We start from the raw sequence: 54,244 nt of genomic DNA on the forward strand, positions 1-54,244 counted from the left end.
CCAACCTCATCCCGCGCGAGACGAAGAAGGGCTATGCGGCACCCGGCCAGAAACCCGGCCGGTCGAATGTCGGTTTTGCGCCGAGCAAGGAGGATGCCGCCGCCCGTCTCGACCACATCTGGCAAGCCCATCTGGAGGGACACGAGATCGCGAACCACGCCTGCGGCCACTTCGACGGCAAGGGCTGGACGCGCGACGACTGGCTGAAAGAATTCTCAAGCTTCGACACCGTGCTGAAAAGCGCCTGGCAGGCAAACGGCGTCGGCGACCGGGAGCCGAAGGAATGGCAGGATTTCGTCGAGAACGGCATCACGGGCTTTCGCGCGCCCTATCTCTCGGCGACCAAGGCGCTCGCCGAGGCCGAGCGGACCGCGGGATTCGTCTATGACGCAAGCGGTGTAGCCAAGGGACCGCAATGGCCGGAGAGCGACGGCGGCCTGGTCCGCTTCGCCCTGCCGCTGATCCCCGAAGGACCGCGGGACCGGCAAATCCTCGGCATGGACTACAATCTCTTCATCCGCCATTCGGCCGGCCTCGACAATCCGTCGAAGTCGATCGAATACGAGGAACGCGCCTATGCCGCCTTCAAGAGCGCCTTCGACGCGCAATATGACGGCGAGCGCATTCCCCTGCAGTTCGGCTTCCATTTCGTCGAGATGAACGGCGGTGCCTACTGGCGGGCGCTCGAACGGCTGGTGAACGACGTCTGCGGCCGCACCGACGTCGCCTGCGTGAGCTATACGGAAGCGATGCGCATCATCGAGACCGGCCAGAGCCGCGCGGCGCCGGCCTCCAACTAAAATGACTCGCCCGGCGAGTTCCGCCGGGCGACCCCCGCTTACCGGGAAGCGGGCAGTTGGTCGGTGTCGCGCATGTATTCCTGGTCGATTTCGGGCAACGGTTCGTTGTCGATCGTCGCCTCGAAGGCGCGCAGACGCTTGTAGATCGAGAGAAGCTCGACAATCGTCGTCCACGAATTGACCAGATACTGGAACGAGCCCCTGACCTGGTCGAACACGTTGTTGATCTGCGTCATCAATCCGAGCGTCAGCTTGCCGGCGACGATTGACGGCACGAGCACGATGAGACTGAAGAGATTGTCCGCCTGCAGATAGAAGATGCGGGCGACGTTGAAATACATGTAATGAAAATACAGGCGGAAATAATTGCGGCGCACCTCGTCGTAAAGTTCCGCCACCGTCATCGGCCGGGCGCGCGACGGATCATCCTCGCCGTAGACGAGTTCCTTGCGGTAGGCCGCTTCGACGCGCTGGTTGCGGAACTCCAGCCCCGGGAGCTTGATCCCTACGGCCGCGAGGAAGACGGTCCCGAAAACCGACCAGAAGATCGCCGCCCATACAAGCGCATGAGGGATGTTGCCGATGAGCGGCAGTTCGGTAATGTTCGCGCCGAGGGTAAACAGAACCGGCAGGAAAGCGATCAGCGTCATCACGGAACTGACGAGGCTGACACCGAGGCTCTCGACGGTCGACGAGAAGCGCATGGTGTCTTCCTGGACACGCTGGGAAGCCCCCTCGATGACCCGAAGCTTCGGCCAGTAGGCCATGTAATATTCGTTCATCGCGGTGCGCCAGCGGAAGATCCAGTGGCTGACGAAAAACCGGCTCAGCACGCCGATGGTGATCGCGATGAAGGCGATTCCGGCAAAGCCGAGCATGCCCATGTAGAGCTCGCCGGCGGTGACCGAACCGGCCTGAGACAAGGCCTTCTGGATCATGTCGTAGAACGGACCGTACCAGGCATTGATGGCGACGCTCACCTGAACGTTGAAGTAGGTCGTAAAGATGATGAGCGCGCTGCCGAGCACCGACCAGCGCTGCCAGCGATGCGGGCTGACGATGAACCAGAAGGCACTGAAGATCGCAACGACGACAGTATAATAGATGTAAAACCAGAGGAACGGCGTCGACCAGAACAGCGTAGCACCGATCGGCGGCTGCTGGCCTGCGGCGAGCGGCGGAAGCCCTATGACGGCACCGAGATCGCTGCCGCCCGCATACCACACGAGGATTGCAGCAAGCGACCAGAAAGCCGCGGAGAGGAAGAACAATCTGGGATTCGGGAAGAATGATTTGAACACGGGCGGGATACTTTCCTGGCAGGTGCTGTCGGCTCGACGGACGTCTCGATTGTCGCGAAACTAGGGCAGAACGATGTTGCCAGCAATGCTGTCAGGGGTTTGTTACCGCATTGTAACCTGCTGTCCGCAATCCTTCGGCGGCCCGCCCCGACGCGTTCTCAACCGACGCGTTTCCACACCGGCACCGCAAAAACCGCTGCGAGAAGGAGCGCCAGCGCGCCGAGGATACTTGCCACAGTGAAACCGCCGGTCGCCTCCGCGACCCAGCCGGCGACCAGCGGGCCTATGATCTGCCCGATACCAAAGGCCGCGGTCATGAAGGCAAGCGCGCGCCGCGGGCTCTCCGGCGCGAGCGACCGTCCGAGCCGCAGCCCGTAGGCGGTAATCATCATGAAGGTGGCACCGAGCAGCACGCCGCCGGCAAGTGGTGCCGCGATCCCCGGCAACGCGACGGAAGCCAGAACGCCGGCCGCCTCGACCAGAAGGCCGATCAGGTAGAGCCCCGCAAGCCGGAGGCGGGCAAGCAGCGGCCGCCACGCGGCGATCGACACCGCCGCGGCGATGCCGGTCAGGAACCAGGTGAGGAATTCGACGGCGGCACCCGCCTCGCTCATACGCGCCATGGTGACGATGAAGGTTGCCGTAATCACGTAGCCGAAACCGAAGAGACCGTAGGACAGCGTGAGGAGTGTCAGCGGCAGCCGCCATGCAAGCGGCGCCTCCTGCGCAGGGCCGGCCGTGCGGGGTGCCGGCGGCAGCAGCATCCAGACGACGGCAAAGAGCACGAGCGTCACCGCCGCCGCGGTCAGCCACTCCGCGCGCCATGCCGAAGGGTCGTGTCCGCTCCACGTCGCCGTCAGGAAAACCATCAGCGAGGAGAGAGCAATACCCACTCCCACGCCGCCGAAATGAGCAGACTGGACGCCTTCGCTCCTTCTCGCGGCACCGAGTGTCAGCACGATCGACGAGGTGAAGATCAGCGCGAAGGCACTGGCGACACCCGCGACGAAGCGGATGACGACGAAGAGTGCGACACTGCCGGTCACGCCCATGGCGGCCAGCGCGACCGAGCTCACGAAAAGGGCGACGAGCGCGATCAGCCGTTCACGACCCGCGGCCCAGCCGAAGGCGGCGAGGATCGCGCCGGCGAGATAGCCCGCAAAATTGCCGGCAGCGACGAGCCCGGCAGCGGAGGAAGAGAGCGGCACGTCGGCGATCATGCCGGGCAGGATCGGCGTGAAGACGAAGCGGCCGAAGCCCATGGCGGACGCCATGGCCGCCGCCCCGGCGACGGCGGTCGAAAGGAGGCTCGGATCGACGCTGTGCCGGCTGCTCATGCCGCGTTATCGCATCGCGAGCGGCGCCTCACAAACCACAAATACTGATCAGAGGGTCAACCGAACGCGATGGATTCCTCCGGCGGGCTCGCCCGTCGTCGACGAACCCGGCTTGCTCCCTCGGGAAAAATCGCTAGTGAGAAGCGACAATCCGAAGGAGCACCCCATGAGCGACCTCACCCTGAGCCAGGCCATCGATAACATCTACGCCTCGCTCAACAACAACAACGAGGAGATCGATCTCCACATCGCGGCGCTGAAGGCGGCCATGGCCCGCGACGGCGTCCGGGAAGCGGTGTTCGAGACGGCGAAGCTTGCCCAGTCCAATCGCCAGGGCCGCAAGATCATGCAGTCCTACTTCAAGAAGCGGGGCGTGGCCGTCGCTTTCTCTGTCTGAGACGCAGCGACCACAGGCGATCCGCCTTCACGGCATCCGTCCTCAGTCGGCGAGCGTCAGGATCAGCGGCCCGTTGCGGGTGACAACCAGCGTGTGCTCGAACTGCACCGTCGGCGCCTTCGGCTCGCTGTAGAGCGTCCAGGCGTCGTCGCCGTCCTCCGCCCAGTGGCCGCCAAGCGACAGGAACGGCTCGACGGTGAAGACGAGCCCTTCTTCCATGATCCGTGTTTCGTCCGGATCGGGCCAGGTCGCGACCTCGGTCGGCTCCTCGTGCAGAGAACGGCCAACGCCGTGGCTCGCGAGGTTGGTGATCAGCGTGTAGCGGTTCTTCTTCGCGAAAGTGCCGATCGCATTGCCGATGTTGGCGAGCGGCTGGCCGGTGCGGATCTGGTTGAGGCCGACCCAGAGCGCCCGCTTGCCGTCGCGGCAGAGCCGCTCATTCTTGGCCGTGACCGGAGGCACGGTGAACGAGGCACCGGTATCGCCGAAGAAGCCGCCCTTCTCCGCCGAAACGTCGATATTGACGAGATCGCCGGCCTTGATGATCCGGTCGCCGGGGATGCCGTGGGCAATCTCTTCGTTGACGCTGATGCAGGTGGCGCCGGGAAACTGGTAGCAGAGTTCGGGCGCCGAGCGGGCACCGGCATCCTCGAGGATCTTGCGGCCGATCACGTCGAGTTCGCGGGTGGTGATGCCCGGCTCCAGCGCCGCCCCCATGGCTTTCAGCGCGACCGCGCAGAGACGGCCGATCTCCTTGAGGCCATTGAGTTCGTCTTCACTGGAAACAATCATTCGTGCTCTTTCACGCGCAGGCAGACCGGGCAGCGGCCGGTTGCGGCTGTTTCGGGCTGCTTACGCGCCCGTTTCCGCGGGCGTCAACGCTTTTCTGACCAGCGGCGCGACTTTTGTGCCGAAGAGCTCGATACCGCGCATCACCTCCCGATGCGGCGTCAGGCCGATCGCCATTTGCAGCAGGAAGCGGTCATTGCCGAAAATCCTGTGATGGGCGACGATCTTCTCGGCAACCGTCTCCGGGTCGCCCACGAAGAGCGCGCCCTCCGGTCCGCGCGACTGGTCGAAATGCTGCCGGTTGGTCGGCCCCCATCCGCGTTCGCGGCCGATGCGGTTCATCACCGCGGCCTGCGGCTCGTAGAAGACGTCGGCGGCCTTCTCGGTCGTATCGGCGATGAAGCCGTGAACGTTGATGCTGGTCTTCAGCGTCGCCGGATCGCGGTTGGCGCGGCGCCCGCTCTCGCGATAGAGGTCGAAGAGCGGCGCAAAGCGGCGCGGCTGGCCGCCGATGATCGCGAGCGCCAGCGGCAGGCCAAGCACGCCGGCACGGGCGACCGACTGTGGCGTACCGCCGACGGCGATCCAGAGCGGCAACGGTTTCTGCAGCGGCCGAGGATAGACGCCACGACCGGGGATAGCGGCCCGCGTCTCGCCGGACCAGGTGACCACCTCCTCGTCGCGCAGCGCCAGCAGGAGGTCGAGCTTCTCGGCGAAGAGCTTGTCGTAATCGTCGAGGTCGTAGCCGAAGAGCGGGAAGGACTCGATGAAGGAGCCTCGGCCGGCCATGATCTCGGCGCGGCCGTTTGACAGGAGGTCGACGGTCGCAAACTGCTGGAACACCCGCACGGGATCGTCCGAACTCAGGACCGACACCGCACTGGTCAGCCGGATCCGTTTCGTTCTGACGGCGGCGGCCGCAAGGATCGTCGCCGGAGAGGAGACGGCATAGTCGGCCCGGTGATGCTCACCAATGCCGAAGACGTCGAGCCCGACCTCGTCGGCAAGCGCGATCTCCTCCATGAGGTTCGCGAGCCGGCGTGCGCCCTCTGCTCCCTTGTCCGTGGCATTCGGATCGACGTCGGCGAAGGTGTAGAGGCCGAGCTCCATGACTTTGTCCTTTGTAACCGGTGAACCGCATGACAGATAGCAGCCGGCGCACCCGAAACAAGGGACTGCCCGGCGACACAGTGTTCGCCGGGACGCTCTGATGTCACGGTAGGCGGATCAGAACTCGCTCAGCGTTCGCCGTACGGCGTTCCGCCAGCCCTTGAGCTTCGTCGCACGGGTCTTCTCGTCCATGCCCGGGTCGAAGCGGCGGTCACGCGCCCAGGCCTTGGAGAATTCCTCCATGCCCGGCCAGATGCCGGCGCGGCTGCCGGCAAGGAAGGCGGCACCGAGCGCGGTGGTTTCGGTGATCGCCGGCCGGTCGACCGGGGAATCGAGGAGGTCGGCGAGCCGCTGCATCGTCCAGTCGGAGGCGACCATGCCGCCGTCGACGCGCAGCACCGTCTCGTCGCCGCCATTGCGCCAGTCCTTGTGCATGGCGTCCAGCAGATCGCGCGTCTGGTAGCAGACGGCCTCAAGCGCCGCGCGGGCGAATTCGGCGGGTCCGGTATTGCGGGTCATGCCGAAGACGGCGCCGCGAGCCTCCGGGTCCCACCACGGGGCACCGAGGCCGGTGAAGGCCGGCACGAGGTAGACCTGCTGGCCCGGATCGGCGAGTTCGGCGAGCATGCCGGTTTCGCGGGCATCACCGATAACCTTCAGCCCGTCGCGCAACCACTGCACAGCCGCACCGGCGATGAAGATCGAGCCTTCGAGCGCATAGGTCGTCTTGCCGTCGATCCGGTAGGCGATCGTGGTCAGGAGCCGGCTCTTCGAGCGGACCATGTCGCCGCCGGTATTCAGGAGCGCGAAGCAGCCGGTGCCGTAGGTCGACTTCATCATGCCCGGCGCAAAGCAGGCCTGACCGATCGTCGCCGCCTGCTGGTCGCCTGCGACACCGAGGATCGGGACGGCCGCACCGAAGACGGCGGGATCGGTCGTGCCGAAATCGGCCGCGCAATCCTTGACTTCGGGCAGCATCGCGGCGGGAACGCGGAGGATTTCGAGGAGCTCGGAATCCCATTCGTTCGTCGCGATGTTGAACATCAGCGTCCGCGAGGCATTTGTGGCGTCGGTCACGTGGGCGCGACCGCCGGTGAGCCGCCAGATCAGATAGGTGTCGATCGTGCCGAAGCAGATCTCGCCCTTCGCCGCCCTCGCCCGTGCACCCTTGACGTTGGAAAGCAGCCAGGAAAGCTTGGTGCCCGAGAAATAGGGATCGAGCAGCAGCCCCGTCTTCCTCACGAAGAGCTTTTCGAGGTCCTGGCGCTTGAGCTTGTCGCAATAGCTCGCCGTGCGGCGGTCCTGCCAGACGATGGCGTTCTGCAGCGGCCGGCCGGTTTCGCGGTCCCAGACCACCACCGTCTCGCGCTGGTTGGTGATGCCGATCGCGGCGATCTGGTGCGGCTCGACTCGCGCCCGACCAAAGGCATCGTGGATGGAGGCCACGACACTCTGCCAGATGTCTTCCGGATCATGCTCCACCCAGCCGGATTTCGGGAAGTGTTGAGGAAATTCCTTCTGGCCGATGCCGACGATCCGCATGTCGCCGTCGAAGACGATCGCCCGGCTCGATGTCGTCCCCTGGTCGATCGCAAGCACAAATCCGCCCATACGCTTCCTCCCCGATACGCGCAGTTTCTTCTCCGGGCGAAAGTTCAATACGACTGCCGAATGCTTGTCAAAAAGAAAGCGCGGCGATCCGGACGCTCGCGTCCGGGGCATCGGGAAAAGACGAGTGCGCCTCTCAACAACGCAATTGCCACCGTCGCCCGTTTGCGCATAACCTCGCTGAACTGCTGCGACGCAACAGAACGCATGCTGTTCCAGAAAAAAGTTCTTGGGAGAAACTGAAATGGCCAGAACCGTCGTCGTCACCGGCTCCACCAGCGGCATCGGGCTTGCGATCGCCCGGGGCTTCGCCGCCGAAGGCGACAATCTCATCATCAACGGGTTCGGCGATGCGGCGGAGATCGAGGCGATCCGCACGAGCCTGGAAGAGAAAGGCGGCCGCGCCATTTATCACGGCGCAGACATGACGAGACCGGAGGAAATCGCCGACCTGATGGCAACGGCAGCCGCCGAGTTCGGAATGGTCGACGTGCTCGTCAACAATGCCGGCATCCAGCACGTCGCGCCCATCGAGGAGTTCCCGATCGAGAAATGGGACCAGATCATCGCGATCAACCTGTCGAGCGCCTTCCACACCATGCGCGCGGCGATCCCGGCGATGAAGGAGAAGCGCCACGGCCGCATCATCAATGTCGCCTCCGCCCACGGGCTGATCGCCTCCCCCTTCAAGGCCGCCTATGTTGCCGCCAAGCACGGGATCATGGGGCTCACCAAGACGGCGGCGCTGGAGCTCGCCGAATTCGGCGTGACGGTGAATGCCATCTGTCCCGGTTACGTGCTGACCCCGCTCGTCGAAAAGCAGATCCCCGACACGGCGAAAGCCCGCGGGATCAGCGAGGAGCAGGTGAAGTCCGACGTCATGCTGAAATTCCAGCCGACCAAGGAATTCGTTGCCGTCGAGGAGGTCGCGGCCGTCGCCCTGTTCCTGGCGAGCGATGCCGCCCGCCAGATCACTGGCACGCACATCTCCATTGATGGCGGCTGGACGGCGCAGTAACCTTGGCGGTTCAGACAGCGGAAAGGCACTGCATGACCGACTGCATTCGCTTCATCCTCAACGGGAAGGACATCGCACTGAGGGACGTCGACCCGACGGGCACGCTTCTCGACTTCCTGCGGCTCGATCGCCGCCTGACCGGCACAAAGGAAGGCTGCGCGGAAGGTGACTGCGGCGCCTGCACGGTCCTTGTCGGGCGCCTCCGGGGCGGCAAGCTGCACTACGAGACGGTGAACGCCTGCATCCGCTTCCTCGGCTCGCTGCACGGGACTCACGTGGTTACGGTCGAACATCTCGTCGCCCGCGACGGCACGCTGCATCCGGTCCAGCAGGCCATGGTCGACTGCCACGGCTCGCAATGCGGCTTCTGCACGCCGGGTTTCGTGATGTCGCTCTACGGCCTCTGGCTTTCCAACGACAATCCTTCGCGCGCCGAGATCGAAAAGGCGCTGCAGGGCAATCTCTGTCGCTGCACCGGCTACGAGCCGATCGTCAAGGCGGCGGAACTCGTCTCCAGGACGCGGCCGAGCGCCCTCTTCGATCCGCTCGAACGGGACCGCACCGCGATCACCGCAAAACTCTGGGAGCTGAAGACGGGGGAAACCATCGCCACCGGGAAGGCCGGCCGCCGGCTGATCGTGCCTGGGACGGTCGCGGCACTCGCCGAGGTCCTCGCCGCCGAGCCGACCGCGACCGTCGTCGCCGGCGCCACTGATGTCGGGCTCTGGGTGACCAAGCAGATGCGTGATCTGGACCCGGTCGTCTTCATCAATCACCTGGACGAGCTGCAGCAGATCGAGGCAACCGCCGACGGCATCACGATCGGCGCGGGCGTGACTTACGAACAGGGCTCCGCGACGCTGCGGGCCGAAATCCCCACCCTCGGCCGGCTGATCGACCGCATCGGCGGGCAGCAGGTCCGCAATGTCGGCACGATCGGCGGCAACATCGCCAACGGCTCGCCGATCGGCGACATGCCGCCGGCGCTGATCGCACTCGGGGCGACCGTGACCTTGCGCTCCGCCGACGGCCGGCGCGTCCTGCCGCTCGAAGAGTTCTTCATCGCTTATGGCAAGCAGGATCGCCGTCCCGGCGAGTTCGTCGAGAGCCTCTTCGTGCCGCGGCCGTGCACCGGGCAGCACTTTGCCGTCTACAAGGTCAGCAAGCGCCGCGACGAGGACATTTCCGCACTCTGCGGCGCCTTCCTGCTCACCCGCGGCGACGGCAACACCGCAGAAGACGTGCGCATCGCCTTCGGCGGCATGGCAGCGACCCCGAAGCGGGCCGCGGCCGTCGAGGCGGCGCTTCGTGGCAAGCCGTGGGCGGAGGCAACGATCGCCGCCGCCCGCCCCGCCTTCGACGACGACTACACGCCGCTCACCGACTGGCGGGCGAGCGCCGAATACCGGCAGTTGACCGCAAAGAACCTGCTGACGCGCTTTTTCCTCGAAGCCTCGGGAACACCGCAGGAACTGAAACGATTTGCGGAGGAGGAGGCATGATGGCCGAGCGTCTCTCCACCTCCCCCTTGAGGGGGGAGGTCGCCGCAAAGCGGCGGGTGGGGGCGATCCCTGCTGTCACTTTCGGCAAACCGACCAGCGAGACTGGAACAATGCTCACCCCACCCCGGAGCTATGCTCCGACCCTCGCCCTCAGGGGGAGCGTGGAACTGGGAGGCCTTCCCCATGCATAAGCCGACCTACGAGACCTACAAATACATCAACGGCCCGATGCACCAGGCATTGCGCCATGATTCAGCACACAAGCATGTCGCCGGAACTGCCGAATATATCGACGATATTCCGGAACCGGCCGGCCTGTTGCACGGGGCGCTCAGTCTTGCCGATCGCGCCCATGCCGAGATCGTCTCAATCGACCTTTCGGCGGTGAAGGCCCATCCCGGCGTGGTCTGCGTCCTGACTGGCGCCGACGTGCCGGGCGTCAACGACATCTCCTCCGGCGGCCACCACGACGAGCCGCTGCTGGCGACGGACGAGGTCCAGTTCCACGGCCAGCCGGTCTTTGCGGTGATCGCGACGACGCGCGACGCCGCCCGCCGCGCCGCGCGGCTTGCGCGCATCGAATACCGCGACCTGCCGCACTGGACCGACATCGACGGCGCGATCGAGAACGACGCGCCGCTCGTCACCGCCGGCATGACGCTGGAACGCGGCACGCCGGAGGCCGAACTGGACAATGCCGAGAACCGCCTGATCGGCGAAATGCGCATCGGCGGGCAGGAGCATTTCTATCTCGAGGGCCATGTGGCGCTCGCCATTCCCGGCGAGGACGACGAGGTGCAGGTCTGGTCCTCCACCCAGCACCCGTCGGAAATCCAGCACGTGGTCGGCCATGTGCTCGCCATTCCATCCAATGCGGTCACCGTCCACGTCCGGCGCATGGGCGGCGGTTTCGGCGGCAAGGAAACCCAGGGAAACCTCTTCGCGGCACTCGCGGCGCTCGCCGCCAAGAAGGTCGGCCGCGCCGTCAAGTTCCGTCCCGACCGGGACGAGGACATGACCATGACCGGCAAGCGGCACGACTTCCGAATGGATTTCGACGTCGCCTTCAACGGCGACGGGCGGATCCATGCCCTCGTCGCCAATTTCGCCGCCCGCTGCGGCTATTCGGCCGACCTCTCCGGACCGGTCACCGACCGTGCGCTCTTCCACGCCGACTCGAGCTACTTCTATCCGCATGTGAGGCTGACCTCGCAACCCTTGAAAACGCATAGTGTTTCCAACACGGCCTTCCGCGGTTTCGGTGGCCCGCAGGGCATGCTCGGCGGCGAGCGGATCATCGAGGAGATCGCCTATGCGCTCGGCAAGGACCCGCTCGAGGTCCGCAAGGCGAATTTCTACGGCACCCCCGGCTCCGGCCGTGATGTCACGCCCTACCACCAGAAGGTGGAGGACAACATCATCGCCCGCATCGTCGACGAACTCGAACGGAGTTGCGACTATCAGGCCCGCCGGAAGGCGATCATCGACTTCAATGCGGAAAGCCCGGTCATCCGCAAGGGCATCGCGCTGACGCCGGTGAAGTTCGGCATTTCCTTCACCCTGACAGCCTTCAACCAGGCCGGCGCGCTGGTCCACGTCTATCAGGACGGCTCGATCCACCTGAACCATGGCGGCACCGAGATGGGCCAGGGGCTCTACACGAAGGTGGCGCAGGTGCTCGCCGATGCCTTCCAGGTCGACATCGACCGCATCAAGATCACCGCGACGACGACCGGCAAGGTGCCGAACACCTCCGCGACTGCCGCCTCCTCCGGCTCCGATCTCAACGGCATGGCGGCCTACGACGCTGCCCGGCAGATCAAGGAGCGGCTCGTCGCCTTCGCCGTCGAGCACTATCAGGTGCCGGCGGATGAGGTGGAGTTCCTGCCCAACCGGGTGCGGGTCGGCAATCGAGAAATCCCCTTCCCCGACTTCGTAAAGAAGGCTTATTTCGCCCGTGTCCAGCTTTCGGCCGCCGGCTTCTACAAGACGCCGAAGATCCACTGGGACCGGGCAGCCGGGCGCGGCACGCCCTTCTATTATTTCGCATATGGTGCGGCCTGTTCGGAAGTGTCGATCGACACGCTGACCGGCGAATACGTGATGGAGCGCACCGACATCCTGCATGACGTCGGCAAGTCGCTCAATCCGGCAATCGACATCGGCCAGATCGAGGGTGGCTTCGTCCAGGGCATGGGCTGGCTGACGACCGAGGAACTCTGGTGGGACGATAAGGGCCGGCTCCGCACCCACGCGCCCTCCACCTACAAGATCCCGCTCGCCTCCGACCGGCCGAAGATTTTCAACACCCGGCTTGCCGAATGGTCGGAAAATGCCGAGCCGACCATCGGCCGCTCCAAGGCGGTCGGCGAGCCGCCCTTCATGCTGGCGATCTCGGTGCTCGAGGCCCTGTCGATGGCGGTCGCCAGCGTTGCCGATTACAAGGTCTGCCCGCGCCTCGATACGCCGGCCACGCCCGAGCGGGTGCTGATGGCCGTCGAGCGGCTGAAGGCCGGCGGCTGAGGCATGATCCCGGCGCTGCAGGAGGGGTATCCAAGGATGACCTCGCCTTCCCTCCCCGACTTCCTGGCCAACCATCCCGATCTGATCCTCATAGAGGTCCGCGAGGCGAAGGGTTCGACGCCGCGCGAGGCCGGCGCCTACATGCTGGTCGCCCCCCGAACCTCATGGGGCACGATCGGCGGCGGGCAGATGGAATTGCTGGCGATCGAGAAGGCCAAGGCCATGCTGACCGGAAGCGACACCGAAGGCGAGATCGACCTGCCGCTCGGCCCGGAGATCGGCCAGTGCTGCGGCGGACGCGTCGTGATCGACCTGAAACGGCTCGGGGAAAAGGGACGTCTGGAGCTTCTCGCCCGCGAGGAGAAGGCGCGGAAAGCGCTGCCGCAAGTCTTCGTCTTCGGCGCCGGCCATGTCGGCCTGGCGCTGGCCGCGGCCCTCGCGCCGCTCCCGGTGGCGACCACCGTCGTCGAAACCCGCCCCAACGCCATCGAAAGCCTTCCCCGCGGCGTCACCGCGCGGTTGGCCGCCCTGCCGGAGGCCCTGGTGGCAGAGATCGCCCCGGGCGGTGCGGCGGTCATCCTCACACACGACCACGCCCTCGATTTCCTGATCGCCCGCGAGGCGCTTGCGCGCGACGATCTCGCCTATGTCGGGATGATCGGCTCCGCGACCAAGCGGGCGACGTTCGAGAGCGCCATGCGGCGCGATGGCGTCGCTCCGGAACGGTTCGCCCGGCTGGTCCTGCCGATCGGTGGAGATACCGTCAGGGACAAGCGGCCGGCGGTCATCGCCGCCATGGTGGCGGCGGAACTGATGGCTGTTCTTCTCAGGAGGTGACCGGGACAGCCGTCAGACGCTGCGCGGCGGGTAGCGCAGCAAGGCTGCTTGCAGTTCGCCCGCACCGCAGGTCGATCGCCGCGGCCGGCGGCCGTCGCGCAAACCGACATCCCGCAAGAATGAGTCCGGCATCGAATCGACATCAAGCCTGTTGGTGCGTGGCTGAAAGAGGTGCCGCAGGAAACCGAGGCCGGAGAAACGAAATCTGCGCCCAGCGTCCGTTGAACCTCCAGCCCTATTTTCCGGATCGAGAAGCATTTTTTCGCCCTTCCATTCGTTGGACACGGCCGTAGAATGCGCCGCTGCGCGGTCGCATTCCAATCGAATGATCGTCTGCATGGATCAGGAGAACTTATGCATGAAGATGGCGAGACAGTTTCCGCTGAATGCGCTACGCGTCTTCGAGGCGGTCGCCCGCCACATGAGTTTCACCCGCGCCGGCGAGGAGCTCGGGATGACGCAGACGGCCGTCAGCTACCAGATCAAGCTGCTCGAGGAGAATATCGGCGAACCGCTCTTCCTGCGCCGGCCGCGGCAGATCACGCTGACCGATACAGGAGCAAGGCTCGCGCCGAAGGTCGCAGACGCCTTCCGCACGCTGCATGAGGCCGTCGCCGGCGTGCGCAAGTCGAGCGAGGAGATGCTCAACATCCATTGCACGGCGACGTTCGCCGCACGATGGCTCGCGCGTCATCTCGGTTCCTTCCAACTCGAAAATCCGACGATCGCCGTGCGGCTCGATACCTCCAATACGGTGATCGATTTCGCCCGCACGGAAGCCGATCTCGCCATCCGATGGGGCAAAGGTGACTGGCCAGGGCTGCGGCGCCACTTCGTAATGCACGGCCATTTCACGCCAATGTTGAGCCCGGCGCTCGCGGAAAGCATCGGCGGCATCACGAAGCCAGAGGATTTGCTGAAACTCAGGATCATCGATCCCCGAGACCCTTGGTGGAAGGCCTGGTTTTTGGCCGCAGGTATTCCCGATGTCGACCTCGCCGACAGAAAGGGCAACAAGCTCGGCGCGCAGGCTTTCGAGGCGGCCGCCGCGATTGCAGGGCACGGTGTCGCGATCCTCACGCCGGAGTTCTATACCGACGATGTCGCTCTCGGACATCTTATGCAGCCTTTCGACATACTGGGCGACGATGGCGGACATTACTGGCTCGTCTATCCTGAAGCACGGCGCAACGCGCCGAAGATCCGCGCCTTTCGCGAGTTCCTGCGCAAGACCATGCCGACCTTCGACCTTGAAGGTCAGAAACCCATGTCGGGAGCATAAAAGCAGCGCAACGTGTCCTCGTCGGGGAAGAGGCAGAGGTGATATTCCTCGTCCTGCGAGCGCCGGGCGTTACTCTGGGGCAAGATAAAGTCGTGGCGCCGGGTCACCAGCCGGTGGTCGCCCGGGCCGACGGTTATCTCGTAGCCGTTCCGCGTAACCCTGACGCTCCTCGACGGGATCGTCTGGCAGTCGCCATTCGCACGATCGCCATTGCAGCAGAAGGCGTCGTAGGACCAGCCGGTTGCAGCGTCGTGGGCATAGGCCGGCGGCGTAAGGATCATCATAAGCCATGCAAGAAGAACGCGCATGCCTCACGCTCCTTCTCCTGCCCGTAGGACAGGCGGGTGAAAAGTCGCGACGGCGCAATCGTGCCGCACAGCTTTGCTCCCTGACGACGGTAACGGAGAGAACGCAGCTAAGTTCCCGTGGACCGAGACGAAGAGCGGGCTTCGCCCCTTCCCTCACCCCGCCTTTTTCTGCAATCTGCCGACTCGGAGGCAGGTTCTCCATGAGGGGTTGTCGATGTATGAATTCGCCATTGCTTGGGAATGGATGTCGTTTGCGGCACGCTGGTTGCACGTGGTCACGGCGATCGCGTGGATCGGGTCGTCCTTCTATTTCATCGCGCTCGATCTCGGGCTGATGAAGCGGCCGCATCTGCCCGTCGGTGCCTATGGCGAGGAATGGCAGGTCCACGGCGGCGGTTTCTACCATATCCAGAAATATCTCGTCGCACCGGCCACGATGCCGGAGCACCTGACCTGGTTCAAATGGGAATCCTACGCGACCTGGCTGTCCGGCTTCGTGATGCTCTGCATCGTCTATTACGGCGGCGCCGACCTCTTCCTGATCGATCGCCACTTGCTCGACCTCACCCAATGGCAGGCGATCGGCCTCTCCGTCGCCTCGCTCGCCGTCGGCTGGGTGATCTACGATCTGCTCTGCAAGTCGCCGCTCGGCAGAAACATCTGGTTGCTGATGGGCGTGCTCTACATCGCGCTGGTCGCCATGGCGTGGGGGTACACGCAGGTTTTCACCGGCCGCGCCGCCTTCCTGCATCTCGGCGCCTTTACCGCGACGATCATGTCGGCCAACGTCTTCCTGGTCATCATACCTAATCAGAAGATCGTCGTCGCCGACCTGATCGCCGGCCGCACGCCGGACCCGAAATACGGCGTCATCGCCAAGCAGCGCTCGCTGCACAACAACTACCTGACGCTGCCCGTCATCTTCTTCATGCTGTCGAACCACTATCCGCTGGCCTTCGCCACGGCCTACAACTGGGTGATCGCCGCGCTGGTGTTCCTGATGGGCGTCACCATCCGCCACTGGTTCAACACCGTGCACGCCCGCAAGGGCCGGCCGCTCTGGACCTGGATGCTGACGACGGTGATCTTCATCGTCATCATGTGGCTTTCGACCGTCCAGAAGCCACCGGCAGACGAGGAGAGTTCTGTTGCGCCGGCCTTCCGACAATTTGCCGAGAACGCGCATTTCTCCGCCGCCCGCGATGTCGTGCAGTCGCGCTGCTCCATGTGCCATGCCGAACTGCCCGTCTGGGAAGGGATCCCGCGGGCCCCGAAGGGCGTTAAACTCGAGACGGATGCCGACATCGCCGCCCATGCCCGGGGAATATACTTGCAGGCGGGGCGCACCCATGCGATGCCGCCCGGCAACATAACCGAGGTGAGCGGCGAGGAACGCGCACTGCTCGTTGCATGGTTCGAAAGCGCCGTGGAGGAAAACAGGACCCGATGAACGACAGGACGATTATCCGCGGCCGGCTTCTCTCCTTCCTCCGCAAGCCGGAATCGGCAAGCGATGAAGGATGCTATCGTTACGAGAGCGACGGTGCGCTGATCGTCGAGGGCGGCCGGATCTTCGCCTGCGGCGCCTATGCAGACGTGAAGGACAAGGCGCCGGAGGGGACGCGCGAGATCGACCATCGTCCCCATCTGCTGATGCCCGGCTTCATCGACACTCACCTGCACTTCCCACAGATGCAGGTGATCGGCTCCTATGCCGGCGGCCTGCTCGAATGGTTGAACACCTATACCTTCCCGGAAGAGCGGCGGTTCGCCGACGCGGCGCATGCCGGACGGATCGCGACCGAATTCTTCGACGAGTTGCTGCGCAACGGTACGACGACCGCGGTCGCCTACTGCACCGTCCACAAGACCTCCGCCGATGCCTATTTCGCCGAAAGCCTGAAGCGCGGCATGCTGATGCTGGGTGGCAAGGTGATGATGGACCGCAATGCGCCGGACGGTCTCCTCGATACGCCGGAACAGGCTTACGAGGAAACGAAGGCGGTGATCGCCGCCTGGCATGGCCGTGGCCGCAACCACGTGGCGATCACGCCGCGCTTTGCCATCACGTCGACCCCGGAACAGATGGAAGTCGCCCGCGCACTCGCCGGCGAATTTCCGGATCTCCACATCCAGACCCATCTCTCGGAAAACCACGACGAGATCCGCTACACCTGCGAGCTCTTCCCCGAGGCAAAAGACTATACGGACATCTACGCCCGCTACGGGCTGCTCGGGCCGAAAAGCCTGTTCGGGCACGCGATCCATCTCTCAGAGCGCGAGGCGGACGCCATGAGCGAAACCCGTTCGGTCGCCGTGCACTGCCCGACCTCCAACCTCTTTCTCGGCTCCGGGCTCTTTCCCTGGCGGACATACGAGCGGCGCGGCAAGCCGCTCAGGATCGCAGTCGCGACCGACGTCGGCGGCGGCACGAGCTATTCCATGCTCGCCACCATGGCCGATGCCTACAAGATCCAGCAGTTGCTGGGCGAGCGCCTCAATCCGCTGGAAAGCTTCTACCACATGACGCTCGGCAATGCGGACGCCCTGTCGCTCTCCGACCGGATCGGCACGCTGGAAGCGGGTACCGACGCCGACTTCATCGTCCTCGATGCCGCCGCCACACCGGTGATGAAGCTACGGATGGAGACGATCACCACCCTCACGGAAGAGCTCTTCCTCCTGCAGACGCTCGGCGACGACCGCTCGGTCGTCGAAACCTATGTGGCCGGCAGACCGATGAAGCAGGCGGCGTCACCAGCCTGACCCCCGGAGATCGATCATGGCCTTGCTGATACTGAACCTCTTCGTCGGGACCGTGATGATCTCCCTGAGCGTGGTCATCCACAGTTTCGGATTGATCTGGGTGACCCATGCCATGGGCTGGATTACCGATCGCTGGAGACTGCACGGTCACCGTAGCCACATGCTCGCGATGAACAGCGTCGTCATCGGTGTTTTCGCGGTGCTCACTTGTGAGGTGTGGCTCTGGGCGATCTGCTATGAGCTCCTGGGGATCATGTCGGACTTCCCGACGGCGCTCTATTTCTCGACCGCGACCTTCGCAACCGTCGGTTACGGCGACATCGTCGCCCATTCCGACTGGCGCATGCTCGCAGCTCTCGAAGGGGTGTGCGGTTTCCTGCTGATCGGCTGGTCGACGGCCTATCTCGTCGCGGCCGGCATCCGCGTCGGCCCCTTCCGCTCGGGCGAGCACTTCTGACCGGTCGCGCGGCAGGCGCCCGTTCCGGCCTATCGAATGAAGCCCGTAGCGAGCGCGCTTGCCCAATCCGGCCGCCCATTCGCGGCGGCGAGCTCCGCCATCGCCATATGATCATAAGGCACCTGTCGGAAGGTTACCGCCCAGGCACCACCGCGCTTCTCGCAGATGGCGTAACAGGCATGCACGCTGCGAGCTTCGACCTTGTGCGGATAGGGCCGATCGTCGGTATAGGCCGGGCAGCCGACGCTGCCGGGATTGACGACAAGGTGCCCGTCCGACAGTCGCACGGTGCGCGGAAGATGAGTATGTCCGCAGAGCATGAGCGGCTGTGCAACGCCCGCGGCCCAGGCTTCGATTTCGGTAGCCGGACGCGGCACGACGTATCCTTCGGGCGTTACCGTCTCCAGCCAGTATGTGCTGTCGTCCTGCGGCGTCGCATGGCAGAGATAGACCTCGTCCCGCCACACCATGTCGAACGGCAAGGCCCTGATCCAGTCCCGGCTGCGATCGTCGAGCTGCCGGAAAGCGTGAGCGTCCGACGGTCCCATCGCCTCCACGGGCTGTTCGACGAGGTAGCGGTCATGGTTGCCGCGCACGGTCGGAAGATCGAGCCCGAGCAGGATTTCCGCCGTCTTCCCGGCCTCGAGAGGCCCGGAAAAGCAGTCGCCGAGATTGACGATCGCGTCGATGCCAAGGCGGCGGATATCCTCCAGCACTGCCTCGAGCGCGAGGTGATTGCCGTGGATGTCGGTGACCGCCGCGAAGATCATCCTCAACTGCCCCGGTAGGTCGAATATCCGTAGGGCGAAAGCAGGAGCGGCACATGATAGTGCGCCTGCGGATCGCAGACGCCGAAGCGGATTGGAATCACGTCGAGAAAGGGCGGGACCGTCAACGGCGCGCCCTGGGCATGCAGGTAGTCGCCGGCATGGAAGAGCAGTTCGTACTGGCCGACTTTGAAATCCTCGCCGGAGAGGATCGCGCCTCCGTCGATGCGTCCGTCGGCATTGGTGAACACGGTGCGGATGATCTCCGCCTCCTCGCCATTCATGTGAAGCAACTGGATCTTCATGCCCTCGGCGGGTCTTCCAAGCGCGGTGTCGAGAACGTGGGTGGTAAGACCAGTCATAAATGCGGCTCCAGAATCGTGAACGGGGTATCGAAGAAGTATTCTTGCAGATTGTCGCCGGGTCCGTCGCGGTCGACGACGAGAAAATCGCTCACCTCCCCGACGGCCATCAGCGGATGATGCCAGACATTGCGGCGATAGTTGACGCCCTGGTCCGGCCGCGCGAGGAAAACCTGCGGGCGCCCCGGCCTGCCCTCCTCGTCCGCAGAAACGGCGACGAGAAAGGGCCGTCCCGAAAGCGGAGAAAAGCTCTGGCTGCCGAGCGGATGGCGCTCCATCATGCCGATTTCGTAGGGAAAGGCACGCGGCTGCCCGCGAAAGATGTTGACGATCACGCGCGCGCCCTCGCCCGCGATGTCCGGCGAAAACAGCGCATGGAAGCGCTCCGTCGTGCCGCCGTTGATGAGACGCATGGTCGAGGGATCAGCCTCGATCACCTCGCCGAAGGGGGAAAAGGCTTCGGCGGTCAAAGCCTGAACGTCAAGGTTCTGCCTCAAGCGAATCATTCTCCCTGCACGTGCCGGCTTCGCAGTTCATCGATCTGCGCGATCAGATTCGGCAGCTCGCGTTGAAGGGTATCCCAGACAAGAGGCATTTCCAGCTCGTAATAGTCGTGCGCGATCAAATTTCGCATTCCCTCGATTCTCGCCCAAGGGATCTCAGGATGCTCCTCGGTGAAATCGGGAAACAGTGCGGAAATGCGGGAGGCCGCCTCACCAACCAACACGAGCGCCATGGTGACGGCCATCTGTGTGCGGACATCCTCTTGAAATCGCTCAAGATCGAGATCGCTCACGAAGCCGAGTGCCTGTCGGGCCGCGGCCTGCATCCGATGGAGGTATTCACGCAGACGTTCGACATCGCTCATACGTCCGTCGCCTCGCGAAGTACGCGCTGCCGGATGCGGTGGGGCAGCCCGCCCGGCGTAACGATGTCCACCCTGCAGCGAAGCAGGCGCTGGAGTTCCTCCAGAAGACCTCCGAGATCGAAGAGCGTCGTCCCCGGCAGCGGATCGACCAGAATATCGAGATCGCTGTCCGGCCGATCCTCTCCGCGCGCAACCGAGCCGAAGACGCGCGGGTTCGCCGCGTTGAAGCGCTTCGTCGCCTCGCGGATCGCCTGCCTGTTCCTCTCCAATGCTTCCGAGGGGCGCATATTTTTTGTCTCCTTTCGCCAGTATAGCGAAGACCCGCACAAACGAAAACAGCGCCGGCTTTCACCGGCGCTGTCCCAAAAGCGGATAAACGGTCGCGTTCAGGCCGCGGCAGAAGTCGCCAGCGGAACTTCCGAGATCGTCTTCAGGACCTGCGAGGCGATCGCATAGGGGTCGCCCTGGGAGTTCGGACGGCGGTCTTCGAGATAGCCGCGGTAGCCGTTGTTGACGAAGGAATGCGGAACACGGATCGAGGCGCCACGGTCGGCAATACCGTAGGAGAACTTGTTCCACGGAGCTGTCTCGTGCTTGCCGGTCAGACGCAGGTGGTTGTCCGGACCGTAGACGTCGATGTGCTCCTTCCAGTTCTTGGCAAAGGCAGCCATGAGAGCTTCGAAGTATTCCTTGCCGCCCACTTCGCGCATGTACTTGGTCGAGAAGTTGCAGTGCATGCCCGAGCCGTTCCAGTCAGTGTCGCCGAGCGGCTTGCAGTGGAACTCGACGTCGATGCCGTACTTTTCGCAGAGGCGGAGAAGCAGGTAGCGCGCCATCCAGATCTGGTCGGCGGCCTTCTTGGAGCCCTTGCCGAACACCTGGAATTCCCACTGGCCCTTGGCCACTTCGGCATTGATGCCTTCGTGGTTGATGCCGGCGGCGAGGCAGAGGTCGAGGTGCTCTTCGACGATCTCGCGAGCGATCGCACCGACGTTCTTGTAGCCGACGCCGGTGTAGTACGGACCCTGCGGCGCCGGGAAGCCCTGTTCCGGGAAGCCGAGCGGACGGCCGTTTTCGTAGAAGAAGTATTCCTGCTCGAAGCCGAACCAGGCATCCTCGTCGTCGAGGATGGTCGCGCGGGTGTTCGACGGATGCGGCGTGACACCGTCCGGCATCATGACTTCGCACATAACGAGAACGCCGTTCGTGCGAGCCGGGTCCGGGTAGACGGCGATGGGCTTCAGCACGCAGTCGGAGCTGTGGCCTTCGGCCTGCATCGTCGAGGAGCCGTCGAAGCCCCAGAGCGGGAGCTGTTCGACGGTCGGGAAGCTGTCGAATTCCTTGACCTGCGTCTTGCCGCGGAGGTTCGCTACGGGCTTGTAACCGTCGAGCCAGATATACTCGAGTTTGTACTTGGTCATCCTTGGTCTCTCTTCATTGGGCACTCATCCGACGTCGACAAGGGCGGAACCTCCAGACGACGCCATTCCGGCTCAAACGAAGCAGGAACCATGCCAACTGCGGCTGACCGCGCTCCAGCTGCCACGTTTTGTCGCAGGCGCAGGCGCGCGGACCGGCCTGAGGTGTGAAGATTCCTTAACAATTTCGGCCCGGCTCATGGACGAGCACCTGCCTCCCTTTTGATCGCCGGTGGAAGGCCACAGTGATGAATTCGTATTCAGCGTCGCCTTTTGCACGCAATTGCTCAAATTTTGAGCAATTCGCACATTTGATGTGCATTCGCTTTCAAAAGCTGCTAGAAACAAATCATCGCGCTCGGGCGTTCCCAAAGCACGATGGAAAACGAGAGGCAGCAGCATGGCGACGAACATCGTTCGGGAATCTGCGAAGATCTACGAATTCCCGGTTCGCAACATCCAGAGGCTGAAGGACGCGCAGGCGAACCGCCCCCGTCCGCTGATCTACGACAGCGGTTGCGGCAGCTGGTATCACGAGGAAGCGATCCGCGAAGAGGAAGAGGCGCGCAAGCAATAGCGCGCCCCGGATTCCAAATCAGGCCTTCACACCAAAGAGCCGCAGGCGCATGACACCCCCGTCGGGATGCATGGCGAAACGCACATGGGTCACCGGCCCGATATCGACGATCGCCTCGCCGGAATACTCGTGGACCTTGTCCATCTCCAGCTTCTGACGAGCAAGAACCGGCTTCCAGGCTTCCGATGACGCTATGTCGGCTTCCGACAGCGTATCGCCGAGTTCCGGCAGATAGGCGCCGAGCAATTCGCATGTGTCGGGATAGTTTCCCTTGAAGAAATGTGTATCGACGACCACCCGGCGGATGACGCCCGGATGGCCAAGGCGGATCACCGCCCAGTCGTGACCCGGCCCGCGGCGGCGCTTGGTCTCCCAGCCGTCGCCCATGTTGAGGCCGCGCCCCGGCCCGAGCATCTTGTCTGGATGGCCGTAATGGGCATCCGACCAGGCGAGCGATTTCGCACCATGAAAGATGTAGGCGAGATCGATCTCCTCGTCCGCGCCGACCTTCGACCAGTCGAAATAGGCCGTCCCGTAGACGCGGAGACGGGCAATGCCGCCGTCGGGATAGATGTGCAGGCGAAGATGCGTCCACACCCGCTCGCGATCGGCATTCTCGAAGAAGTGCTGCGCCGAAGGGCCGAGTTGGCTCTTCGGCAGAAGCTCGGTCCATTCCGTCGCATCCGTCGGATCGCCGTCCGCCACGAAGGCGGCCTCGATCGAGCAGTGCGGCGGATAATTGCCGGTAAAGAAGTGCGTGTCGACATCGAAGCCGGCGATGCGGCCCGGCATGGCAAGCCGGATTACCGACCAGTCGTGGCCGGGCACGCGCTTGCGGCGGCTCTCCCAGCCGTCCATGTACTTGCCGTTGTCGTCGTAGAGGTCGGGATCGAATGTGGCCGGCGCATCGTTCAACATGCGCTCCAGCGGCGCGAAGAACGCATCGGTCGCAAAAATCCCCTTCGCGCCGAGGCGGGCCGAGGCGAGGTTGACGCAGCCTGCCGCGAAATCGGGCAGGAGGACGGTCGAAATTTCGGGCATGTCAGTCGTTCTCCGGAATGAGGCTTTCGAGGCGAAGCCGGGCAATCTTCTCGACCTGCGCACAGGCGGCCTCGAATTCCTGCTCCCGGCTATTGGCTATGCGGGTTTCGAAGTCGGACAGGATGTCGTCCCTGGTCAGCCCCTTGACGGCGATGATGAAGGGAAAGCCGAACTTTGTCGTATAGGCCTCGTTGAGCGCGGTGAAACGGGCGTGCTCGGCGGGCGACAGCCGGTCGAGGCCGGCGCCGGCCTGTTCCTTGCGGCTGTCCTCGGTCAGCTCGCCGGCGATCGCCAGCCGCCCCGCGAGGTCCGGGTGGGCCCGCAGCACGCCGAGCCGTTCGGCTTCGCTCGCAGCACGGAATGCCGCGCACATCGCCGCGTGCACGCCCGCAGCCGTCAGCGGTTCACGAACGGAGCCGGCATCGAAGGCGCGCTCGGCAATGAAGGGCGAATGTTCGAAGACGCCGCCGAAGCGGGAGATGAAGTCATTTCTGCTCATCATGTCAAATGCTGTCCGGCTTGTGGTGTTCGTGCCAGTGGCGGGCGATTTCGATCCGACGCGGGATCCAGACCTTCTCGTGCGAGAGCACATAGTCGATGAAGCGGGCGAGCGCCGCGGCGCGGCCGGGCCTGCCGACGAGACGGCAGTGCAGGCCGACATTCATCATCTTCGGCGCACCACTCTTCCCCTCCGCATAGAGCACGTCGAACGCATCCTTCAGATAGGTGAAGAACTGGTCGCCAGAATTGAAGCCCTGCGGCGTCGCAAACCGCATGTCGTTGGTTTCGAGCGTGTAGGGGATGATGAGGAAGGGCTTTCCGTCCACGCCCTTCACCCAGTAGGGCAGATCGTCGGCATAGCTGTCGGAGGAATAGAGGAAGCCGCCCTCCTCCATGACGAGCTTGAGCGTGTTTTCGGAGGGCTTGCCCTGGTACATGCCGAGCGGGTGCGAGCCGGTCAGTTCCTTGTGAAGGCGCACCGCCTCGAGAATGTGCTGGCGCTCGACCTCTTCCGGAAAATCCTTGTATTCGAGCCAGCGATACCCGTGGCTGGCGATCTCCCAGCCTGCTTCCTTCATGGCGGCGACGGCTTCCGGATTGCGGGCCATGGCAAGCGTCACGCCGTAGACGGTCACCGGCACCTTGCGCTCGGTGAATATGCGCCAGAGCCGCCAGAAGCCGGCCCGCGAGCCGTATTCGTAGATCGATTCCATGTTGAGGTTGCGCTGGCCCGGCCAGGGCTGCGCCCCGACGATTTCGGAAAGCAGGTTCTCGGAAGCCGGATCACCGTCGAGGATCGAGCTTTCGCCGCCTTCCTCGTAGTTAACGACGAACTGCACGGCGATGCGGGCATCGTTCGGCCATTTCGGATCGGGTGCGGCGCGGCCGTAGCCGACGAGATCGCGCGGATAACTATCCTTCAGCATCAAATCACCTTCGTCATGCGAATGCCGAACGGTAAGCATGGAGACCGGCGATGTCGAGACGGAAAAGAGGGTGCATGCCGCAGCGCCACAACGGCGGCTGCAATGGCCGCTCAGGCGATCTTGCGCACCGAAATACGCCCGAGCGGGTGAAGCGAATGGACCTGGAAGGGCGCGCCGGGCTCCCGCTCGACGAAGAGCGCAAGATTGGCGACCACCAGCCGGTCCTGCAGCACAGGATCGAAATGGTGACGCAGTGCCGCTTCGACCCTCTGGAAATCCTTGGCGAGCAACGGCCCCGTCAGCGTCATGTGAAAGCGGAACTCGTCCATCACGTAGGGATGACCCCAGCGGTAGAGATTGGCGAACTGCGGCGCCGACAGTCCTTCCGGACTGCGCCGTTCGATCTCCGCCTCGCTGAATGGTGCACGGAAGGCATCGAACTCCTGGACGACGGAGGCCGCGAGGTGGTCGAGCGGGGGACAGGTCTTCGACAACAGGAGGCCATAGAAATCGCCGAGCCGGGCGACTTCCAGCCGCGGCAGCGCGACCGGTTCGATGCTGCCGGCAAACCGCATGAGACGGTTGAGAAGCGACGATTCGGTCTGCCCCTCCGCCAGCCGGAACGGCGCCTTGAAGGTCGCATGGAAGCCGGTGCGGCGCGGCAGTGCCGTGTGGAAGGCGATCTCGTGCATGCCGAGTCCGGGAACGGACGGATGGTCGACCGGAAGGCCGCTGAAGACGTTCCGACCGAGCCAGACCGACGCGGCGTGCGTCAGAGCATCGCCCGGTGGCGGCGTGAAATAGATCGCATACCGCATCGCAACTTCTCCGCGTGGCATCCTGACGATGCATTTTAGCAATCGCCGTTACACGCAAGCAGATAGGTGATTTGCGTGACAGTATGACGACGGGAGGCCGTTGAAATTTCTCGCTTAACGAGAAGCGACGGCGATGTGGCTCGACAGATGGAAGGACGCCGGAAGGACCGGCATGCCGCCTTCGACGAGCTGTAGCGCGGCATCGGCGAGCCGGTGCGCGAGGCCGAAGCTGACCTTGAACCCGCCCGTCAGAGCGATCACGTTGCGGTGGTCTGGATGCTCTCCTACCATCGGATCGCGGTCGATCGCCTTCGGCCGCAGGCCGGCCCAGCGCTCGATCACCTCGGCGTTTTCGAGCACCGGCGCGAGGACGCGCGCTCGCGCGACGATCTCGTCCAGCTGTTCATCGGTCGAGAAGGGATCGGCAAAACGGTTCTCGCTGGTGCTGCCGACCGCGACGCGCCCGCCCTCGTGCGGAACGATATAGAGACCGTCCAGATAGAGGAGCGGAAGGTCGGGATCGATGTCGGCAGCCAGCAAGGCGGCCTGCCCCTTCACCGGCTGTCCGAGCGGGCGGGGAAGCGGCGCACCGAGCGCTTCCAGGATCGGGAACGACCGGTATCCGGCAGCCACGATGACGTGGCCGAATGCCACTTCCTCTCCTGTGGAGAGGACGGCGATACCGCGAGTGGCGTCGAGGCGGTCGAGTTCGGTACCTTCGCGAATCCGCACATGTCGCGCCGAGCGCAGGAAGGCGCCGAGAAGAGCCGAAACCCGGCGCGGGAAGACGTGGGCGGCGAGTGTGTCGAAGACGAGGCCCGCTGCGGCCGGGTCGGATGCAGGCCAGCCGTCTCCGCAGGGCGATGCGTCACGCACGCTCCAGGCGAAACGGCGGTCGCCGGCAATCCAGAGCTCGCCGGCCTCCTTCTCGTGCTTCTCGGCGATCGCACGCAGGTGCGGCTTTGGCAGCGGGATCAGCCGGCCGCTCCGCCGGTAGCCCGCCGAAACGCCGGTCTCACGCTCGAGGCGGGCAATTTCCCCCTCCAGCGAGGCGAGTGCATCGAACTGGAACTGCTTTTTGTCCGACCAGTTGTCGGGCATATGCGGCATCAGCGCGCCCATGAGGCCGCCGCTCGCCCCGTGCCCGATCTCGCCGCTGTCGATCAGCAGCGTATCGATGCCGCGGCGCTCGGCCTGAACAGCCGCCCAAAGGCCCATGACGCCGCCGCCGACGATCAGGAGGCCGGCGCGCGATTGACCCGCGCGGACATGAGCAGTATCGGCTAGTTGCATGACAGGTTCCACTTCGACACCGACGGCCGGCGACAGCGGCACGCTCTTGTGGCACGAGGGCGATATGCCCTATTCGGCCGCCTTTGGCGATCACTTTTATTGCCAGACGGACGGCCGGCTCGAATGCGGCCACGTGTTCCTCTCCGGCAACGGCCTGCCCGCGCGTTGGCAGACGGACGGCCTCTTCCGGATCGGCGAACTCGGCTTCGGCACCGGCCTCAATGCCTGCGAAACCTGGCGGCAGTGGAAGCTCACCCGCAAGCCGGGCGGCGTGCTGCACTTCGTCTCCTTCGAGCTCTACCCGATGTCGGCGAGTGATCTTTCGCGAGCCCTCTCCCGCTGGCCGGAGATCGATGCGGAGCGTGAGGCGCTGGCGGCGCTCTGGCCGTCGGAACCCGGCGGCACCATCGACCTCGCCCTCGACGAGGCGACCCGGCTGACGGTCGTCTGCGGCGACGCCCTCGCCTCTGTGACGGCCACCGACCTTGCCTTCGACGCCTGGTATCTCGACGGCTTCGCGCCCTCCCGCAACAGTGCAATGTGGTCGGCCGAACTGATGAACGCCGTCTTCGCGAAGACTGTGGAAGGCGGCACGTTCGCGACCTATGCGGCAGCAGGCTTCGTCAGGCGGAACCTGATTGCCGCAGGCTTCGAGGTCGAGCGGCGAAAGGGCTTCGCCGGAAAGCGGGAAATGCTCTGCGGCGTGAAGCCGGTCCCTTCAGGCGCCTGAACCGACGACCTTCTCCCCGTCCCGGGTCCCCACGAGCCAACGCTCCATCTTGGCGGCGAGCTGTTCCGGTCCCACCGGCTTGGAAAGGTAGTCGTCCATGCCGGCACCGAGGCAAATGTCACGGTCGCTGTCGAGCGCATGGGCGGTGACACCGATGATCGGGACGTGCCGGCCGTCTGCCGCCGCCCTTTCGCGCTCGCGGATCGTCTGCGTCGCCTGAAGGCCGTTCATCACCGGCATCGAAACGTCCATAAGGATCAGACGCGGGCAATGCCGCTCCCAGGCGTCTACGGCCGCCTGGCCATCGGTGACGATGGCGAAGCTCAGCCCTGCCGCCTGCAGAATCTGGGTGAAAACGATCTGGTTGACCTCATTGTCCTCCGCCACCAGGATCTCGTAGCCGGTCGTGGCGGCATCCGCCTGCACCTGCGCCGTGGCGGCGGGCAAGGAGCGCGGACGGGCCGATGCCGCGACCGGCGCTGCTTGGGTGGCGGGGAAGCTGCGTCGAAGGCGAGCGGCGCGCACCACATCGATGATCGCGTTGCGCAGGAGGTTGCTGCGGGCGGGCTTCATCAGCTGGGCGTCGACCTTGAGCCGCTCAAGGGCACGTTCGTCGCCGACCGCGTCCATCGAGGTCAGGAAGACGATTGCCACCTCCGCGAAACGAGAATCCTCGCGAACCCTGCGCGCCAGATCGACGCCGCTCATGCCCGGCATCTGGTCGTCGATGACCAGCGCGTCGACCGCCACACCGAGACGGCAGGCCTCTTCGAGAATCGCAACGGCAGCCGCACCGCCGTCGACGGCCAGACCATCGAAGCCCCAGCCGACGAGTTGTTCGGCAAGAATTTTCCGGTTGAGCGCATTGTCGTCGACGACGAGCACGCGCGCGCCCTCGATGTTCTGAGGCAGCGTGCGGTGCTGGTGGCGGCTGCCGGCCGTCCTGAACGGCAGGCGGACGGTAAAGACCGAGCCCCGTCCCTGTTCGCTTTCGACGTCGATGCTGCCGCCGAAGAGTCCGACAAGACCCGCAGTGATTGCGAGCCCGAGCCCCGTCCCCTCGTGCCGGCGGGTCGAAGACGAATCGGCCTGCGAGAACTTCTCGAAGATCGTCCGTCTCTTGTCGTCCGGAATGCCGACGCCGGTGTCCTCGATCCTCAGCGTCACCACCACTTCGCCATTCCCGGCGGGTTCGCTCGAAAGGGCGACGAGTACATGCCCCTTCTCGGTAAACTTGATGGCGTTACCGAGCAGGTTGGTGACGATCTGGCGGAAACGGCCGGCATCGCCAATGATCACGTGATGAGCGGCGGCATCGCCATCGACGACGAGTTCGATGTCCTTTTCGGCGGCCGCGGTCGACAGCAGCGTCGCCACGTCTTCGACCGCATCGATCGGGTCGAACGCCATCTTGCGCAACTGCATCTGCCCGGCGTCGATCTTGGAGAAGTCGAGAATGTCGTTGATAATCGTCAGCAGGGCGTTGCCGGATTTCACGATGATGTCGACGAAGGTCTTCTGACGCGTGTCGAGATCGGAGCCGGCCAGCAACTCCGCCATGCCGAGCACCCCGTTCATCGGCGTGCGGATCTCGTGGCTCATGTTGGCGAGGAATTCCGACTTCGCCTTGTCGGCCGCTTCGCTGCGCGCGAGAAGAACCGTCAGTTCCTGCTCGCGCTTCTTCATCTCGGTGATGTCGGAATAGACGAGCATCCAGTGCCCGTGGCTGCTCACCGTCGCATCGACCTGGACCCAGGTTTTGCCATCGGCGAGGAAGACCTCGGAGAACCCCTTCTGCGCCTCGATCTTCTCCTGCCACTTGCGCAACCGTTCCATCGGATCGGCGCCGAAATCACCGCGCCGCGCGCAACAGGCGAAAGAGGCATGCCAGCTCTGGCCCGGCTCCACGAGCCTCGCCGGGACGTTCAGGATACGCGAAAGCGCCTCGTTCGACTGCAGGATCACACCGTCCTCGACGAACGCGAGTCCCTGCGACATCACCCGCGTCGCGTCGTGCATGAACTGGCCGAGCCGCTGCAGCTGCAGGCGCGTCTCGGTGATTTCCTGCTCCTGCCTGCGGAAGGCGGTGAGGTCGGAATGGGTGATCAGAATCTTGTTGTCGAACAGCTTCGTCGTGGTGATCAGCACCTGCTTGCCGTCCGGATAGACGACTTCGTGCTGCACGGTGCCGTCGAGGGCCCGCAGCTCGGCAATGCGGGCGGCAAGACCGGCTTCGAAGGGCAGGTTGTCCGGCCAGCCCCAGCCGCGATCGAAGTTCACCTTCGTAAAGCTTCTGAACGAAAGGCCTTCGAGCGGCGCACCATCCGGCCAAGCCCATATCTCGCGGCTCCGCGGGTTTGAAAACTCCACGACGAGATCCTGGTTCAGCACGACGACGCCGACCGGCATGGTTTGCAGTACGGATTCCAGACCGTGATAGAGCCTTTCGGTCCGGGCTTGCGCTTCCAGCAATTGCTGCTCGCGCGCCTTGAGCAAGGTTACGTCCGAAATCGAGCCGACGAGGTACGGCGTCTGGTCGGGCGTAAAGATCCGGCTGACCCGTGTCACGACTGCCGCCGAACGACTGTCCGGAAGCGTCACCTCGGCGGCGCGCTCGATCAACGCGCCGGTCTGCAGCACTTCGACATTGTCCTGATGGAACTCCGCGCCGAGTTCCGGAAACATCTGCTCCTCATCGAGCCCGCACACGCTTTCGAGCGTGCACTGGTGCATCTCTTCATAAGCCTTGTTGGCGAAGATGAAACGATGCTCGCTGTCGCGAATGAACACGGGAACCGGCAGTTGCTCGATCGTGGTACGGTAAAGGACGCTTTCCTGCTCGCGCCGGTGCAAGGCCGTCACATCCGAATAGGTGACGAGGATCTTGCCGCTGTCCAGATGCTGGGCGACGACCGACAGCACCATACCCCGCGCCGTCTCGACCTGGGCCGCGCCGCCCCGCCCCTCGTCTTTCAGGATCTGTGCAAGCCGATGGGCGTAGAAGTCCTCGAATGCCTCGTCCCCGCACCGGTAGACGCCCCGATCGTAGTTCCTGCGGACGAAATCGTAGTAGCTCATGCCGATGAGTCGTTCCGGTCGACGGCTCCCGAGCATGGCCGTGAAGGCATCGTTGAAATATTCGATGACGAGCTCGTCGCTGAGCAAGAGGACACCGACCGGCAGGAGGCGCAGCAGGCTCTCGACCTGGTGATGCAGAGACGAGCTGGATTCCTTCGTGACCGGCACCGGCGCCGAGGGCATCGCGACACGCCTCCCATCTTGCCTCTCATGCGTGCCAACAGCCTTCGCAAAGAGGTATGAACGGCCGTCCTCGTCGGAGAACCGCTCGATCATGAGGCGATGCGATAGCCCGGTACCATCGGAGACCGGAACGGTCTGCTCTTCCCCAAAGACGATCGCCCGGCGCTCGCGGTCGTCGCGGTCGCCCGCGGCTGGGTGATCGAAGAGCTCACCGTCCGTCTTGCCGGCGAATTTCTCGGGAGGAAGGCCGAAAAGTTGCGCATAGGCTTCATTGGCCGCGACGTAACGAAGCTCGCCGTCCTTGACGCACGCAGGATCCGGCAGATCGGAGATCTTGCTGCACACCCTTTTCAGCAAATCACTCGCCTTCGTCATCGCTCGTCCCCCGAAGCGAAGATGCCGCTCAATGGTAAAAGGTCCGTCACCACGACGCCCGAACGGCCGGCAAGCACATCGGACTGTGCGTTCTTTGTCGGCCGGCCGTGAAAAGACGAGGGATAAGGCAAGAGGATCGGGACCGAAGCACGAGTTCGAAGAGGGGAAGACGCTGGAAAGCTACGTGCCAAGACTTGCCCCAGCCTGAAACCCGCGACCGGCGCTCCATTCACGGCAAGGCCGTCGAGGCGGGAAAGCCTCAAGGCGGTCCTCTCTACCTTCCCGGGCTATCTCGGCTGGAGGGCGCTCGCGGCCGCCGATGGCGGCGCCAAACTCGCCGACGTGGCGACATGGAAGTCGCTCGACGACGCGAAATCGGCAGCGAAGAAGGTCGAGAGCGACCAGGCCTTCGCGCCGTTCATGGCGCATGTCTCGGGGAAAAGCTGATGGGGCACTTTTCGGAGGTCTGAGCTCCGCAAGAAGACATCCGGCGCCAGGCGAAGGCCTGCCGCCGGTCTTCTTTCATTCGGCTCTTTTCCAGCCGGTGATCATGGCGCGCACAAGGTTCTCCTTGTGCTCCAGACTGGCGAGAACGACGCCGCAGATGTGAAGCGCGACCAGCGCCAGCGTTGCATAGACGAACGTCTCGTGAGCTTCCTCGACCCATTCGACGCCCCAGAAGGTGTCGGTGGTCATCATGTAGCCGCTCGTGGCAATCCCCGAGATCATCAGGAGAAGCGCCACCACCATGGCACCGCCGGCCGGATTATGGCCAATGTAGCGCTTGGCACGCATGCGGGCGGTATCGAGAAGGAACGAGAGGACGGCGCGCGGGCTGTAGACGAAGCTCGAAAACCGGGCATGGTGGCTGCCGAAGAGCCCCCACAGCACCCGCAACGCGATCAGGCCGGCGATCACGTAACCCGAAATAATGTGGGCCGATTTCCACTCGTCGCCGGTCAGGTACGAAAAGGCGAAGAAGCCGACCAGCGACCAGTGGAACAACCGCACCAGCGGGTCCCAGACTTTCACCACCGCCGGCCGCGAACCGCGGCCGGAGGCAGTGCCGGGCATTTTCCGCACGGCTTCGTCCATTAGTCGGCTCCGGCGGTACCGGCCTGCTCGCCGGTTTCCGGGTTGTAGAGCGCTTCAACCTTACCGCCCTTGGCGTCGATGCCGTAAACTTCGTAGCAGCCGTTCTCGACCTTGATCTTGCGGACTTCCATGCCTTCGCCGGTCAGCTTCGCCTTCAGGGCGTCCTCGGCCATCCACTTGTCCTTCGCAACGTCGCAGGAGGTGCTTTCTTCCGCGTGAGCAACGGCGCCGAGGGCGGAAAGAGCGAAGAGCGAAGCGATAAGGGTCTTTTTCATCGGAGCATCCTTTTGCGAACCGGCCGCAGCACCATTGCCGCCGACCGTTGATGCGGAACCTAGTCGACCGATGCTGATCGATAGCTGACGACGATTGTCAGGGAAATGTCAGCTTGGCGATGTTACATCGCGTCCATGAGTAAGAGACTTGGGGACTGGCTGTCGCGACTCTCGCTCGCGGGGCTGGTCGTCACGGTTCTGCTGGCGTCGGCTCCGCGCGTGTATGCGGACGATGACGGTCACGATGATGGGCATGAGAGCTCAGACAGCGATTCCGGCGGCGGCGGGGACGACGGCGGCCACGATGACGACGGCGGTGGCGGTGGCGACGACGGCGGTGGTGGTGGTGGCAGTGGCTCGAGCGGGAGAGGCGACGGAAGCTCCTCGTCCGGTGACCGCGACGACAGCCGCGACCGTATCCAGAAGGCGGTCGCCCTTGGCAAGATGAAGTCTCTGGCGACGCTTCAGAAGATTCTCCGCCAGCATGTCAGCGGCGACATCGTATCCGTCGAGCTCCTCCGTCATGGCCGACGCCCCGTGTATGAGTTCCGCGTGCTGAAACCGAACGGTCGGGTCGTCGAAGTCAATATAGACGCCGCGACCGGCAGCATCCTGCAGATCGAGAATAACTGATGCGTCTCCTGCTTGTCGAAGATGACCGGCTCATCGCCCGGAACGTGATCGCTCATCTGGAGCGCGAAGGTTTCGTCGTAACCCATGAAACCGACGGTGAATGCGGCTGGTTCACCGGTGAATCGGAGGAGTTCGCGGCCGTGGTGCTCGACCTCGGCCTGCCAGGCATGGACGGGCTCTCCGTCCTCAAGCGCTGGCGAAGCGGCGGAAGGGGAATGCCCGTGCTGATCCTCACCGCCCGCGGCAACTGGCAGGAGCGTGTCGAAGGCATCGACGCCGGCGCCGACGACTACTTGACCAAGCCCTTCCAGATCCCGGAGCTTCTCGCACGCCTGCGCGCCATCATCCGCCGCAGCTGCGGCCAGTCGACGCCGGTCATACTCATCGGCAGCATCGAGATCGATCCGAGGACCAAGTCGGTCAAGCGCGACGGACTGCCGGTCAGCCTGACGCCTCTCGAATATCGCTGTCTCGTCCATCTGGCGCACAACCGGCAACGCAACGTCTCGCAGGCCGAGCTCACCGAACAGCTCTACGCACAGGACTTCGAACGCGAGAGCAATTCGGTCGAGGTGCTGATCGGCCGCCTGCGGCGCAAGCTCGGGCGCGAGATCATCGAGACCAGACGCGGCTACGGCTATCGCATCGCCGGAGATGCTGGCTGATGCACTCCATCCGCAGCCGCTTCTTCCTCGTCTCGGTCGCCACCGTTCTCCTCGCCCTGACGATGGCGAGCCTCGTCTTCATCGAACTCTTCAGGACGAATCTCGAACGGCGCGTAGACCAGGAACTGACGAACCACATCAACAACATCGCCGGCGCCTTGCGGGTCACGGCAGAGGGCAAGCTCGAACTGCCGAAGACGCCGACCGACCTGCGCTTCCAGATGCCCTATGGCGGGCTCTACTGGCAGGCGGAGGACGACGTGCGCAAGCACAGGCTGCGCTCGCCTTCGCTCTGGGACTACGTGCTGGCCCTTCCGGTCGACACCCACGAAAGCGGAGAGATCCATAGATATCACCTGAAGGGCCCGGACGAGACGGATCTCATCGTCCAGGAACGCAAGGTGATCCTGGCGGCTCCGGAAGGCGAACGCGAAATCCGCATTGCAGCCGCGATCGACGCCGCAGAACTGGCGAAGGCCGGCAGCGAGTTCGCCCGCGACATGCTGCCCTACTCAGCGGCGCTCGCGATCTTCCTGATAGCGGCGTCGCTCGCGCAGCTCACGTTCGGCCTGCGTCCGATCTCCTCGGTCAGCGAGGGGCTCAACCGCATCCGCGAACGCAAGGCCGACCGGCTGACCGGCCGGTTTCCGGAGGAACTTCGTCCCGTGGTCGAGGCCGTCAACCGGCTGCTCGATTCGCAGTCGGAAATCCTCACGCGGGCGCGCGCGGCCGCCGGCGATCTCGCGCACGGACTGAAGACCCCGCTCACGATCCTCGCCAACGACGCCGAGACCCTGCGCGAAAGGGGCGAGACCGAGCTTGCCCACGAGCTCGCCCATATCGCGACCGTCATGCAGGCCCATGTCGACCGCGAGCTGACCCGCAGCCGCCTCGCCGTCAACGCGGAGCTGCACCGCTCCGTTTCCGATCTCCGCGACACCGTCCAGACCATCGTGAGAACGTTGAAGCGCACGCCGCTCGGCGAGCATCTGGACTGGAGGCTCTCCGTGCCGCCGGACGTCGTGCTCGATGTCGATCCGCACGACCTGCACGAACTGATCGGCAATATTCTCGAGAACGCATCGAAATGGAGCCGTAGCTGGGTTTCGGTCCGTCATGTCGAGAGAGGGGACGACACCGTGCTCATCGTCGAGGACGACGGTCCGGGGGCTGATGCGGAGGGCATCAGCCTCATGACCGAGCGCGGCATGCGGCTCGATACCCAGAAACCAGGTACAGGCATCGGACTGGCCATCGTCCGCGATATTGCCGCCGCCTACGAGATCGATCTGCGCATCGAAAACCGCGACGAAGGCGGGCTGCGGGTGACCCTCGGCTTCGGGGCGGTACGCTGCACTGCAAAATAACTGCTTGACTTTCCTGCCCGCAGGCCCCACATCCGGTGTGCTTTCACCTTCCGGCCGCCGCGTGAGCGAGCCCAGCGACAATTGAGACGCGAAGAAGGGCAAGGCGCATGAATTGACGGGCGGAGACATCCGCCGCTGCGCTGGAAGCTTTTTCCAACTCACAAGTTCCCAAATCACGCGGGGTTCTTGACGCCAATGCCAACCGGCTCGCAAGCCCGCGATCCGGTCAATGGTTTTTGGCGCCCCCGAAAGGCAAAATGCTTTGAACAATTTCGATGAACTTGGTCTGTCCAAGAAAATCGTGAAGACCCTCGGCCACCTGGGTTTCGAAACCCCGACGCCGATCCAGGCGCAGGCCATCCCGCTCGTCATGGAGGGCCAGGACCTGATCGGCCTCGCCCAGACCGGCACCGGCAAGACGGCCGCCTTCGGCCTGCCGATCATCGAGGCCCTGATGGCGAGCGAGGCGCGCCCGCAGGCCCGCTCCACCCGCGTTCTCATCCTCGCACCCACCCGCGAACTGGTGAACCAGATCGGCGACAACCTGCGCGCCTTCTGCGCCAAGCTGCCGCTCAAGATCACCCAGGTCGTCGGCGGCGCCTCGATCAACAAGCAGCAGTTCCAGCTGGAACGTGGCACCGACATCCTCGTCGCCACCCCCGGCCGCCTGCTCGACCTCATCTCCCGCGAGGCCGTGACGCTGCGCCATGTCAGCCACCTCGTCCTCGACGAAGCCGACCAGATGCTCGACCTCGGCTTCATCCATGACCTGCGCAAGATCGCCAAGATGGTTCCGCCGAAGCGCCAGACGCTCCTGTTTTCGGCGACCATGCCGAAGACCATCGCCGACCTCGCCGCACAGTTTCTTTCGAACCCGGCCAAGGTCGAAGTGACCCCGCCCGGCAAGGCTGCCGACAAGATCGAGCAGCACGTCCATTTCGTCGCCGGCCAGAACGCCAAGACCGAGATGCTGAAGAAGATCCTGACGGACAATCCGGATGGCCGCTCCATCGTCTTCCTGCGCACCAAGCACGGTGCGGAAAAGCTGATGAAGCACCTCGACATCACCGGCTATTCGGTCGCATCGATCCACGGCAACAAGAGCCAGGGCCAGCGCGAGCGCGCGCTGAAGGGCTTCCGCGACGGCGAGATCAAGACGCTGATCGCAACCGACGTTGCCGCCCGCGGCATCGACATCCCGGCCGTCAGCCACGTCTTCAACTACGACCTGCCGGAAGTGCCGGACGCCTATGTCCACCGCATCGGCCGTACCGCACGCGCCGGCCGCGACGGCATCGCGATCGCATTCTGCGGTCCCGACGAAGGCCGCCTGCTGCGCGACATCGAAAAGCTCATGGGCATCGACATCCCGGTTGCCTCCGGCGAACCGCCGGCGAATCTCTCGCGCCCCGTTCGCCCGCAGCGCCGCGGCGGCGGCGGTGGCGGCGGCAATAACCGCAACCATCAGGGTGGCCAGGGCCGCGGCAAGTCCGAAGGCGGCGCCAAGGCCGATGGACGCCCCGCCGGCAAGCCGGGTCACCGCAAGGGTGGCAATGGCGGCGGGCAGAACCGCTCCGCCAATGGCAATGGCCAGAACCGCTCCGGTCACGGCCGTCCGGCCCGCTCGGACACGGCCGGCGGACGTCGCCGCGAAGCCTGATTTCCTTCGACGAGGCGGCGGATTTTGATCCGCCGCCTCGCCTCTTTTCACTTCACCGCTGCGTTGCCACCATCGGCGTAGAGCGCCGAGCCGGTGACGAAGCTCGCCATGGGGCTTGCCAGAAACAGTGCGGCCGCGGCGATTTCCTCCGGATCGGCAATCCGTTTCATCGCATGCAGGCCGGCCGCCCATTCCTTCTGTGCCGCATCGCCGGCAAGCGGCGTATCGACACCCCCCGGCAACAGGGCATTGCAGCGGATGCCGCTTCCGCCGTAGTCGGCGGTGATTCCCTTCACCAGTCCCATAAGTGCCGCCTTCGACGTGCCGTACGCCGCCATTCCCGGAATGCCGACACTCGTGCCGACGAACGACGACGTAAAGACGATGGAGCCGCCCCCCGTCTCGAGCATGGCGCGAATTTGCGCCCTCGCACCGAGGAAGGCGCCGGTCAGGTTGATGGCGAGCGTCTCCTGCCATTCCTCGAGGGTGACATCGGCGAGCGGCCTGTAGGGCCCGACCGTGCCGGCATTGTTGACGGCGATGTCCAGCCCGCCGAACCTTTCGACGGCAGCGTCGACCAGCCGCCGGTGGGTTTCCTCGTCGGATACGTCGCCCGCAACGGCAACGACCTTGGCGCCCGTGGCCGCGACTTCGTCGGCGAGACGGGAAAGCGCTTCTTCGCCCCGCGCATTGACGACGAGGGCGGCACCTTCCCTCGCAAAACGCAAGGCGGTTGCGCGCCCGATACCGCTCGATGCTCCGGTAATGATTGCGATCTTGTCCTGCAGCATGAACCTCTCTCCTTTTGTTGAGGGAGGTCACGGATAACGGTCACCGTCGGACGCCGACACCCGATTCCTGAGCTGGCCGTGCGCCTCTGTTGGTGAGGTAGACGCCGACGACTGCCAGCGCCGTTCCGGCCATCATCCAGTGGGTCAGTTGTTCACCGAACGCGACGGCCGCCTCGACGGCGGCAAGCGGCGGGACGAGATAGATGAGCGAGGCGGCTTTCGACACGTCCCCGCGGCGGATCAGGTACAGGAGCAGCATTATCGCTCCCATGGAAATACCGAGCACCGCCCAGCCGAGCGTCGCCAGAAGCCCCAGGCTCCATTCGATCCGCATGTCCTCGATCAGATAGGCGGCCGGCAGTGTTACCGCGAGCGCGCCGACATATTGCAGCGTGGCGACCGTGCGGATGTCGCCCTCGTGCAGGTAGCGCTTCTGGTAGATCGTGCCGCCACTGACGAAGGCCATGCCGATGATGTTGACCACGACCGCGAAGGCGGGAATGGCAGAGGCGTCGACCGCGAAGACCTTCGGCAGCACCGCAATCGCGATGCCGATGAAACCGAGCAGCAGTCCCAGCCTCTGCGACGGACTGAGCCGCTCGCCGACCAGACGGGTCGCCGCGATACCGGTCATCAAGGGCTGAAGGCCGGCGATGATGCCGGAGATCGCTGCCGGCACCCCCTGCCCGATCGCCCACCACACGGCGCCGAGATAGAGGCCATGGAGCAGGACGCCGGAAACCAACGCATGGAAGAATGCCGCCGGCCTCTTCGGCCACGCCGCACCCGTCGAACGGCAGACCATGTAGAAGAGTACCGCCGCCGCCGCATAGCGCAGTGCGAGGAAGGTCAGCGGATCGGCGAAGCGGTCGGCGAACTTCGCAACCACCCAGCCTGTCGACCAGAGAAACACGAAGAGGATGGGCGCGAGGCGTGCAAGTGTCACGGGGTTCTCCGGATCGGGAGACTACCGGTTAGCGGGCGTTAAGGACAAGCTCAAAGGAGTTTTGTTGATCGCAGCGATCAATTCTGCTGATCGGCGAGGTTGTGCCAAAAGAACAAGCAATCGGTAGAGCACAAATTCAGGCATCTGAGATGCAGATACGATCCGCGACGATTGCGGCAGGCGAATCGGGCCGGCGGGCGAAAACCTCTCGGTCGCCGGCCTCGTCAGGCGCCAGGAACAGGCGCAAGGCCATAACTGGGAGCGTCGTTCGTCTCGCGATCGCGAGATTCCAGTCCAGTTCGGCACCATGCTCGGGGCCTATAATGCCGCCCGAAACAGGGTTCCCGGGCGGAGAGTAGCATGTTCGGACGATCGGTGTTCCAGTCGGTGGTGGAACGGCTCGCGGCGGAACGCGCCGCCGAGGACGACGAACTGCCGCGCGCCCACCGCGTTTCGGGGCTATCGTCCGGCTTCGTGCGCGAGGCCGGTGCCGCGCCAGCGACGGACGGCCGGCGGGCGGAAGACCTCTATCGCGACCTGATGGCCGAGGACGGAGAGGCGGAGAGCGTCGTGCCGCCGGCGGAACCGGCACCACCGGAAGAACCGCCGGTCATGCCGCCACACCTCACCCGCCTCTCGCCGCAAGAGATCGCTGAGGATCTGGCGCTTTCGGCGAACGACACCGCAGCGACGCTCGCCGAAAGGCGGCGCCGATTTGCCCGCGCCAATCATCCGGACGGCGTGCACGAAGCCTTCCGCGATGCCGCCAACATGCGGATGAAGGTCGCCAACCTGCTGATCGACGAGGCGCTCGCCCGGGTCGGCTGAGCCCGCGGCATCATCAGTCGCAGAGGCGTTTCAGCAGGTGGATCAACTGGTCTCGCTCCCGGGTGCCGCCGAGCCGCGCGATCAGCCGCTCCTCATGCTCCGCCCAGATCGGCATCAGCCCGTTCAGGTACTCGACGCCCGTCCCCGTCGTATAGAGCGCCTGCACCCGCCGGTCCTTTTCCGACTTCCGGCGCTCCACCAGCCCCTTCTCTTCGAGACCATCGACGATCGCGACGAAATTCGCCCGTTGGATGCCGAGCGCTTCGGCGACTTCGCTCTGCTTCAGGCCCTGATTGCAGCTCAAAAGCAGGAGGACCGCGAAGTCCGTCGGGCGCAGGTCCTTGGCGGCAAATGCCTCGTTGAACTGCTGGAAGACCGCCAGTTGCGCCCGGCGCAATCTATACCCGACCGCATCCTCCATCATGGAAAAATCGATTGCCGACTGTGGATTCGGTTCCCCGTTTTTTGCTTTCGGCATGCTTGCGCCATTCTCCCCCACTCCGCTCCGCAGGACGATGCCGCACGCATTCCCGAGGAAGCCTCCCGACATAGTACTAGAACACCCGACCGACACAAGCCTCGGCGCCCAAGTGACTGCGAAACAAATATATTCCGGAAAAGTATGTCTTTTTCGAAAATACCATCGCCCGGTCGCAAGACGAGGCGCGGCGCCCCTCGCCCGCCGAGTTTCCCGCGCGGCAGGACAGACAGGCGCAGGCCCCGGCAAAGACCCGTGCCTTTTCATTTTCGCGATTGCAGGCGAACCGAGTCTAGGGTATGACCGCTTCGTCAGCGCTTCGGCCGCACAGGCCGACGGAGCACCCGTAGCTCAGCTGGATAGAGTGTTGGATTCCGATTCCAAAGGTCACAGGTTCGAATCCTGTCGGGTGCGCCATTTCTAAAATATTGTCGCGGCGAGGTGCGCGGCTTGATAATCAATCGAGAATGGCTTCGAGCGCAGATCCAAGATGATCGCCTCTTGAGCTACATGGACGAGATTGAGGCCAAGGCTGCAACGAAGATCGACGTCCAAGACTACAGCAATGAAGTCTGGGGGACTGCAGTCAACGAGCGGGGCGCCATCATCTATGTGCCAAGAGGTGGTCAGTTCAAGCGCAACAGCGCATGTCACGAACTTTCTCACGTCGAACGGTATTGGATGCATCGTGCCTGGCGCCTCAGAGCCGCCGACGCCAACGATACCTTTGCCGTGGATATTGGTAACGAGATCAACAATGATATCGAGCATCTTTTTATGTGGCGGGTCGAAGAAGAATTCGGCTGTGACCCGGTGAGGCATTGGACGACAAGGTTCTCGGAAATCGTCACCAAATCCGAGTGGTTCGCGAAACGACCATTCACACGGAGACTTACAACTTTGTCCGCGCTGATTTCAAAGGAGATGATCGACGCGGACCTCTATAATCGCATCCACGCAGGACTTCACGTTGATGACGCGGACCTCATCCAGGCTTCCGCCGAGATATTAGAGGTTATCAAAGAGGATAAGCGGAAAGGAGCGCGCCTTATGCTGCTTACCCTCGGCCTCCCAGTCGAACGTTATATTTTGGAGAGATATGATGTTCTGTGGAAGACGAAATCAGTGAGAATAATCCGACCATAGGCCAGATAGGTTTCCGTTAGAACAAACTCATCCCCGGACATGAGTTCGAGGGCGACGGAAGGTGTTTCCTAAAACAAGTTGTACATGAACGGTATTCGCCGACGGCACCGCGTTTTGACACAGGTTCAGACGGCGCGGTTTTCAGGTTTTGTTGAGACCTGTTCTGGCTTGGTTGTCAGCGTCTCGCCTGAACCGCACCGGGTTTGCCGGAGGCTCCAACTTCTGAGAAAGTGGAGCCGATATGATAACACAACGAACGAGCTCTCACCTGAAGTCCGGGAACGAGCCATCCGCATGGTGCCGGATCACGAACCCGAAGTGGATTGAAGGACAGAACAGCCAAGCAGGCGGGACGTCTTATCAGCCTACATAACCTGCCCCGGGTTGGGAATGCCCCATCGTCCCCCTCACTCACACGCTCCCGGAACCTCGACCCGATAGGTGGTCTTGCCCGTTCCTTCGGGCGGGATGGGTACGAGGTAGACGGTGAGGTCGCATTCCTGCGTCCGCACCTGCCATTCGCTGGCACCGTCCTTGCGCGTGCCGGTGTTGGAGATCGCGCCGACCGGCGCCTGATGGACGGCGTTCGCCACGTCCGGGCTGGCGAGGATCGTGTTGATCCGCTCGGCGCTGTCGTAGAAGCCGGAAAACGCGGCGGCGGCCGGCGTTGCGAGTGCGGTTGCGATGACGGCGGCGATGATGCGTTTCATGCATTCCCCCTGAAAGCTCTGCGCCGAGGGTCACACGCGTGGCGGGACGCGCGCAAGTCCTCCGCCCGCATAACCCCTTGAAAAGCGGAGAAGGCCCCCAAAAAGGCCGTGGAGCGGTCATATCCGGGTGGGGTGGCGGAAGAGTGAGGACGGCGCTGCGGGCACCTTCGCCCGGTCCTCCGCGCTTCACATCCGGCCGGTCAGGTGAGCGCTTCGCCCAGCAACTCCAGCGCGTCGCGGTCGCCCGCGTGCCGCCTGCTCCGCCCCATCGCCCGGTAGAGCGTGGCGCGGCTCACCCCGAGCTCGCGGGCGGCATCGGTGGCCGAAAGTTCGCCCGCCCCGATCGCCTGCATCGCGTCGGCAACGCTGTCAGGCGGTAGCTTCACCGGCCGGCCGAGCTGCCGGCCGCGGGCGCGCGCCGCTGACATGCCGGCCTTGGTTCGCTCGGAGATCAGCGCCCGCTCGAATTCCGCAAGCGCCCCCATGATGTGGAAGATCAGGATGCCGCCTGCCGAGGCCGTGTTGATCGCCTCGGTGATCGAGTAGAGGCCGATGTTGCGGCGCCCGAGCTCGGTCACCACCTCGATGAGATGCGAGAGCGACCGCCCCAGCCGGTCGAGCCGCCAGATGACGAGCGTGTCGCCAGGCCTCAGCCTGCCCATGGACTGCGCAAGGCCCGGACGGTTGCGCGACGCGCCGGAATGGCCCTGGTCGGTGAAGACATGGTCGCATCCGGCCTGCGCGAGCGCCTGCAACTGCAGGTCGATGTTCTGGTCGGACGTCGATACACGCGCATAACCAATCCGCATCGTCGAAAGCGCATCCAGTTCCAAGGTCGCCGCCCTTTCCCGGAAAGCCCCGGGCCACAACGGCGATATGTATCATAAACGTTCCCTTTTGAGCACATCTTTAGGTACTGGTCAATAAGAAAATACATCTATAGGTATGCATTTCAGGTCGGCGAGCTGATCGACGACGTTACCGCCAGCCGTACCGGAGATCATCTACACCATTGAAAAACAAATGTAATTTGCAAACCGCCGGCAAAACTCCCATTTCCCCTCCGGGAAGAGGTCGCAACCGGACCAAAATCATGGGTTGCATATCGGTTTCCGGCGATTGCGCAAATAGGAACGCTTTCGAGACGCAGACGGCGCCTTCCGAAGCGCATCGTTCAACCGAAAAAAGAGGATATGGGAAATGCCTAACTATAGCCTGACCCTGAACATCGCACCGGACGACCTGAAGAACATCAAGGCGGCCCAGCAGCGCATCACGCTCGCAAAGCCGGTCGGCAGCGGCGATCCGAATGTCATCTGGCTGTCGATCGATCCCTTCCAGTCCACCACGGTCGAGTGGACCGAGCAATACTGGATCTTCGCCTCCACCACCGCGGTCGCCCAGGGCGCGAGCATCAGCAAGCTCTCCGAAGTGACCCCCGGCCCCGCGCTCGACGGCGGCTACTATCCGTTCACCTCGGCGGCCGTCTTCAACCCCTTCCAGAAGGATCCGTCGATCCCCGGCGGCACGTTTGCCGCGAACAACGACATGCCGAATTCGCAGTATCCGTTCCTGACCTTCGGCCTGTCGCAATCGGCGCTCATCAACAAGAAGCCGGCGGAACGCAAGCCGATCTCCGCCCAGACGGTGCTCGCCACCCAGCAGATCCAGATGACGCCGTTCACCAGCATCTACATCTGGCTGCAGAGCCAGTTCGCCAGCGAGACGATCATCACCAAGATCATCGGCCACACGGCGGTCGCGAAGTTTGGCGGCGGCGTCGATTCCATGACACTGAAATACGATCCGGACCGCGGCGTCTTCGTCCCCGAAGACTCGTCGAAGGGCCTGCTCGACAAGGGGCTCATCGAGCTGCGGACACCGCTGCTGCTCTGATGCGCATGTCCCGGCGGCCGGTTCCACCCGGGCCGGCCGTCGGGTTCCGACAGCCCGCTTTCCGCTAACCGAAGGGTCCGAGGCGCCGTCTCCTCCCGTTGCCGGAGGAAGGGGGCCTTGCCCCTTGAGAAAGGCCAAGGTCATGAAACGCAAATTCATCGAGATATCCGGGGCAGGTCTGACACTCGCCGCCCTGCTTGCCGTCCCGCCCGTCGCGGCGGCGAACGGCCTGAAGATCGAAAACCTGAAGAACACCGGCGCCGCCATGCTCTCTGCGGAGGACGTCGAAACCGTCGTTCCCTTGCCGGAAAGGACCGTCTCCCCGGAAGCGCTCGAGGAAATGAAACAGCGCTTCCGCGAGCTGAACCCCGGCGCGCCGGAGATCGAGCGAAAGTCCAACCTGAAGCAGCAGGGCGTCCCGGAACGGGTCGACAATCCCAATGCCGCCAATCCCTACTGGAGCACGGGACGGCTCATCTTCCGCAAGGCCGACGGCAAGCTCTACGGCTGCACCGCCCAGTTCACCGAGGACTTCAAGGTCGTGCTGACCGCGGCGCACTGCGTCTACGACACCGACAACGCCCATGACTGGAACCGTGATTTTCTCTTCCAGCGCGCCTATGCCGACGGCACATCCGTCCAGGATGTCGGCTGGAAATGCATGTCGCTCTTCACTTCCTATCATACGCCGTCGGAAAACTTCGCCTACGACTACGCCTTCATCCTGACGGATGTCGACGATGGTCGCCCGCCACTCGCACTGCGCACCGGTGAACCCGAGAAAGACGCGATCACCGCCGTCGGCTATCCGAACAACTACGACCAGGGGCGATATCTCTACAAGGTCGACGGCCAGTGGGCGTCGATCTCCGGCGGCATCGTCACCATGAAGGGCAACCCGATGCGCAGTGGCAACAGCGGCGGCGCATGGTTTGCGAACTTCAAGGTGGACGGCGGCGTTAACGACAATCTCGTCATCAGCCTCAACTCGCATCATCTCGAAGGCGTCGACGACGAGGAGAATGGCCCGCTCTTCACCGCCGACACCGAACGGCTGATGGAGCACGTGCGCCAGGCCAAGTGCGACAACTAGACCGCTTCCGGTCGCGCCGGACACCCTGACCCGGCGCCACCCCGGGTCGGCGTCGATCGCCTGCCGCCGCCCTTGTCTTGCGTGCCGCCGGGCATCCGCAGACGAAGGCAGGCGATCGACGATGTCTTTCCGCTGACGCCAGACATGTGCCCGATCGCCGCACGACCGTCCGCATGGTTGCACCCGCACTTCAAACCGGTCATGTAGAGCGGGCGGCTCCTTGAGGTTCTATCGGTGACTGAAGACGTAATCACGCTCTATGAAGCGATCGGCGGCGACACGACGGTGCGCGCGCTGGTCCGGCATTTCTACCATCTCATGGATACACTGCCGGAAGCCGCCCGCTGCCGCGCCGTTCACCCGAAAGACCTGAGCGGCAGCGAAGAGAAGTTCTACGAATACCTGACCGGCTATCTCGGTGGCCCGCCCATCTACATGGAGAAGCGCGGCCATCCGATGCTGCGCCGCCGCCATATGATTGCGGAGATCGGCCCGGCAGAACGAGACGAATGGCTGCTCTGCTTCCGCCGCGCACTCGACGAGACGATCGAGAGCGAAACGCTGCGGAACATCATCTGGGAACCCGTCGAACGCCTTGCCCATCACATGCAGAACAAGGAATAGCACGCCGGATGGAACGCATTCGCCCCCTCCTCCTGCTGCTCGCCGGCCTCATCGGCGCCGCCGGCGTCGGGCTCGCCGCAGCCGCCACCCATCTCGGTTCGGAAAGCCTGCTGCGTCCCGCCTCGATGATGTGTCTCGCCCATGCGCCGGCACTGCTTGCCCTTTACGCGGGCCACCGGCAGATCCGCACCGCGACCGTTGCCGGGCTGGTGCTCGCAGCCGGCACGCTGCTCTTTGCCGGAGATCTCTCGATGAAGCAGTTCGCCGGCACGAGCCTCTTTCCGATGGCCGCGCCGACGGGCGGTATCCTGATGATGCTTGGCTGGCTCGTTGCCGGATTCGGTGCGTTCTTCCATACCCGACAGGACTAAACGCATCGCGACGACCGATCAGCTCCGCCGCCGCTTCTCGTTGCGCTTCCAGCGCGGCAACGGAAACGCAATGACGTTTACCGCGCCGCGACCATTCTTGCCGCCGCTATAGGCGCCGTGCGGCACGCGGGAAGCCGGCCGCTGGTGAAGGCCGGGAATGGCGACCACCTCGGCACCGGCGGCGTTCCGCCCGGCCTGGTTTGCCAGCCGCTCGCCGAGCTCCGTGGCGAAACCGTCGCCGTGCCGTTCCGCGAGCTTCTGGAGTCCTATCAGCAGAGCGGGATCTGGGACATCGTAACTCATGAGACATCATTCCTTTCGCTCATCGTCTGGAGCGCCCGCTCCAGGCTGGACTTCGAGCCGTTGCGCAGAGGAATGAACGTCTTGCCGAACTTCTTGCAGCCGGTTTTCACCCTCAGACATGCGTCATGGCTGATACAGTCGATCGGGCAGAACACGCAGTCGACCGAGGGAAGCACCGTGTCGATGCGCGACACTGCCTCCCGTAAACCGCCGTCATGATGGATTAGTTCCGCGCCGTAGCTGCTGGCGATCTGGCGAAGATGGGCGACCTGGCAATCGCGCCCGCCGACATAGAGGAAGCTGCGGACCTCGCTGGCGGTGCGGCCGCCCGCTTCCGTCGCGGCCGCCGTTTCGGCGACATTTCGAGGGCTGCTCTTCCTGTTCTTCTTCGCCATGATCCACCTTCTGTCGGCTGCGTTTGCCCCGGCAGCGGAGGGAATCCGGCCGCTGCGGAACGCAACCTACAAAACATGAATTTCACAGTAAAGAATAAACTTGAGAATTATCTTCATCTTTATTCCGGAAGGGAGCGCACGAAGCCCCTCGAAGAGGTTGTGAACGTCGGAGGCGGCGAGTTTGAGGCCTCTCCCCGCCCCGCTACAGGGACTGCGAACGCGCCCTGCTCGGCGGCTGAAACCCGTTGCCTCGCAGGTGTTCTGTGATACCTCGACCAAAAAATTTTACCGTTTGATAAATTTTTTGTCTTGAGTTAACGTCATTGCAATCGCGCCATAAAAAAGAGGGAACTGCGATGCGAAGACTGGAACCGGGCCTGAAGGCCGGGCGGCTCGACGCTGCCGAATATGCAAAGAATTTCTCCGACCTGCACCCGCGCCTCGGTGATCACGAAGCGCTGGTGGCCTCGGACCGCTGTTACTTCTGTCACGATGCGCCGTGCATGACGGCCTGTCCCACGGCCATCGACATTCCGATGTTCATCCGCCAGATCGCCACCGGCAACGCGACCGGCGCGGCGAAAACGATCTTCGATCAGAACATCCTCGGCGGCATGTGCGCCCGCGTCTGCCCCACCGAAACACTCTGCGAAGAGGCCTGTGTGCGCAACACGGCCGAGGAGCGCCCGGTCGAGATCGGTCGCCTGCAACGCTACGCCACCGATCTCGCGATCGATGAGGGCCGCCAGTTCTACACGCCGGCCGCGGCGACCGACAAATCGGTCGCCGTCGTCGGCGCCGGCCCGGCCGGCCTCGCCTGCGCCCACCGGCTTGCGATGCACGGCCACCGCGTGACTGTCTACGATCACCGCGAGAAGGCGGGCGGCCTCAACGAGTACGGCATCGCCGCCTACAAGGCGACCAACGACTTCGCCCAGGCGGAAGTCGACTACGTGCTCTCGATCGGCAATATCGACGTCATCAACGGCGAGATGCTCGGCCGCGACTTCACGCTGGCCGATCTCCAGGCAAAACACGACGCCGTCTTCCTCGGCACCGGCCTTGGCAACGTCAACATGCTCGGCATTCCGGGCGCCGACATCAACGGCGTGGCGGATGCCGTCGAGTTCATCGCGAACCTGCGCGAAGCAACGAGCAAAGGCGACGTTCCGGTCGGCCGCGACGTCGTGGTCATCGGTGGCGGCATGACGGCGATCGATGCGGCCGTGCAGGCCAAGCTGCTCGGCGCGGAAAACGTCACGATCTGCTACCGCCGCGGCAAGGAGCACATGAACGCCTCGGAGTTCGAGCAGGATCTCGCCGCTTCGAAGGGCGTCACCATCCGTCACTGGTTGCAGCCGAAGGAGGTCGCCCATCACCACGGGCATGTCTCGGCCATCACCTTCGAATACACCCATGTCGAAAACGGCATGATGAAGGGCACCGGCCACACCGTCGAGATCAAGGCCGACCAGGTTCTCGTGGCGATCGGTCAGAAACTCGATCTCCTCGGGATCGAACAGTTGCAGCTCCAGGCCGGCAAGATCGCCATCGATGGCGAAGGCCGCACCTCCGTTCCCGGCGTCTGGGCCGGTGGCGACTGCGCGACCGGCGGCAAGGACCTGACGGTTTCCGCCGTCGCCATGGGCCGCGACGCGGCCGAAAGCATCAACCGCTCTCTCGCCGCAGCGGCGGCGGGCGTCACTGCTGTCGCCTAAAGGATCGGGAGAAATATCATGGCTGATCTTCGCAACAATTTCGTCGGCATCAAGTCTCCGAACCCGTTCTGGCTCGCCTCCGCACCGCCGACGGACAAGGCCTACAACGTCGAGCGCGCCTTCAAGGCCGGCTGGGGCGGCGTCGTCTGGAAGACACTGGGCTCGGAAGGCCCGCCGGTCGTCAACGTCAACGGACCGCGCTACGGCGCGATCTGGGGCGCCGACCGCAGGCTTCTCGGCCTCAACAACATCGAGCTCATCACCGACCGTCCTCTGCAGGTGAACCTGCAGGAGATGAAGATGGTCAAGAAGAACTGGCCGGACCGCGCGCTCATCGCCTCGATCATGGTTCCCTGCGTCGAGGAGGAGTGGAAGGCGATCCTGCCGCTCGTCGAGGAGACGGGCGCGGACGGCATCGAACTCAATTTCGGCTGTCCGCACGGCATGTCCGAGCGCGGCATGGGCGCCGCGGTCGGCCAGGTGCCGGAGTATATCGAGATGGTCGTGCGCTGGTGCAAGCAGTACTCCCGCATGCCGGTCATCACCAAACTGACGCCGAACATCACCGACATCCGCAAGCCGGCGCGCGCCGCCAAGGCCGGCGGGACGGACGCCGTGTCGCTCATCAACACGATCAACTCCATCGTCTCGGTCGACCTCGACAGCTTCGCCCCCAACCCGACCGTCGGCGGCAAGGGCACCCACGGCGGCTATTGCGGCCCGGCGGTCAAGCCGATCGCACTCAACATGGTCGCCGAAATCGCCCGCGATCCGGAGACCTACGGCCTGCCGATCTCCGGCATCGGCGGGGTCACCACCTGGCGCGATGCGGCGGAGTTTCTGACGCTTGGCGCCGGCAACGTCCAGGTCTGCACCGCGGCCATGACCTACGGCTTCAAGATCGTCCAAGAGATGATCACGGGGCTTTCCGACTGGATGGACGCCAAGGGACACCGCACGCTCGACGACATCTGCGGCCGCGCGGTGCCGAACGTCACCGACTGGAAGTACCTGAACCTCAACTACATCGCCAAGGCACACATCGATCAGGACGCCTGCATCAAGTGCGGCCGCTGCCACATCGCCTGCGAGGACACCTCGCACCAGGCGATCACGAACGTGGTCAATGGCGTGCGCCACTTCGAGGTCAAGGAAGAGGAATGCGTCGGCTGCAATCTTTGCGTCAACGTCTGTCCGGTCGAGAATTGCATCACCATGGTCGGCCTCGAACCCGGCACGATCGACCAGCGTACCGGCAGGCCGGTCGACCCGAACTACGCGAACTGGACGACGCATCCGAACAATCCGATGGCGGTGCAGGCGGCGGAATAGTCGTCGCGACGCATTTGTCGCCACCCGGGGAAAGTCGACATCTTGCAGGGCCGCGTGAACCGCGGCCCTGTTTTCTTTTGCCCTTTGTCGGGCGCCCGTTCGTGCCTTCATCCACTCAAGGTAATGTATCCGCGCGTCCACAACTCGATTCAGAAATTCTTCAAGGGTTTCCTCCATCCTGCAACTTGCACGGGGAAGCCCCTTAGCTTTTGTCGCCACTCAATCTGTTTCTTGATCCGTTTCGAATATGAGCCCCACCGACGACAGACGTCCGAACTGGAAATATTTTCGGTTCGTCCTGCCCTACTACTTGCCGGCACTCATCGCCGTCGCTGCGGTCGCGATTTCGATTGCGTATGCGGACAAGCAGCGCGAGCACATCAGCATGGACAATCTCCGGGCCGAAGTGACGGAAAATCTCGGGCTCCTCCGGGCCAAGCTCGAAGGCAACATGAGCGCGAACATCCAGTTGCTCAAAGGTCTCGTCGCGGCGCTCGAAACGGAGCAGACGATCGACGAAGCCCGGTTCTCGGCGCTATCGAAGAGAATTCTGAGCTCCAAGTCGCAACTGCGCAACGTGGTGGGCGCCCCCGCCCTGAAGGTCGCCTACGCCTATCCCTACGATGCCAACAAGGCCGTCATCGGCCTCGACTACCGCGCCAATGCCGCCCAGCGAGACGACGCACTGAAGGCGGTGGCGACCGGAAACTTCGTCGTCACCGGACCGATCAACCTCATCCAGGGCGGCCGCGGCCTCGTCGTGCGCTACCCGGTCATGGTCGAGAAGGCCGGTTCAGTTCCCGCCCTGTGGGGCCTCGTCTCGGGGGTCGTGGACATCGACAAGCTGTTCGCCGACAGCGGCCTTTTCGCCAGGTCCCTCGACATCGACGTCGCCATTGCGACGACTGAGGGCGGACGGTTGATCGAGACCTTCTACGGCGACTCCGCGATATTCGCGAGCGCTCCGGTCAGCATGTTCGTCAACTTCGGCCACGAGAGCTGGAAGATCGCCGCGGTCCCGAAGGGCGGCTGGAACCAGCCGCAGGCCGACATGTGGGTCTCGCGTCTGCTGATGCTGGCGGTTGGCGCCATGATCCTGGCGCCGGTCATCTGGGTGGCCCGCCTTCTGCGGGAACGGCAAAAGAACATCGCGGTGCTCTCCCGCCACCAAGAGGAGCTTCACGCTCTCTCGCAGCGGCTCGACATCGCGCTCGAGGCATCGAAGATCGGGGTCTGGGAACTCGACCTGACGACCGGTACGCTCGACTGGGACGGCCGGATGGCGCAACTCTACGGCGTCGAAATGTCTGCCGGCAGCACCTACGAGACATGGAGAGGTGCGCTCCACCCCGACGACGTCGAGGAGGCCGAATGGGTTTTTCGTGCCTGCATCGCCGAGGGCACGGACTACGCGACCGAATTCCGCATCGTCACTCCGTCGGGTGAGATTCGCCATATCCGCGCGCTCGGCACCCAGTATCGGGACTCCTTCCTTCGCCAGAAAATGGTGGGGGTCAACTGGAACGTCACGGCGGACGTCACGCTGCAGCAGGAACTGCGCGAGGCCAAGGCACGGGCGGAATCGCAGAACCGCGAGCTCGAGCTCGCCCGCCAGCACATGGAGCACAACTCGCTCCACGATGCCCTCACCAGCCTGCCGAACAGGCGCTATCTCGACCAGTATCTTGCCAAGCTCGGCGAAAAGGCCGGGGACTCGGAACACTTCACGCTTCTTCACATCGATCTCGACCGCTTCAAGGACATCAACGACACGCTCGGACACGGCGCGGGCGACCACATCCTGAGACAGGCGGCACTTCGGCTGCGCGAGAGCATCCGCGCGGAGGATTTCGTCGCCCGCATCGGCGGTGACGAGTTCGTCGTCGTCTGCGCAGGCGCCTTGAAGGAACGCGAACACCTCGAGCTCGCCAAACGGCTCATTGATGCGATCAACCTGCCGCTTGCCTATGCAGGGCACGAATGCCGCATCGGCGCCAGCATCGGTGTCGCCTCGCGCGCCGATTCCGGCATGCAGATCGAACAGTTGCTCGTCAACGCCGACATCGCCCTCTACGAAGCGAAGCGGCATGGTCGCAACCGCGTCGAGCGCTATAACGACGATCTGAAGTCCCTGACCATCACGACGAAGAAGACCGCGGACGCCATCCTCCGGTCACTGGAGAAGAGCGATTTCGTCGCCTACTTCCAGCCTCAGTTCGATGCCCATACGCTGGAGATCTCCGGCGTGGAAGCGCTCGCGCGCTGGGAGCACCCGGAGCTCGGCATTCTCGGTCCCGACAAGTTCCTGAAGGTCGCCGAGAACCTGAACGTCGTCTCGCAGATCGACGCGATGATCCTCGACCAGGCACTGTTCCAGCTCGCACGCTGGCGGGCCAACGATCTCGACATCCGCAAGGTGTCGGTCAACATCTCGGCGCAACGCCTCTTTGACGAGGCGCTGTTCCAGCATCTCGACCGCCTGAAGCTGCTGCCGGGAAGCCTGTCCTTCGAACTCCTCGAGTCGATCTCCTTCGATGACAAGGGCTCGGCGGTCGTCGAGAGCATCGAGCGGATACGGCGCTACGGCATCGACATCGAGATCGACGATTTCGGCACCGGCTATGCCTCCATCCTGTCGTTGCTGAAGATTTCCCCGCGCCGGCTCAAGATCGACCGCCAGCTGACCTTTCCGATCATCGAGTCGCCGGCACAGCGCCGCCTGATCAGCTCGATCGTCGAGATCGGCCGCTCGCTCGGCATCGAGATCGTCGCCGAAGGTGTTGAAACGATGGAGCACGCGGCGATCCTGCGCGATCTCGGCTGCCAGTCGCTGCAGGGCTATGCTCTCGCCCGGCCGATGGACGGGGCGGCGTTCCTGCGCTTCGCGAAGGAGCAAGCGCGGACGATCGCCGAAAGCAGCAGGTCGGCATAAGCCTTGGCCCTTTCCGTCTTCATCGTCGTCCTTTTCGCGGCCGCCCTGCACGCGACATGGAACGCGCTCGTCAAGGGGGCCGGCGACAAGCTGCTGACGACGGTGCTCGTCGCGGCCTCCGCCTCGCTGATCGCGGCGGTCGTGCTGCCCTTCCTGCCCTCCCCGGCACCGGCGAGCTGGCCCTTCATCGCCACCTCGACCGTCCTGCAGGTCGGCTATTTCGTGCTGGTCGCCCGCGCCTACCATGCAGCCGACATGAGCCAGACCTATCCGCTCATGCGTGGAACGGCGCCCCTGCTGGTCGCGCTCGCGAGCACTGCCTGGATCGGCGAACCCCTTTCGACGGCCGGCTGGATCGGTGTCGCCGTCATCTGCACCGGCATTCTCAGCATGATGGGAGGGGTGCCGGGACGCGACAGCAGGACGGGCGTCCTGCTTGCCCTCATGAACGCCGTGGTCATCGCCGGCTACACACTGGTGGACGGCGTCGGCGTCAGGCTCTCCGGATCGCCGGCGGCCTATACTCTCTGGCTTTCGCTCCTGACCGGTCCGCCACTCATCCTCTGGGCGATCCTCACCCGCCGCGAGGTCTTCCGACGCTACACCGCCGGCAACTGGCATCTCGGGCTGATCGGCGGTGTCGGGACCGTATCCTCCTATGGAATCGCCCTCTGGGCGATGACGCTCGCACCCGTTGCGGTCGTTGCAGCGCTCCGGGAGACTTCCATCCTGTTCGGCGCGGCGATCTCCGGGCTCGTGCTCAAGGAACGGGTCGGCGGCACACGCATCGCCGCGGCACTCATCATCGCCGCCGGCGCGATGATCCTCCGCATGCGCTGACCGGCGTCGGACAGACCTCGGCACGAGCCGCATCCCGAAATCGGTTCTTCCGGCCACCGCCGCGCCATGCTACGGCGATGCCGCGGCGTGCGTCGCGATCGGCAGGGAACGAACATGACAAACGGGCGCATATCCGCAAACAGGCACAATATTCACGCCACGGGACGGCAGAAGCTACTGGCCCATCTGGCGATGCTGCTCTTTGCCATGCTGATCGCCTCGTCCTTTTCGATCGGCGGGCTGGCAACCCGCTCGATGCCGCCGATCGCGCTGCAGGCGGTCCGCTATGGCGCAACGGTCGCCGTCATCGGGACCTTGTGTTTCGGCGTGTTCCGCCACCGGTTCCGCCTCCCCGCAGAGCCGGCGCGCTTCTTCGTGCTCGGCCTGCTGATGGCCGTCTACATGGTCACCATGTTCATCGCGCTGCAGTTCACCGCACCCGTGGCGACCGGCGCGGTGTTCACGCTGATGCCGCTCGCAAGCGCCGTTTTCGCCTGGATGCTGATGCGTCAGCGCACCCGGCCCGACGTGTTGCTGAGCCTGCTGCTTGCCGCCGTCGGCGCGATCTGGGTGATCTTCCGCGGCGACCTTGGCGCCCTCCTCGCCTTCGACGTCGGCCGCGGCGAGCTCATCTATTTCGTCGGCGTGCTCTGCCATGCCGCCTACGTGCCGCTGCTCCGCCGCTTCAATCGCGGCGAACCGGCGATCGTCTTCGTCTTCTGGGCGACCGTCTGCACGCTCTTGTTCATTCTGATCCCGGCGACGCCGCAGCTCGCGAGCATCGACTATGCCGCTCTGCCCGGCTTCGTCTGGTTTGCCGCGATCTATCTCGCGGTCGTCACCACCGGCATCACCTTCTTCCTGCTGCAGTTCGCCTCGATGCGCCTGCCCGCGCCGAAGGTGCTCGGCTACGGCTACCTGACGCCGACCTTCATCATCATCCTGGAAGGCCTGATGGGACACGGCTGGGCCTCCGCTTCGGTCTTCGCCGGTGCGCTGGTGACGGCGGGCGGTCTCGTCCTGATGGCACGGCTGCCCGACTGATCAGCGGCTCGCTGCAGGAATCAGCCCGCGCGTGAAAAAGGCTTCGAGAAACCGCGCCGCATCCTCGAAGCGGTCGTCGCAGGCCCGGCCTTCACCGAGAACGGCGCGGACCTGGACGTCGAAATCGGCA

57 protein-coding genes and 1 tRNA gene (2 of these 58 running past the window's edge) are annotated in these 54,244 nt (G+C 64.0%); 28 read left to right on the forward strand and 30 right to left on the reverse strand.

Annotated elements, in window-relative coordinates; all coding sequences use genetic code 11:
- Positions 1–800: the 3' portion of a polysaccharide deacetylase family protein gene (locus tag ACM6UT_RS01120; RefSeq protein WP_416795534.1), read on the forward strand. 202 nt of this gene lie to the left of the window's left edge; the window shows 800 of its 1,002 coding nt (coding positions 203–1,002); the start codon falls outside the window, past its left edge; it ends in the stop codon at positions 798–800.
- A gap of 38 nt (positions 801–838) precedes the next feature.
- Here ACM6UT_RS01120 and bacA read toward each other — a convergent pair whose 3' ends face one another.
- Positions 839–2,101 carry a bacteroid development protein BacA gene (gene bacA, locus ACM6UT_RS01125; RefSeq protein WP_416795535.1) on the reverse strand — a complete coding sequence of 421 codons (1,263 nt, stop codon included), beginning with the start codon at positions 2,099–2,101 and terminating at the stop codon, positions 839–841.
- A 158-nt stretch (positions 2,102–2,259) separates the two neighbouring features.
- The gene (locus tag ACM6UT_RS01130; RefSeq protein WP_416795536.1) at positions 2,260–3,438 is read right to left on the reverse strand and encodes a YbfB/YjiJ family MFS transporter; all 1,179 of its coding nucleotides are present in this window, start codon (positions 3,436–3,438) and stop codon (positions 2,260–2,262) included.
- Between the two features lie 166 nt (positions 3,439–3,604).
- Here ACM6UT_RS01130 and ACM6UT_RS01135 point away from each other — a divergent pair, with 166 nt between their 5' ends.
- Positions 3,605–3,835, forward strand: coding sequence for a hypothetical protein (locus ACM6UT_RS01135; RefSeq protein ID WP_416795537.1), 231 nt, complete (start codon positions 3,605–3,607; stop codon positions 3,833–3,835).
- Between the two features lie 42 nt (positions 3,836–3,877).
- Here the strand turns inward: ACM6UT_RS01135 and map are convergent, their stop codons facing one another.
- From map to glpK, 3 genes are all read right to left on the reverse strand, one after another.
- Positions 3,878–4,627 carry a type I methionyl aminopeptidase gene (gene map / locus ACM6UT_RS01140; protein ID WP_416795538.1) on the reverse strand — a complete coding sequence of 250 codons (750 nt, stop codon included), beginning with the start codon at positions 4,625–4,627 and terminating at the stop codon, positions 3,878–3,880.
- A gap of 60 nt (positions 4,628–4,687) precedes the next feature.
- The gene (locus ACM6UT_RS01145) at positions 4,688–5,734 is read right to left on the reverse strand and encodes an LLM class flavin-dependent oxidoreductase (RefSeq protein ID WP_416795539.1); all 1,047 of its coding nucleotides are present in this window, start codon (positions 5,732–5,734) and stop codon (positions 4,688–4,690) included.
- A 117-nt stretch (positions 5,735–5,851) separates the two neighbouring features.
- Positions 5,852–7,345 (reverse strand): glycerol kinase GlpK, encoded by a 1,494-nt coding sequence (gene glpK, locus ACM6UT_RS01150; RefSeq protein ID WP_416795540.1) that lies wholly within the window; start codon positions 7,343–7,345, stop codon positions 5,852–5,854.
- A gap of 241 nt (positions 7,346–7,586) precedes the next feature.
- Here glpK and ACM6UT_RS01155 point away from each other — a divergent pair, with 241 nt between their 5' ends.
- From ACM6UT_RS01155 to xdhC, 4 genes are all read left to right on the forward strand, one after another.
- A complete protein-coding gene (locus ACM6UT_RS01155; RefSeq protein ID WP_416795541.1) occupies positions 7,587–8,360 on the forward strand; it encodes a 3-hydroxybutyrate dehydrogenase in 774 nt (257 codons plus the stop codon).
- 32 nt (positions 8,361–8,392) lie between these two features.
- Positions 8,393–9,862 carry a xanthine dehydrogenase small subunit gene (gene xdhA / locus ACM6UT_RS01160; RefSeq protein WP_416795542.1) on the forward strand — a complete coding sequence of 490 codons (1,470 nt, stop codon included), beginning with the start codon at positions 8,393–8,395 and terminating at the stop codon, positions 9,860–9,862.
- Positions 9,863–10,045: 183 nt separating this feature from the next.
- Entirely contained in the window at positions 10,046–12,385 is a 2,340-nt protein-coding gene (xdhB, locus tag ACM6UT_RS01165) for a xanthine dehydrogenase molybdopterin binding subunit (protein WP_416795543.1), read from the forward strand.
- A 36-nt stretch (positions 12,386–12,421) separates the two neighbouring features.
- Complete coding sequence (gene xdhC, locus ACM6UT_RS01170) at positions 12,422–13,222, forward strand: xanthine dehydrogenase accessory protein XdhC (RefSeq protein WP_416795544.1); 801 nt, start codon at positions 12,422–12,424, stop codon at positions 13,220–13,222.
- A 12-nt stretch (positions 13,223–13,234) separates the two neighbouring features.
- Here xdhC and ACM6UT_RS01175 read toward each other — a convergent pair whose 3' ends face one another.
- Complete coding sequence (locus tag ACM6UT_RS01175) at positions 13,235–13,561, reverse strand: hypothetical protein (protein WP_416795545.1); 327 nt, start codon at positions 13,559–13,561, stop codon at positions 13,235–13,237.
- 19 nt (positions 13,562–13,580) lie between these two features.
- Here ACM6UT_RS01175 and ACM6UT_RS01180 point away from each other — a divergent pair, with 19 nt between their 5' ends.
- Positions 13,581–14,504, forward strand: a complete 924-nt coding sequence (locus ACM6UT_RS01180) for a LysR substrate-binding domain-containing protein (protein ID WP_416795546.1) — start codon at positions 13,581–13,583, stop codon at positions 14,502–14,504.
- Here the strand turns inward: ACM6UT_RS01180 and ACM6UT_RS01185 are convergent.
- Positions 14,480–14,812 (reverse strand): hypothetical protein, encoded by a 333-nt coding sequence (locus tag ACM6UT_RS01185; RefSeq protein ID WP_416795547.1) that lies wholly within the window; start codon positions 14,810–14,812, stop codon positions 14,480–14,482. The two genes, ACM6UT_RS01180 and ACM6UT_RS01185, sit on opposite strands and share 25 nt — an antisense overlap.
- A 214-nt stretch (positions 14,813–15,026) precedes the next feature.
- Between ACM6UT_RS01185 and puuD the strand changes: the two genes are divergently transcribed.
- From puuD to ACM6UT_RS01200, 3 genes are read left to right on the forward strand one after another with little or no spacing between them, the layout of a single operon-like run.
- A complete protein-coding gene (gene puuD, locus ACM6UT_RS01190; RefSeq protein WP_416795548.1) occupies positions 15,027–16,262 on the forward strand; it encodes a urate hydroxylase PuuD in 1,236 nt (411 codons plus the stop codon).
- Positions 16,259–17,578 carry a guanine deaminase gene (gene guaD / locus ACM6UT_RS01195; protein ID WP_416795549.1) on the forward strand — a complete coding sequence of 440 codons (1,320 nt, stop codon included), beginning with the start codon at positions 16,259–16,261 and terminating at the stop codon, positions 17,576–17,578. The genes puuD and guaD overlap by 4 nt, the downstream gene beginning before the upstream one ends.
- Positions 17,579–17,594: 16 nt before the next feature.
- A complete protein-coding gene (locus ACM6UT_RS01200; protein WP_416795550.1) occupies positions 17,595–18,035 on the forward strand; it encodes a potassium channel family protein in 441 nt (146 codons plus the stop codon).
- A gap of 29 nt (positions 18,036–18,064) precedes the next feature.
- Here ACM6UT_RS01200 and ACM6UT_RS01205 read toward each other — a convergent pair whose 3' ends face one another.
- The 6 genes from ACM6UT_RS01205 to ACM6UT_RS01230 all read right to left on the reverse strand — a co-directional run bounded on the left by ACM6UT_RS01205 (position 18,065) and on the right by ACM6UT_RS01230 (position 21,453).
- The gene (locus ACM6UT_RS01205; protein ID WP_416795551.1) at positions 18,065–18,805 is read right to left on the reverse strand and encodes a metallophosphoesterase family protein; all 741 of its coding nucleotides are present in this window, start codon (positions 18,803–18,805) and stop codon (positions 18,065–18,067) included.
- Between the two features lie 2 nt (positions 18,806–18,807).
- The gene (gene uraH / locus ACM6UT_RS01210; protein ID WP_416795552.1) at positions 18,808–19,164 is read right to left on the reverse strand and encodes a hydroxyisourate hydrolase; all 357 of its coding nucleotides are present in this window, start codon (positions 19,162–19,164) and stop codon (positions 18,808–18,810) included.
- Positions 19,161–19,670 (reverse strand): ureidoglycolate lyase, encoded by a 510-nt coding sequence (locus tag ACM6UT_RS01215; RefSeq protein ID WP_416795553.1) that lies wholly within the window; start codon positions 19,668–19,670, stop codon positions 19,161–19,163. The genes uraH and ACM6UT_RS01215 overlap by 4 nt, the downstream gene beginning before the upstream one ends.
- A complete protein-coding gene (locus ACM6UT_RS01220) occupies positions 19,667–20,032 on the reverse strand; it encodes a HepT-like ribonuclease domain-containing protein (protein ID WP_416795554.1) in 366 nt (121 codons plus the stop codon). Before ACM6UT_RS01220 ends, ACM6UT_RS01215 begins: the two co-directional genes overlap by 4 nt.
- Positions 20,029–20,319, reverse strand: coding sequence for a nucleotidyltransferase family protein (locus tag ACM6UT_RS01225; protein ID WP_416795555.1), 291 nt, complete (start codon positions 20,317–20,319; stop codon positions 20,029–20,031). Before ACM6UT_RS01225 ends, ACM6UT_RS01220 begins: the two co-directional genes overlap by 4 nt.
- Before the next feature lie 99 nt (positions 20,320–20,418).
- Positions 20,419–21,453, reverse strand: a complete 1,035-nt coding sequence (locus tag ACM6UT_RS01230; RefSeq protein ID WP_416795556.1) for a glutamine synthetase beta-grasp domain-containing protein — start codon at positions 21,451–21,453, stop codon at positions 20,419–20,421.
- A 397-nt stretch (positions 21,454–21,850) separates the two neighbouring features.
- Here ACM6UT_RS01230 and ACM6UT_RS01235 point away from each other — a divergent pair, with 397 nt between their 5' ends.
- Positions 21,851–22,027 (forward strand): DUF2735 domain-containing protein, encoded by a 177-nt coding sequence (locus ACM6UT_RS01235; RefSeq protein ID WP_416795557.1) that lies wholly within the window; start codon positions 21,851–21,853, stop codon positions 22,025–22,027.
- A gap of 18 nt (positions 22,028–22,045) precedes the next feature.
- Here ACM6UT_RS01235 and alc read toward each other — a convergent pair whose 3' ends face one another.
- From alc to ACM6UT_RS01260, 5 genes are all read right to left on the reverse strand, one after another.
- Positions 22,046–23,068 (reverse strand): allantoicase, encoded by a 1,023-nt coding sequence (gene alc / locus ACM6UT_RS01240; RefSeq protein WP_416795558.1) that lies wholly within the window; start codon positions 23,066–23,068, stop codon positions 22,046–22,048.
- Between the two features lies 1 nt (position 23,069).
- A complete protein-coding gene (uraD, locus tag ACM6UT_RS01245; protein ID WP_416795559.1) occupies positions 23,070–23,570 on the reverse strand; it encodes a 2-oxo-4-hydroxy-4-carboxy-5-ureidoimidazoline decarboxylase in 501 nt (166 codons plus the stop codon).
- Position 23,571: 1 nt separating this feature from the next.
- The gene (gene puuE, locus ACM6UT_RS01250; RefSeq protein ID WP_416795560.1) at positions 23,572–24,495 is read right to left on the reverse strand and encodes an allantoinase PuuE; all 924 of its coding nucleotides are present in this window, start codon (positions 24,493–24,495) and stop codon (positions 23,572–23,574) included.
- Between the two features lie 110 nt (positions 24,496–24,605).
- The gene (locus ACM6UT_RS01255; protein ID WP_416795561.1) at positions 24,606–25,313 is read right to left on the reverse strand and encodes a DUF1045 domain-containing protein; all 708 of its coding nucleotides are present in this window, start codon (positions 25,311–25,313) and stop codon (positions 24,606–24,608) included.
- Positions 25,314–25,427: 114 nt separating this feature from the next.
- Entirely contained in the window at positions 25,428–26,606 is a 1,179-nt protein-coding gene (locus ACM6UT_RS01260) for an NAD(P)/FAD-dependent oxidoreductase (protein ID WP_416795562.1), read from the reverse strand.
- Between ACM6UT_RS01260 and mnmC2 the strand changes: the two genes are divergently transcribed.
- Complete coding sequence (gene mnmC2 / locus ACM6UT_RS01265) at positions 26,605–27,336, forward strand: tRNA (5-methylaminomethyl-2-thiouridine)(34)-methyltransferase MnmC2 (RefSeq protein ID WP_416795563.1); 732 nt, start codon at positions 26,605–26,607, stop codon at positions 27,334–27,336. The genes ACM6UT_RS01260 and mnmC2 overlap by 2 nt on opposite strands.
- Here the strand turns inward: mnmC2 and ACM6UT_RS01270 are convergent.
- The 4 genes from ACM6UT_RS01270 to ACM6UT_RS01285 all read right to left on the reverse strand — a co-directional run bounded on the left by ACM6UT_RS01270 (position 27,325) and on the right by ACM6UT_RS01285 (position 32,342).
- On the reverse strand, positions 27,325–30,972 hold the full coding sequence (locus tag ACM6UT_RS01270; protein WP_416795564.1) for a PAS-domain containing protein: 3,648 nt from the start codon (positions 30,970–30,972) through the stop codon (positions 27,325–27,327). The genes mnmC2 and ACM6UT_RS01270 overlap by 12 nt on opposite strands.
- A gap of 287 nt (positions 30,973–31,259) precedes the next feature.
- Positions 31,260–31,394, reverse strand: coding sequence for a hypothetical protein (locus ACM6UT_RS01275; RefSeq protein ID WP_416795565.1), 135 nt, complete (start codon positions 31,392–31,394; stop codon positions 31,260–31,262).
- 100 nt (positions 31,395–31,494) lie between these two features.
- A complete protein-coding gene (locus tag ACM6UT_RS01280; RefSeq protein ID WP_416795566.1) occupies positions 31,495–32,067 on the reverse strand; it encodes a cytochrome b/b6 domain-containing protein in 573 nt (190 codons plus the stop codon).
- Positions 32,067–32,342 carry a PepSY domain-containing protein gene (locus ACM6UT_RS01285; RefSeq protein WP_416795567.1) on the reverse strand — a complete coding sequence of 92 codons (276 nt, stop codon included), beginning with the start codon at positions 32,340–32,342 and terminating at the stop codon, positions 32,067–32,069. The genes ACM6UT_RS01280 and ACM6UT_RS01285 overlap by 1 nt, the downstream gene beginning before the upstream one ends.
- 135 nt (positions 32,343–32,477) lie before the next feature.
- Here ACM6UT_RS01285 and ACM6UT_RS01290 point away from each other — a divergent pair, with 135 nt between their 5' ends.
- The 4 genes from ACM6UT_RS01290 to ACM6UT_RS01305 all read left to right on the forward strand — a co-directional run bounded on the left by ACM6UT_RS01290 (position 32,478) and on the right by ACM6UT_RS01305 (position 36,667).
- Entirely contained in the window at positions 32,478–32,975 is a 498-nt protein-coding gene (locus tag ACM6UT_RS01290; protein WP_416795568.1) for a PepSY domain-containing protein, read from the forward strand.
- Complete coding sequence (locus ACM6UT_RS01295; protein ID WP_416795569.1) at positions 32,975–33,640, forward strand: response regulator transcription factor; 666 nt, start codon at positions 32,975–32,977, stop codon at positions 33,638–33,640. The genes ACM6UT_RS01290 and ACM6UT_RS01295 overlap by 1 nt, the downstream gene beginning before the upstream one ends.
- Positions 33,640–35,007, forward strand: coding sequence for a sensor histidine kinase (locus ACM6UT_RS01300; RefSeq protein ID WP_416795570.1), 1,368 nt, complete (start codon positions 33,640–33,642; stop codon positions 35,005–35,007). The genes ACM6UT_RS01295 and ACM6UT_RS01300 overlap by 1 nt, the downstream gene beginning before the upstream one ends.
- 262 nt (positions 35,008–35,269) lie before the next feature.
- Complete coding sequence (locus tag ACM6UT_RS01305) at positions 35,270–36,667, forward strand: DEAD/DEAH box helicase (protein ID WP_465245558.1); 1,398 nt, start codon at positions 35,270–35,272, stop codon at positions 36,665–36,667.
- Between the two features lie 47 nt (positions 36,668–36,714).
- Here the strand turns inward: ACM6UT_RS01305 and ACM6UT_RS01310 are convergent, their stop codons facing one another.
- Positions 36,715–37,458, reverse strand: a complete 744-nt coding sequence (locus ACM6UT_RS01310) for an SDR family oxidoreductase (RefSeq protein ID WP_416795572.1) — start codon at positions 37,456–37,458, stop codon at positions 36,715–36,717.
- 40 nt (positions 37,459–37,498) lie between these two features.
- Complete coding sequence (locus tag ACM6UT_RS01315; RefSeq protein ID WP_416795573.1) at positions 37,499–38,404, reverse strand: DMT family transporter; 906 nt, start codon at positions 38,402–38,404, stop codon at positions 37,499–37,501.
- Between the two features lie 360 nt (positions 38,405–38,764).
- On the opposite strand from ACM6UT_RS01315, the gene ACM6UT_RS01320 reads away from it, so the two are divergent.
- Complete coding sequence (locus ACM6UT_RS01320; RefSeq protein ID WP_416795574.1) at positions 38,765–39,232, forward strand: hypothetical protein; 468 nt, start codon at positions 38,765–38,767, stop codon at positions 39,230–39,232.
- Between the two features lie 13 nt (positions 39,233–39,245).
- Here the strand turns inward: ACM6UT_RS01320 and ACM6UT_RS01325 are convergent, their stop codons facing one another.
- Positions 39,246–39,710 carry a MarR family winged helix-turn-helix transcriptional regulator gene (locus tag ACM6UT_RS01325; RefSeq protein ID WP_416795575.1) on the reverse strand — a complete coding sequence of 155 codons (465 nt, stop codon included), beginning with the start codon at positions 39,708–39,710 and terminating at the stop codon, positions 39,246–39,248.
- Between the two features lie 340 nt (positions 39,711–40,050).
- Here ACM6UT_RS01325 and ACM6UT_RS01330 point away from each other — a divergent pair.
- Together ACM6UT_RS01330 and ACM6UT_RS01335 are read left to right on the forward strand one after the other, a co-directional pair.
- Positions 40,051–40,127 (forward strand) — tRNA-Arg (locus ACM6UT_RS01330).
- Between the two features lie 84 nt (positions 40,128–40,211).
- On the forward strand, positions 40,212–40,856 hold the full coding sequence (locus ACM6UT_RS01335) for a hypothetical protein (RefSeq protein ID WP_416795576.1): 645 nt from the start codon (positions 40,212–40,214) through the stop codon (positions 40,854–40,856).
- A 407-nt stretch (positions 40,857–41,263) separates the two neighbouring features.
- Here the strand turns inward: ACM6UT_RS01335 and ACM6UT_RS01340 are convergent, their stop codons facing one another.
- Positions 41,264–41,566 carry a hypothetical protein gene (locus ACM6UT_RS01340; RefSeq protein ID WP_416795577.1) on the reverse strand — a complete coding sequence of 101 codons (303 nt, stop codon included), beginning with the start codon at positions 41,564–41,566 and terminating at the stop codon, positions 41,264–41,266.
- Positions 41,567–41,766: 200 nt separating this feature from the next.
- Positions 41,767–42,399 carry a recombinase family protein gene (locus tag ACM6UT_RS01345; RefSeq protein WP_465245559.1) on the reverse strand — a complete coding sequence of 211 codons (633 nt, stop codon included), beginning with the start codon at positions 42,397–42,399 and terminating at the stop codon, positions 41,767–41,769.
- Between the two features lie 367 nt (positions 42,400–42,766).
- Between ACM6UT_RS01345 and ACM6UT_RS01350 the strand changes: the two genes are divergently transcribed.
- The 4 genes from ACM6UT_RS01350 to ACM6UT_RS01365 all read left to right on the forward strand — a co-directional run bounded on the left by ACM6UT_RS01350 (position 42,767) and on the right by ACM6UT_RS01365 (position 45,550).
- Positions 42,767–43,462, forward strand: a complete 696-nt coding sequence (locus ACM6UT_RS01350) for a hypothetical protein (RefSeq protein WP_416795578.1) — start codon at positions 42,767–42,769, stop codon at positions 43,460–43,462.
- Positions 43,463–43,604: 142 nt separating this feature from the next.
- Complete coding sequence (locus ACM6UT_RS01355) at positions 43,605–44,555, forward strand: trypsin-like serine peptidase (protein WP_416795579.1); 951 nt, start codon at positions 43,605–43,607, stop codon at positions 44,553–44,555.
- A gap of 234 nt (positions 44,556–44,789) precedes the next feature.
- Positions 44,790–45,179 carry a group II truncated hemoglobin gene (locus ACM6UT_RS01360; protein WP_416795580.1) on the forward strand — a complete coding sequence of 130 codons (390 nt, stop codon included), beginning with the start codon at positions 44,790–44,792 and terminating at the stop codon, positions 45,177–45,179.
- Positions 45,180–45,187: 8 nt separating this feature from the next.
- Entirely contained in the window at positions 45,188–45,550 is a 363-nt protein-coding gene (locus ACM6UT_RS01365; protein ID WP_416795581.1) for a DUF423 domain-containing protein, read from the forward strand.
- Positions 45,551–45,568: 18 nt separating this feature from the next.
- Here ACM6UT_RS01365 and ACM6UT_RS01370 read toward each other — a convergent pair whose 3' ends face one another.
- Positions 45,569–45,853, reverse strand: a complete 285-nt coding sequence (locus ACM6UT_RS01370) for a hypothetical protein (protein ID WP_416795582.1) — start codon at positions 45,851–45,853, stop codon at positions 45,569–45,571.
- Positions 45,850–46,248, reverse strand: coding sequence for a DUF2325 domain-containing protein (locus ACM6UT_RS01375; protein ID WP_416795583.1), 399 nt, complete (start codon positions 46,246–46,248; stop codon positions 45,850–45,852). Before ACM6UT_RS01375 ends, ACM6UT_RS01370 begins: the two co-directional genes overlap by 4 nt.
- Before the next feature lie 356 nt (positions 46,249–46,604).
- On the opposite strand from ACM6UT_RS01375, the gene ACM6UT_RS01380 reads away from it, so the two are divergent.
- The 5 genes from ACM6UT_RS01380 to ACM6UT_RS01400 all read left to right on the forward strand — a co-directional run bounded on the left by ACM6UT_RS01380 (position 46,605) and on the right by ACM6UT_RS01400 (position 54,114).
- Positions 46,605–47,966 (forward strand): NAD(P)-dependent oxidoreductase, encoded by a 1,362-nt coding sequence (locus ACM6UT_RS01380; RefSeq protein ID WP_416795584.1) that lies wholly within the window; start codon positions 46,605–46,607, stop codon positions 47,964–47,966.
- Between the two features lie 18 nt (positions 47,967–47,984).
- The gene (gene preA, locus ACM6UT_RS01385; protein ID WP_416795585.1) at positions 47,985–49,298 is read left to right on the forward strand and encodes an NAD-dependent dihydropyrimidine dehydrogenase subunit PreA; all 1,314 of its coding nucleotides are present in this window, start codon (positions 47,985–47,987) and stop codon (positions 49,296–49,298) included.
- A 247-nt stretch (positions 49,299–49,545) separates the two neighbouring features.
- Positions 49,546–52,230 carry a bifunctional diguanylate cyclase/phosphodiesterase gene (locus ACM6UT_RS01390; RefSeq protein ID WP_416795586.1) on the forward strand — a complete coding sequence of 895 codons (2,685 nt, stop codon included), beginning with the start codon at positions 49,546–49,548 and terminating at the stop codon, positions 52,228–52,230.
- A 3-nt stretch (positions 52,231–52,233) separates the two neighbouring features.
- Positions 52,234–53,070, forward strand: a complete 837-nt coding sequence (locus tag ACM6UT_RS01395) for an EamA family transporter (protein ID WP_416795587.1) — start codon at positions 52,234–52,236, stop codon at positions 53,068–53,070.
- Between the two features lie 114 nt (positions 53,071–53,184).
- Positions 53,185–54,114: a DMT family transporter gene (locus ACM6UT_RS01400; protein WP_416795588.1), complete on the forward strand. Its 930-nt coding sequence runs from the start codon at positions 53,185–53,187 to the stop codon at positions 54,112–54,114.
- On the opposite strand, the gene ACM6UT_RS01405 is transcribed toward ACM6UT_RS01400, so the two are convergent.
- Positions 54,115–54,244, reverse strand: the final stretch of a protein-coding gene (locus tag ACM6UT_RS01405; RefSeq protein ID WP_416795589.1) for a TetR family transcriptional regulator C-terminal domain-containing protein. It continues 518 nt past the right edge of the window; the window shows 130 of its 648 coding nt (coding positions 519–648); the start codon falls outside the window, past its right edge — the gene reads right to left on this strand; its stop codon occupies positions 54,115–54,117.

The organism is Ciceribacter azotifigens (genome assembly GCF_048159625.1).
GTDB lineage: Bacteria > Pseudomonadota > Alphaproteobacteria > Rhizobiales > Rhizobiaceae > Allorhizobium > Allorhizobium azotifigens.

What these genes read in the sequence shown, in the direction of transcription:
- ACM6UT_RS01130 (WP_416795536.1), bottom strand. Translation starts at nt 3,438, where the DNA reads ATGAGCAGCCGGCACAGCGTCGATCCGAGCCTCCTTTCGACCGCCGTC.
- ACM6UT_RS01135 (WP_416795537.1), top strand. Translation starts at nt 3,605, where the DNA reads ATGAGCGACCTCACCCTGAGCCAGGCCATCGATAACATCTACGCCTCG.
- map (WP_416795538.1), bottom strand. Translation starts at nt 4,627, where the DNA reads ATGATTGTTTCCAGTGAAGACGAACTCAATGGCCTCAAGGAGATCGGC.
- ACM6UT_RS01145 (WP_416795539.1), bottom strand. Translation starts at nt 5,734, where the DNA reads ATGGAGCTCGGCCTCTACACCTTCGCCGACGTCGATCCGAATGCCACG.
- glpK (WP_416795540.1), bottom strand. Translation starts at nt 7,345, where the DNA reads ATGGGCGGATTTGTGCTTGCGATCGACCAGGGGACGACATCGAGCCGG.
- ACM6UT_RS01155 (WP_416795541.1), top strand. Translation starts at nt 7,587, where the DNA reads ATGGCCAGAACCGTCGTCGTCACCGGCTCCACCAGCGGCATCGGGCTT.
- xdhA (WP_416795542.1), top strand. Translation starts at nt 8,393, where the DNA reads ATGACCGACTGCATTCGCTTCATCCTCAACGGGAAGGACATCGCACTG.
- xdhB (WP_416795543.1), top strand. Translation starts at nt 10,046, where the DNA reads ATGCATAAGCCGACCTACGAGACCTACAAATACATCAACGGCCCGATG.
- xdhC (WP_416795544.1), top strand. Translation starts at nt 12,422, where the DNA reads ATGACCTCGCCTTCCCTCCCCGACTTCCTGGCCAACCATCCCGATCTG.
- ACM6UT_RS01175 (WP_416795545.1), bottom strand. Translation starts at nt 13,561, where the DNA reads ATGCAGACGATCATTCGATTGGAATGCGACCGCGCAGCGGCGCATTCT.
- ACM6UT_RS01180 (WP_416795546.1), top strand. Translation starts at nt 13,581, where the DNA reads ATGAAGATGGCGAGACAGTTTCCGCTGAATGCGCTACGCGTCTTCGAG.
- ACM6UT_RS01185 (WP_416795547.1), bottom strand. Translation starts at nt 14,812, where the DNA reads ATGCGCGTTCTTCTTGCATGGCTTATGATGATCCTTACGCCGCCGGCC.
- puuD (WP_416795548.1), top strand. Translation starts at nt 15,027, where the DNA reads ATGTATGAATTCGCCATTGCTTGGGAATGGATGTCGTTTGCGGCACGC.
- guaD (WP_416795549.1), top strand. Translation starts at nt 16,259, where the DNA reads ATGAACGACAGGACGATTATCCGCGGCCGGCTTCTCTCCTTCCTCCGC.
- ACM6UT_RS01200 (WP_416795550.1), top strand. Translation starts at nt 17,595, where the DNA reads ATGGCCTTGCTGATACTGAACCTCTTCGTCGGGACCGTGATGATCTCC.
- ACM6UT_RS01205 (WP_416795551.1), bottom strand. Translation starts at nt 18,805, where the DNA reads ATGATCTTCGCGGCGGTCACCGACATCCACGGCAATCACCTCGCGCTC.
- uraH (WP_416795552.1), bottom strand. Translation starts at nt 19,164, where the DNA reads ATGACTGGTCTTACCACCCACGTTCTCGACACCGCGCTTGGAAGACCC.
- ACM6UT_RS01215 (WP_416795553.1), bottom strand. Translation starts at nt 19,670, where the DNA reads ATGATTCGCTTGAGGCAGAACCTTGACGTTCAGGCTTTGACCGCCGAA.
- ACM6UT_RS01220 (WP_416795554.1), bottom strand. Translation starts at nt 20,032, where the DNA reads ATGAGCGATGTCGAACGTCTGCGTGAATACCTCCATCGGATGCAGGCC.
- ACM6UT_RS01225 (WP_416795555.1), bottom strand. Translation starts at nt 20,319, where the DNA reads ATGCGCCCCTCGGAAGCATTGGAGAGGAACAGGCAGGCGATCCGCGAG.
- ACM6UT_RS01230 (WP_416795556.1), bottom strand. Translation starts at nt 21,453, where the DNA reads ATGACCAAGTACAAACTCGAGTATATCTGGCTCGACGGTTACAAGCCC.
- ACM6UT_RS01235 (WP_416795557.1), top strand. Translation starts at nt 21,851, where the DNA reads ATGGCGACGAACATCGTTCGGGAATCTGCGAAGATCTACGAATTCCCG.
- alc (WP_416795558.1), bottom strand. Translation starts at nt 23,068, where the DNA reads ATGCCCGAAATTTCGACCGTCCTCCTGCCCGATTTCGCGGCAGGCTGC.
- uraD (WP_416795559.1), bottom strand. Translation starts at nt 23,570, where the DNA reads ATGATGAGCAGAAATGACTTCATCTCCCGCTTCGGCGGCGTCTTCGAA.
- puuE (WP_416795560.1), bottom strand. Translation starts at nt 24,495, where the DNA reads ATGCTGAAGGATAGTTATCCGCGCGATCTCGTCGGCTACGGCCGCGCC.
- ACM6UT_RS01255 (WP_416795561.1), bottom strand. Translation starts at nt 25,313, where the DNA reads ATGCGGTATGCGATCTATTTCACGCCGCCACCGGGCGATGCTCTGACG.
- mnmC2 (WP_416795563.1), top strand. Translation starts at nt 26,605, where the DNA reads ATGACAGGTTCCACTTCGACACCGACGGCCGGCGACAGCGGCACGCTC.
- ACM6UT_RS01260 (WP_416795562.1), bottom strand. Translation starts at nt 26,606, where the DNA reads ATGCAACTAGCCGATACTGCTCATGTCCGCGCGGGTCAATCGCGCGCC.
- ACM6UT_RS01270 (WP_416795564.1), bottom strand. Translation starts at nt 30,972, where the DNA reads ATGACGAAGGCGAGTGATTTGCTGAAAAGGGTGTGCAGCAAGATCTCC.
- ACM6UT_RS01275 (WP_416795565.1), bottom strand. Translation starts at nt 31,394, where the DNA reads ATGAACGGCGCGAAGGCCTGGTCGCTCTCGACCTTCTTCGCTGCCGAT.
- ACM6UT_RS01280 (WP_416795566.1), bottom strand. Translation starts at nt 32,067, where the DNA reads ATGGACGAAGCCGTGCGGAAAATGCCCGGCACTGCCTCCGGCCGCGGT.
- ACM6UT_RS01285 (WP_416795567.1), bottom strand. Translation starts at nt 32,342, where the DNA reads ATGAAAAAGACCCTTATCGCTTCGCTCTTCGCTCTTTCCGCCCTCGGC.
- ACM6UT_RS01290 (WP_416795568.1), top strand. Translation starts at nt 32,478, where the DNA reads ATGAGTAAGAGACTTGGGGACTGGCTGTCGCGACTCTCGCTCGCGGGG.
- ACM6UT_RS01295 (WP_416795569.1), top strand. Translation starts at nt 32,975, where the DNA reads ATGCGTCTCCTGCTTGTCGAAGATGACCGGCTCATCGCCCGGAACGTG.
- ACM6UT_RS01300 (WP_416795570.1), top strand. Translation starts at nt 33,640, where the DNA reads ATGCACTCCATCCGCAGCCGCTTCTTCCTCGTCTCGGTCGCCACCGTT.
- ACM6UT_RS01310 (WP_416795572.1), bottom strand. Translation starts at nt 37,458, where the DNA reads ATGCTGCAGGACAAGATCGCAATCATTACCGGAGCATCGAGCGGTATC.
- ACM6UT_RS01320 (WP_416795574.1), top strand. Translation starts at nt 38,765, where the DNA reads ATGTTCGGACGATCGGTGTTCCAGTCGGTGGTGGAACGGCTCGCGGCG.
- ACM6UT_RS01325 (WP_416795575.1), bottom strand. Translation starts at nt 39,710, where the DNA reads ATGCCGAAAGCAAAAAACGGGGAACCGAATCCACAGTCGGCAATCGAT.
- ACM6UT_RS01340 (WP_416795577.1), bottom strand. Translation starts at nt 41,566, where the DNA reads ATGAAACGCATCATCGCCGCCGTCATCGCAACCGCACTCGCAACGCCG.
- ACM6UT_RS01350 (WP_416795578.1), top strand. Translation starts at nt 42,767, where the DNA reads ATGCCTAACTATAGCCTGACCCTGAACATCGCACCGGACGACCTGAAG.
- ACM6UT_RS01355 (WP_416795579.1), top strand. Translation starts at nt 43,605, where the DNA reads ATGAAACGCAAATTCATCGAGATATCCGGGGCAGGTCTGACACTCGCC.
- ACM6UT_RS01365 (WP_416795581.1), top strand. Translation starts at nt 45,188, where the DNA reads ATGGAACGCATTCGCCCCCTCCTCCTGCTGCTCGCCGGCCTCATCGGC.
- ACM6UT_RS01370 (WP_416795582.1), bottom strand. Translation starts at nt 45,853, where the DNA reads ATGAGTTACGATGTCCCAGATCCCGCTCTGCTGATAGGACTCCAGAAG.
- ACM6UT_RS01375 (WP_416795583.1), bottom strand. Translation starts at nt 46,248, where the DNA reads ATGGCGAAGAAGAACAGGAAGAGCAGCCCTCGAAATGTCGCCGAAACG.
- ACM6UT_RS01380 (WP_416795584.1), top strand. Translation starts at nt 46,605, where the DNA reads ATGCGAAGACTGGAACCGGGCCTGAAGGCCGGGCGGCTCGACGCTGCC.
- preA (WP_416795585.1), top strand. Translation starts at nt 47,985, where the DNA reads ATGGCTGATCTTCGCAACAATTTCGTCGGCATCAAGTCTCCGAACCCG.
- ACM6UT_RS01390 (WP_416795586.1), top strand. Translation starts at nt 49,546, where the DNA reads ATGAGCCCCACCGACGACAGACGTCCGAACTGGAAATATTTTCGGTTC.
- ACM6UT_RS01400 (WP_416795588.1), top strand. Translation starts at nt 53,185, where the DNA reads ATGACAAACGGGCGCATATCCGCAAACAGGCACAATATTCACGCCACG.